The following is a 57,671-nucleotide window of genomic DNA, read 5'->3' on the forward strand; positions in this document are numbered from 1 at the left end:
CCGTCCGCTGTCAGGGAACTGAAGGAAGAGCTGGGAATTGAGGCTGGGGAGGAGGACCTGGAGTTTGCAGGCTGCCACAAGGGATATATGGAAGAGATATTTTACGGAAGGATGTTTAAGGACAGCGAGGTCAGCGCCGTATATGTGTACAGGAAACCAGTGGATGCAGAACATCTTATGCTTCAAAAAGAAGAGGTGGAGAGCATCATGTGGATGGAGCTTGGCGAGTGCATGGAGGCGGTGAGACATCACAGGATACCCAACTGCATTTACCTGGATGAGCTTGAAATGCTTGAACGGTATCTGAGCGGGAAACAGCGGGGATGACAGTGAACCAGGGGGTGTTGATGGAATGCTTTGGGGCATTTTCGGAATGCATTCTGGCTGGGGGGCAGGATATGGAAAGACAGCATAAGGAACGGCAGCAAATGGTATAGCAGTATAGAGGAAGGGGATGGTAAGAAAAAATACTTGTCTGCGCAATTAAAGAAAAAATATATTTATCGTAAGTTTATCGTCAGAAATAGATGTTTTTTGTAACCTGGAAGTATGATATAATATCTCTAGTTTTGTTCACAAAAAATGAGTGCCTGCAATATGGGAGAGATATTATGAGACTTAGGAAATGGAAATCATTTTTATGTATATGTACCAGCTGTACCCTGCTTATGAGTACGGCAGCGTCAGCTAATCCAGCAACCATCACGCCTTTGGAGGAAAGCCAGGTATCTTCCTTCCAGTCAGGGGACCAGACCTCCGGCCAGGGGACTGTATCGTCCCAGGGGCCAGGCCCGGAATCCGGCAGTGGTGGGGCGGTCATTTCATCAGACGGACCGTCTACTTCCGGGAGTCCGTCTACTTCCGGGAGTCCGTCTTCAACCGGCAGCCCATCCCCTTCCGGCAGTCCGTCCCCATCCGGTAATCCGCCGGCAGGACAGACGGCCGGCGGAAACAGCGGGGGAGCAGTATCGCCGGGAGGAGAGACAGCAGGCTCTGCTGCCGGAACCTTTGACCAGGCAGCGGCTGCTTCCGTGCAGAAGCCGGAGATAGCATCAGAGGGAGCTGTACTAATGGATGCTGCCACGGGAACCGTCCTGTATTCCAAGAATGGAGACAAGCAGTTCTATCCCGCCAGTATCACCAAGCTGATGACAGCACTGCTGGTGGCGGAGAACTGTAATCTGGATGACAAGGTCACATTTTCAGCAACAGCCACCACCAACCTGGAATCGGGTGCCGTGTCCATCAATATGACGGCAGGAGATGTGATGACTGTACGGCAGTGTCTTTACGCCCTGCTCCTCAAATCAGCCAATGAGGTGGGAAATGCCCTTGCGGAGCATGTGGCCGGCAGCAATGCTAAGTTTGCGGACATGATGAACGCCAAGGCAGCGGCCTTAGGATGCACCAATACACATTTTACCAATCCACATGGTCTCAATGATTCCAATCATTACACCACGCCCCATGATATGGCGCTGATTGCAAGGGCGGCATTCCAGAATGATGTGGTAAAGACAGTGGCGTCCACACGTACATACGCACTGCCTGCTACCATAAAGAATCCTTCCGGCCTGACCGTGACAATGGGCCACAAGATGCTGAATCCCAACGATGCCAGATATTATCCGGGGGTCATTGGAGGAAAGACCGGTTATACATCCAAAGCGGGAAATACCCTGGTGACCGCAGTGGAGAAGGACGGGGTCAGACTGATTGCCGTTATCATGAAGAGCAAGTCAACCCATTATACGGATACCAAGGCCTTGTTCGATTACGGATATGAACTGGTGAAGGCAGGTGCTTTAAGCGGGGGAAGTGCAGGAAATGCAGATAACACAAGCAGTTCAAACGGCACAGGTACGCCGGGCGGTTCTTCCGGTACAGGAAATGCTGGTCCGGGAACAACCTCAGCCAGGGGATGGGTCCAGGACAGCAGCGGATGGTACTATGTAAAGGACAATGGGGCCAAGGCTGCTAATGAATGGATTACGGCAGACGGTGTTTCTTACTGGATTGATTCCAACACATATATGGCCAAGGGCTGGCGTCAGGTAGATGGAAAATGGTATTTCCTGCGCTCCAATGGAGCCATGGCCAAGAACCAGTGGGAGAAGGTTGAAGAAAACGGACAGTGGTTTTATCTGGGTGCGGACGGTGCTATGCTGACCAACACCACAACACCGGACGGGTCGCGGGTGGATGAGAGCGGGGCCTGGGTGCAGTAAGCAATGCCGGGATTTGCTGAAGATGAAATTTAGAACGGAAAGGTGTGAAGTAGTATACTTTGCGCCTTTTCTTTTATACCGTATTCCGGTATAATAAATACATTGGTATCATATTGTTCCGGCCGCCCTCTGACACGGTGGTCCGGATATAAAGGCTGAAACAGAGGAATAACATGGGAATGCAGGCAGATGTTCTGCAAAGATAAAAATAGGTAAATGTATGTGGATTATGTTGGAGAGAGGAGGACTGCCATGAAGAAAAATACTGCAGCTGTTTTTATGACAGCAGGCCTGCTGTGTGTTTTGCTGTCCGGCTGCCGGACAAGCGGAAAACCAGCCGGTGGAACGCCGGAGGCTTCACCGGAGCCAGGTATCAGCACGGAGCTGACCCATGAGCCGGAGCGTGAGCGGGGTTCAGAGAATAAGCATGGGACAGAGAAGGGGCATGGACCGGGGAGTGGAACGGAGCCGGTACAGGAGGCGGTACGGGAGCCGGAAGCAGAAGAAGGCCTGGTTTCCGCTCTGCCGTATCAGTTTGCCGGAAAATACGGAATTATCCAATCGGAATATCCCATTTACGAACTGGATGCTGTGATTGTATCAAAAATGCCCCAAAAAGAAAAGACAATATCCCTGACATCCGCCCTCCATCAAAAGCAGGAACTGCTTGTAAGCATGGTTCTGGATGATGATTCGGAACTACAGAAAATCCCGGCAGGCGGGGAGCCTCCTGCGGATGGTCTGTATCATACATTAAGTGACGGAAGTATGGTTGTTTCTGAGAAATACCAGGATGAGTTATGGAAATCAGGGCAAGGGCTGTTCCTTACAGGTCCCGGTATTCCGGAAGCTGGAATTAAGCCCCTGGAGTCAGGGTATTATAGTTATCCTGCTTACATTGAGGCATATGGCCGCCGGCGTTATATCATCGAAGCAAGGTTTGAGCTGCCATCTGCTCCTGAATCAGGAGATAATTTGTCCGGTTACGCGCTGCAGGTTCTTGATTTTGAAAAACCGCTGGAATTTGGCCTGAAGCGTGTGCCTGAATATGGGACTTTGGAAGAATTAGCGCAACAGGAACAGGGGAGTCTGGACACCCATGACGGTACTTCCATTATCAGCATGGGTGAGCGGGTAGATGAGGGAATACTGATATCCTGGTATGTGTACAACGAGGACCGTGAGCGGTCTGTCATCATTGGCTACAATCCCATGCGTCAGGAGATTGATATGCCCACCATATCCGGCAACGGGAAACAATATTCAATCAGGGAGCTGACGGCCAATCCTTATTGGGATAATCTGGGACATTACCGGCTGTCCGATATAAAACAATATGGACGGCGTATCAGATGCCTGTTCGGCGTACCCAAGGAGGAGCAGAATGGGTCTTTTCAGATTCATATACCCGGAGTCACGTTTTTAAACAGAGTGGAATCCCAGCCTGTCACGCTGACTATACCGGAGGATTATGAAGAATTGAACCTGGATATTCCGTGGGAAGACGGTTCTGTGCGAATCCTTGGCATTACCAGGATGAAGGAGCCCCAGATACAAGAGACAGAGGATGTGAAGGGGAATCTTAAGACGACAGAGAGACTGGCAGTGTACATCGATGTGAAGGCGGTGGATGAGGATAAGGACCTGGCGCTGAGGGGCCTGATTTGCCAGAGAAAATTAAGGTGGAGCGGATGGGAAAATGAGAGGTATGACTTTGATGAGAAGGGAAACCTCAGCGGTTTCAGGGTCTTTTACGATGAAGGCGACACAGAGGTAACGCTGAAATTCCATGGTGCGGCGTTTTACTGGAATCAGCCTTATGTGATGGAGATTGCAGGAGAGAACTGAATATAAAACGAAATCCCTTGGGAGCTTACCGGGCTCTCAAGGGATTTTTTAGTAATGGCCTGCTTTATTGAAATCATTTTATGTAATCTCCAACACAGTGGATGACGTGGAAATTTCCTGCATCCTTTCAATGGATAGGGAGAGGCATAAGTGGGAACAGACAGCGCTGTTGTCAAAATCAATTCCTGTCATTTCTGAAATTTTGGCCAGGCGGTAGTACAGGGAGTTTTTATGTATGTTTAGCTGACGGGCCGCCTTCAGCACATCGTTGCCGCAGTCAAGAAAAACCTCCATTGTCTTTTTTAATTCACCTACTTTATTCTGGTCATGGGATTCCAGTATAGCCAGGGCAGGGTGTTTGATGGCAGCCAGTTCAGCAGACGTACCGAAATGGGACAGGACATCATAGAGCACAAAGCGGCCGTAGAAGAAGCATCGTGTCCCGGGAAAGTCTTTTGACTGGCACCATGTCAGGCAGCAGGCAGCCTGGCGGTAAAAGTAGGAAGCGTTTTCCACTCCGCGGAAGGGAAGGCTCAATCCCACTACAAATCCATTTGCTCTGCTGAATTCGTCTATTATGCCGGAAAACTGGGCATAGGGAACCCGCTTATCCTGTACCAGTATCAGAATGGTGTCATTATCTGCCAGGACCTTACTTTTCAGAAGATGTTCCAAAGCCTGGATAAGCCTTTGCTGGATGCTTATGAGGACATCCAGATGAGGTACAAAACGCAGGAGTGCAATATAGTAGAGATTGTCCGGAGTGACGCCTGCCTTTTCCAGAAAGACAGCATCAATCTGGGCATCATATCCCTCTCCCTTAATAAGGCGCAGGAGAATGTTATCTTCTGGGCTGTTGCGGTAAGGAGTCACGCCTGAATACCCCATTGCCCGTGACAGAAGTTCCACTAAAATACCTGCGAAATCCAGCATACCCTGAGTCAGGTCCATGTAGTGGCCGATGATGGTGAGAAAGCCAATCAGTTTTTCCTGAAAGAATATGGGCGCATAAATACTTGGATGCGGCAGAAAGTCATAGTGGTGGATAAAGGGTTTGTGCCTGTTTTTCAGGTTCCGCAGAAATATAGGATTGGAAGTAATGGAGGCCACATAGGAAGCTGAGTGGTAACGGTGGGTTACCTGGAAGGTGGATTCATAATCGTCCAATTGGGACATGCGTTCCTGGTTAAAGGCCAGAATCCGGAATCCAGCGTCGTCTATAACAATGGGATTGGTAATGATTTTCTGGCTGATGTCAATCAGTTCCTGGAGGCTTCCTCCTTCTAAGATTTTCCGGTTCATATCCACATACCAGCTGCGGTAGGTCAGAAAACAATCCTGCAGCAATTCCAGTAATTTTCCGCCCTCGCACAGACACAGAATACATTTGTGATGATGAGCCGAGGCTTCCTGGGTTTCCCTGATGGGATGGACAAAGCAGCAGGCCTCGAATGCGTCCGGCGGCTGGAAGGCAGGAGACTCATGGTAGTACAGATAGGAGGGATTGGCATGTATACCGGGATAATACACCCGGATATCAGAGAATCCCACATGGGTATGGATGTGGTCCAGGGTGATTACCTCTTCTTTTGCAATATAATCCAGTATCATATTCAGTGTGACATCCATAAATGGGGACTCCTTTTTACTTACATTGTATCATGTGTGCCGTGTGGAACAATATCTATATTATAGGAGAAAAAAATTGGTCTTGCAACCAAGAATTGAGTAATGGATTATAAAAAGGAGGGGGGATTTTTTTGAAAAATTGGGCAATTTTCCAAAAACAAGGCAGGCGCTTTTGACCATCGTACATTGTGGATTACAGTACCCCGGTGCTATAGTTGAGATACAAATACAGAACCTGCAAAGAGCAGAACATACAATGAGGAAGGGAGACTGCAATAATGTATGATAAGTACCTGACAACAGAGTATCCTAACATTTTTTTTGAGGATTCGGCTGTAGGAAGAATGAAAAAGCGTATTTGGGATGCGAGTGAGGAGGAGATTGACGAAATCCTTCAGAAATATGAGATTCCCAGCGAACCGGAAATTGGCAAGGCAGGGTGTTATATACAGACCACACCAAGGGCAAAGGTAATTGAAAAGCGCCGCAAAAATGATATTGTGCTGGTACCCTTAGGGTGTACGGAAAACCATGGAATGCACAATAATTCCGGCCTGGACACATTCATGTGCAGCGGCATATGCGAAGGCGTGCGGCGTTATACGGCCAAGCTGGGACATGAAGTGGCCCTGGCCCTGCCGCCTCTTAACTATGGCGGACATCCGTATCACCATCTGGGAATGCCCGGAACCATTGTGGCCAGTCAGACCGTGGTGGAAGAAACACTGATTGACGTGATGCTGGGGCTTTGGGATGACGGCTTCCGCAAAATTATATTTGTCAACAACCATGGAATGGACTGGATGCTGGAAGCAGCTGTCCAGGAATTCTTCAAACGCTATCAGCTGCCGGCCTTTGTGACGGTAGTGGAATGGCACCGTGCAGTGCGGGAATTCTTTTATCCAATTGGGGACAAACGTCCTGATTTTGTGACAACGCCATTTGTGCATGCGGATGAGTCGGAGACATCAGTCGCCCTGCTAATGTTCAAGGATATGGTGGATATGAGTTATGTGCAGGATGCACAGGCAAAGAGCATGGGATTTTTGGACGACGGCTACTATGACGGTTCTGTTGACAGTTTTCACCGGCCAAATAAGTGGAGCGAGGCAGAAGGCCACCGTGTGATTGAACGGTTCGGTACACCGGAAGGCGTGGTAGGGGTTCCATCCCGTGGTAATCCGCGTAAGGCTAAGCGCCCTATTGCAGCTATCTGTGAATATCTTACCATGATGGTAGAGGATATCCTGTCCAAATATCCCGCAGGCACAGTACCTGCACCGGAGAAGTTTTCACTCCGTCCCTATGAGGAAATTAAGGACTGCCTGAAGGAACCCCTGAGTGAAGGCTGGAAGAGTGTACACGAATTACCGAGGCGCGGTATTTTTACAGACTGATGGGAGGAAGACTATGTTACAAGTCGCATTTTGTGCTTCGGAAAATGCAGCCATGCAGGAACCGGTGCTTTTCCGCGGCAGACTGGACCAATCCTTTTCCCTTGCAAAGAAATTAGGGTACGATGGGGTGGAGCTGCATATCAGGGACGCCTCGGAAATAGATACCCAGGCGCTTTTCAGACAAAATGAAACCACAGGAATCAAGGTGGCTGCAATCGGAACAGGTTTAGCCGCCAGGGTGGACGGTCTTTCCCTTGCTGATAAAAATGAGACTGGACGCCGTCAGGCTATTGAGAGGGTTAAGGGATGTCTCGACCTGGCGGACCACTTTGGCTGTTGTGTGATTCTGGGCAGTCTGCGGGGGAATGTGCCGTCTGGCGGGGAGAAAAGCGAGGTTGTAACCCGCCTGCGTTATTCCATGCTGGAATTGGGAAATTACATTGAACAGAAGAACTGTTCTCTGGTTCTGGAAGTGATAAACCGTTATGAAAATAATTATTTCAACACGGTCCGAGAAACATCCGTATTTTTAGAGGCACTGGATTTGGACTGTGTGAAGATGCATCTGGACACATTCCATATGAATATTGAGGAAGCAGATATGTTTGAGGCCATTAGGGAGAGCGGGAGCAGGCTGGGGCATTTTCATCTGGCAGACAACACTCGCTGGTATCCCGGACATGGCCGGATTGATTTCCGGTCCGTCCTTAAGAGCCTGAGTCAAATCAGATACAATGGATGGATTAGTATGGAATGCCTGCCGAAACCAACGGAACTGGAGGCCGCGGAGAAGGGGCTGGCCTATATCCGTACTCTGCTGGAAGAGATTGATGGAGTGAAGAGAAAGGAAGATAACAATGGGAAAATTTAAATACGGAGCCACACAGTGGGGAATGCCGGGCAACGGCTGGTATGGCGTACGGCTTGCAAAAGAGGCTGGATTAGATGGACTTCAGCTGGAGCTTGGCAGCTATGAGAGAGGATATCCCCTGGCGCAGAAACAGATTCAGCAGGCATATCTGGAGGAAGGCGGGAAGTATGGAATTCAGTTTCCGTCCCTGGTGCTGAACGACATTAATGTGAATTATTTCATAAAGGGCAGAAACAGCGATATTGGAAAGATTTCCTATGAACAGATGGAACTGGCGGTGGAAACAGCCCATGCCATGGGGATTGGAATGATTATGGTGCCTCTGTTTCTGGATAACGAGCCAAAGACAGAGGAGGATTATGAAAATGCAGCGGAGGGACTTCGTTTTTGCTGTAGGAAGGCCCAGGCCTACGGGATTGACATTACCAGCGAATCCTGCATTGATGCGGCCAGCCATCTGAAGCTATTGCAGATGGTAGACATGCCCAATCACACCGTATTTTATGACGTACAGAATTACCGCTATTGGGGGAAAATCGACCAGATGGAAACACTTCGGGCGTTATGGGGACATATCTATCCTCAGATTCATGTAAAGGACGGAACCGGGATGTATGACAATGGAGGACATCTCAGCGGTTCGCCTTTGTTTGCCGGTGATGCCCATGTAAAGGACCAGCTGGATTTTCTTTTGGGGAAAGGATATGAAGGATGGATGATTCTTGAAAACTATTACGACCAGCTTCCTTTGAGGGCTAGCTGTGAACTGGACCAGCTGTCCCTGGTAAAGGAGGATTTAAAGAATTTGAAGGCTGCTGTGGATTAAGAGCTTGTCCTGATGAAAAGGGGGTTGATTATGGACAATAAACAATTCAGAGGAAAGAATGCCGCAGCCTTTATAAAAAAGCAGGGAATTTATTTTGCCCTTATTGCGGTTGTAGCCGTATTTTCAATTGCCGCCCCAATGTTTTTCCAGGTTAATAACTTTATCCTGATTCTGCGCCAGGGCGCAATCATGGGCATCATGGCCTGCGCCATGACGCTTGTAATCATCGGAGGTAATTTTGATTTGTCGGTGGGTTCCATTCTGTCCTTTTCCACGGTTCTTATGATACAGCTGTTTAACACTGTGGGGCCTGTGCCGGCAATGGCGCTGGTCTTGCTGGCCGGCATTGCCTTTGGGCTGATTTCCGGGTTTCTGGTGGGATATGTGCGCCTGAACTCAATGATAGTGACACTGGGAATGATGGGAATTGTCCAGGCGCTGACCTATTTTGTCTCAGGAGGAAAAAACAGTACCCTTAAAAATGCGGACGGAATGTGGTTTTTGTCCCTGGGACGGGGATTCATAGGCTTTATACCCACAGTGGTAGTTATCTGTTTTGTCTGTATGATTTTATTTGAAATACTGTTAAAGTGCACTGTTTTCGGGAATCAGCTTATGAGCGTGGGCGGCAATCAGGTGGCCAGCCGGTTCTCCGGTGTCGATGATAAGAAAATCGTGCTCATTACATTTATACTTTCCGGAATGATGACAGCTTTGGCCGGTATCCTTTTGGCATCCCGCATCGGTTCCGCGCAGAATGCCATTGGGGAAGGTTACGAGATGAACGTCATTGCGGGTGTTATCCTGGGAGGCGCCAGCCTGTCAGGAGGGAGCGGCAGCGCTGTAAAGGCAGTGATTGGAATTCTGATATTAGGAGTTCTGGATAATGGTTTTGTGATGATGAGCCTTCCATATTCCATGCAGTGGGTGGCGAACGGACTGATTATTCTTATAGTGGTCTATATTGACATCCGATCCAAACGTATTCGGACCAACATGAAGGGAGGGAAGAACGCATGAAGAGAATTGCGGGAAGGATTACGGCTGTAATGCGCAGCAACACGATAATCCCCATTTTTCTGGGGGTGTTCCTGTCAGCTTCGCTTTTTGTGGGAAACTTCTTCTCCCTGGAAAATTTTATCAATATCTTAGGCCAGAATGCGGCAAAGGGCGTTATGGCTGTGGGCATGACATTCCTGATACTCAATGGATATTTTGACCTGTCCGCCGGGACACTGATGGGGCTTGCATCCTGCCTTTTGGTGGGGATTACACCGTCTGTGGGGTTGTTTGCAGCCATTGTGCTGATGCTTCTCCTTGGTCTGGCTGTGGGGACTCTTAACGGGCTGATGGTTACTAAGCTGAAAATTAATGCTTTTATTGTGACAATGGCGGGAATGACACTGTGGCGGGGCCTTACGTTCATTTATACGGAGCAGACGATTCGGAATACTTCAAAAGGCTTTTACGAACTCAGCCGGAACAGTTTCCTGGGGTTGTCATATCCGGTGTGGCTGTGTCTGATATTTGTGGCGGCGGGCCAGGCGGTTTTGCGGTATTCGCGTCATGGACGCAATACATATGCCGCAGGCGGAAACATGAATTCTGCAAAGAATGCAGGCATCAATGTGGACCGGACCGTTATCATCAATTTCGCAGTCTGTTCCCTTTGCGCGGTCGTGGCAGGCATAATGTATGCCTCTAAGTTCAACTCCGCATCTCCCACACTGGGCTGGCCGGATGCCCATATGCTGGCCATTGCAGCTGTTGTGCTGGGAGGAACTAAACTTTCAGGCGGTTACGGGAACATGCTGTATACATTCGGCGGGGTGCTGGTGCTGGGCTTTATCGACAACATCATGAATCTGCTAAAGCTGTCTTCTTACTATAACACATTAGTATTCGGTATCATTCTTATTCTGGTTCTGTATATGGATAAGGTACTGCGGGAAAAGCCCGCATACAATATACCGGATAAACATAATTCTGATGATAAACATGCTACTGAAAAAGAGAAAAAATAATAAATAAAGGAAGGGGTTACAATGATGAAAGGAACAAAGAAATTTTTTGCATTGTTTACTGCAACAGCAACACTTTTAGGAATGACTGCATGTGCAGGCGGAGGAACCGCACAGACAGCTTCACAGACTTCTGCCGCCGCAGATACGACAGCAGCCCAGGCCGCACAGACCGGGGAATCAGTACAGACAGCCGCCGCTGCAGAGGGGGACGTATATCGCATTGGAATGGTGGCAAACAACATTGGAATCGATGATTACCAGACAAAATGTGATGAATGTCTGAGGGAATATGCCGCAGAGGTGGGGAATGTGGAATTGACCGTGCTGGATGCTGCAGGAGATGTGAACACACAGATTAGCCAAATTCAGGACCTGATTCAGCAGAAGTCAGATGTAATTATCGTGTGGGCCTGCGATTCCCTTTCCATTATTCCGGGGCTGCAGGAAGCTAAGGAAGCAGGGATTCCCATCATGTGCACCAACAATCCCATTGATGCCAGCGGAGATGAATATCTGAGTGCATTTGTTGGACCTGACCATTACGAGGAGGCTGTCATGTGTGCCGACATGCTGGCAGGAATGTTCCCGGACGGCTGTAATGTAGTCCAGCTCACCGGTACTCCTGGATACGATGTATCTACCTGGAGGCAGAACGGATTTGAGGAAAGTATTCCCGCGAATATCAAGATTCTGGAGACGCAGAATGCGGATTGGAACCGGGAGAAGGCCCAGCAGCAGATGGAGAAAATGATTTTAAAATATGGTGACCAGATTGACGCGCTGTATGCAGCGGATGACAATATTGCAATAGGAGCCTATAATGCTCTGCAGGCAGCCAATATGGATATCCCCATCATTGCCTGCGCCTTTATTGGAAATGAGGAAAGTGTTAAATATATTGAGGAGGGAATCATCAGCGGAAGCGTACTGCAGTCACCGTTCCCGGACGCAGTCACAGTTCTGGATACAGCCATCAAGCTGGCTAAGGGTGAGGCTGTAGACGCAGTTACCCGCTATGATTTATATCCCTGTACTTCTGAGAATGTGAAACAAGTCATTGCGGATGCGGGATTTGAAATCTGGAATTAAACAAAATATGTATCGCACTCAGCGTCTGGCAGACAGACGCTAAGTGCTCATAACGAGCCACTGCACTAAGCTCGAAAAGACCTCGCTAAGTGCCAGTGACATGTATCGCACGTAGGCGCCTAAAGGACAGACGCTAAGTGCTCATAACGAGCCACTGCACTAAGCTCGAAAAGACCTCGCTAAGTGCCAGTGACATGTATCGCACGTAGGCGCCTAAAGGACAGACGCTAAGTGCTCATAACGAGCCACTGCACTAAGCTCGAAAAGACCTCGCTAAGTGCCAGTGACATGTATCGCACGTAGGCGCCTAAAGGACAGGCGCCAAGTGCTCATAACAAGGAGGTGACAGGATGGAAGCCGAGAATGGGTATATACTTCAAATGAAGAATATATGCAAAAGTTTTCCGGGTGTCAAGGCCCTTGACCATGTGGATTTAAACCTGAAGCCTGGGGAGGTGCTGGCTCTGTGCGGGGAAAACGGTGCGGGGAAATCCACGTTGATGAAGGTTCTGGCCGGTTTGTATCAGCCGGATGAGGGGGAAATCCATTACGATGGCAAAAGCGTCTGCTTTAAACATCCGATTGAGGCAAAGCAGGCAGGTGTGGTTATGGTATTTCAGGAATTGTCTCTGGTAACAGATTTATCCGTGGCAGAGAATATTTATCTGGGGAGTCTGCCCATGAGAACCAAGGGAGGGGTGGACTGGAAAAAACTCCGGTCCGATGCAGCCTGCGTGCTGGCGGAATTAAAATGTGAGATTGACCCGAGGACGAATATAGGGGCGCTGCCAATCGCTCAGAGGCAGATGGTGGAGATTGCACGGGGGATTGCCCTTGGTGCGCGTATTCTGATTTTGGATGAACCCACATCCTCCCTGACTGACAGGGAAAAGAATGTGTTTTTTGAGAACATCCGGTATATGAAGAAAAAAGGAACGGCCATTGTCTATATATCACATAAAATGGATGAAATCATGGAAATTTGTGACCGCGCCGTTGTGCTGAGGGACGGGAAAAATTCAGGGGAATTCAACACGGCGGACTGTACCATTGATGATATTATCCAGGGAATGATTGGCCGTGTAATGAGCAATTATTATGTGAAGAATACGGCTGAAGCAGGGGAGGAGTTGCTCCGGGTAGAACATCTGACCCGAAAAGGACAGTACCAGGACATCAGTTTTTCTGTACGCAGAGGGGAAATCGTAGGTTTTTACGGTCTGGTTGGGGCCGGGCGGACTGAGTTGATGGAGAGTATCTTCGGCATAACCAGGCCTGACAGCGGTGAGATTTATTATAAAGGCAGGAAAATCCGGGTGCGCAACAGCCGGGACGCAGTACGCCACAGGATGGCATTTGTGCCGGAAAACAGAAAGGAACAGGGACTGGTACTGGGGGAGAGCTGCCGGAAGAACATGATTCTGGCAAAGCTGCCATGGATGAAGCGAAGGGGATTTGTGGATTTTTCCCAGAGCTACCGCATTTATGATGAATATAAAAAGGCCCTTAAGATTAATGCAGCCAGTCCGGAGCAGCTCACAGTACAGCTTTCGGGCGGTAACCAGCAAAAGATAGTTCTCGGAAAGTGGCTGGCAATCCAACCTGATTTATTGATTCTGGATGAACCTACACGCGGTATTGATATAGGTGCCAAGGCAGATATCCACCGGTTTATTGCGCAGCTGGCAGAACAGGGAATGGCAGTCATACTGATTTCCTCTGAGATGCCTGAAATCATAGGTGTATCCAACCGTCTGCTCTGTATCCGGGAGGGTGAAATCTGCGCACATCTGGAGGGTGAGGCCATCAATGAACGCAACATTATTAATTCAATTATGGGCAAACCTGTGAAGGAACAGGCGGCCATTGGAGGTGTGGTATGAAGGATTGTACATTTGAACAAAAACTAAGTATTCTGAATACTGCCTGGGGCGAGGAAAAGGCTGACACCGTAATACTGGGAGGAACACTGGTAAACGTGTATACTCTGGAGATATATCCGGCGGACGTGGCCGTCCGGCATGGAAGGATTGCCTATGTGGGGGATGTATCCCACACCATAGGTCCGGAGACAAAGAAGATTGATGCCTCCGGCAGATACCTTGCTCCTGGTCTTATTGACGGACATCTCCATATTGCCGGTACGCATATGAGCATGACGGAATTTGGAAAGGTTGCATTGATGCATGGCGGAACGGCAGTGGCTACAGGATTTTTTGAAATCGGAATTATAAAGTCCCTGAAGGGAATCCGTTTTTTCCTGGATGAGCTTAAGAATACAGGGGTGAAGCCATTGTTTGTGATTCCGCTGCCTGCATTTCATCAGAATGAATCTTTTGAAAACCTTGGCACATTCACGGAGGAGATGGCCATAGAGGCCCTTCACTGGGATGATTGTTATGGTGTGAATGAGCTTAACCTGGCCCGTGTGGCAGGGAAGAATGAGAGTCTTCTGCGAATCGTGCATGAAGCGCAGAAACTTAAAAAGGTGTTGGTAGGCCATGCTTCCGGCGTGCGTGGAACACTGCTCCAGGCGGGCCTGAGCTTTGCCAATCATGTGAGCGACCATGAGACTGTGGCGGCGGATGAAGCCAACGAAAAAGCCCGCCTGGGAATTGCGGAACATCTGAGGGAAGGCTCTGTTGGACAGGAACTGGGAAAGGTGCTGCCGGATTTGGGGGGGAAGTTCGAACTTATAGGAGATTTTGGGTATGCATCCGATGAGATAGACCCCAGCCGTGTGAATGATATCGGATATATGGATGCAAAGGTACGCAGCGCCATTGCGTGCGGCGTTTCACCGGCTCTGGCCATACGTGCCGGTTCACTGAATGTCGCCCGGTTTTTCCGGCTGGAGGACGATATAGGAAGTATTGCTCCGGGCAAGTGCGCCGATATCCTGCTTCTGGACAATTTGGAACAGGTACATGTGGAGAGCGTGATTGTGGATGGTGAAATGCTGGTTATGAATGGAAGCTATTGCAGAGAAATCTCAGCCCCCAGGTATCCGGATGAATTCATGCATTCCATGAACCTGAAGCCCCTTACCCCGGACGATTTCCGTGTAAGGGCGCCTTATGAGGGATGTGTAAGGGTGCGCGTTATCGGAATGAATGGGGATCCTCTGATTACAGACCCCCTGGTGGAGGAGATGGAGTCGCGTGACGGCTTTATTGAAGCTGACCCTGAACGCGATATAGCTAAGATTTTTACAATGGACCGGCACCAGCAATCGGGCAGGAAGGGAATCGGCTTTGTGAAAGGCTTTGGTATACGCAACGGAGCAATTGCAGAATCCTACGCCCCCTGCATAGAGAACCTGAATATTATCGGAAGCAATGATGAGGACATGCGCATTGCCGCCAACTATCTGATTGAACACAATGGCGGTTTTGTGGTAGTGTCAGGAGGCAAGGTACTGGCATCCCTGGAACTCTCCATTGCAGGCATTGTATCGCCTGCTCCGTACCAGGAGGTGATTGCGGGAATGAAAGCAGTCAATGCTGCGGCGGAGGCAATCGGATGCGTGGTGGACAGTGTTTTCCATAAGATGGCATTCATGGTTTATCCTACCCAGTTTCCTTCCTACAAACTCAGTACCTATGGTCTGGCCCAGGTATCGGTAAAGGGAGAAGAACTTATTGATTTGTTCCCATAAAAATGGGACAGAAGAAAAGGTGTGTGTATTATGAGTATTGTTTCATTTGACAGGGACAGGCCTCTTGACATGATTGCCCTTGGCCGCATTGCCATTGATTTTAATCCGGAGGAGTATTGTAAACCCTGGTCTGAATGCAGTTCATTTAAAAGATATGTGGGTGGCTCCCCTGCAAACATAGCGGTGGGTGCTGCCCGGCTGGGGAAAAAAGTTGGTTTCCTGGGATGCGTGTCCAATGATGTAATGGGAACCTGCTGCAAGGACTTTCTGGAACAGGAAAAGGTGGATGTCTCCCATATTTTTACGGCACAGCACGGTGAGTCCATGCCCCTGGCATTTACGCAGGTACCTTCCCCGGAAGAGTCCAGCCTGGTTATGTACCGGAATCATGCGGCGGATTTGGCCCTTACCGCCCAACAGGTGGATAAGGAGTATGTGCAGAGCGCGGGGATGATTGTAATCAGCGGAACCGCACTGGCAGCCAGTCCTTCCAGGGAAGCCGCCCTCAAGGCTGCGCTGCTGGCCCGCAAGGCGGGGACTGTGGTGGTTTTTGACATTGATTACAGGGGATACACCTGGAAGGATGCGGAGGAGATATCTGTCTATTATACGCTGATGGGCAGAATGTCGGATATCATTATGGGAAGCCGGGAGGAATATGATATTATGGATGCGGTCCTGGCTCCCGGCATGGAGGACAGGCAGACAGCAGACCGGTGGCTGGGGGAGAATGCCAAAATTGTGGTAATCAAACATGGCAGGCAGGGATCTGACGCCTACACCGGAGAAGGGGAATGCTATCACGTGCAGCCGTTTCCAGTCAAGGCGGTGAAAGGCTTTGGCGGCGGAGATGGTTATGCCAGCAGCTTTTTATGCGCATTACTGGAAGGTTTTCCGGTCAATGAATGCCTGGAACGGGGCAGCGCATCAGCGGCCATGCTTGTGGCCAGTCACGGCTGCAGCAGTTTCATGCCTGACAGGGAGCAGCTGGAAGCCTTTATACATAAAGAAAAACAGCGGTATGGAGAGATTGTTTCCAGAAGGGAAAGCGGGGACAGAGGATGCTAAGTACACTTGCATATGCTCTGCAGATGGCAGAGCGCGGAGGAAGAGGGCTGGCCGCTTTTAACGTGTTCGGGTATGAGGATGCTGCTGCTGTAGTCCATGCAGCTGAAAAGCAGGGACGGCCAGTGGCCCTGATGGCCAATAAGGACGCTGTGGCACATATGGGGATTCCGGTTCTGGCATGTATACTGCGCCATGTGGCACAGGAAGCGGAAGTGCCTGTATGTGTTCATCTGGACCATGCAACAGAGCTTGGAACCATACAGGAGGCGATTGCCCATGGATTTACGTCTGTTATGTTTGACGGTTCCCAACTGACATTTGAGAAAAATGCAGAGCTGACCTGCAAGGTCCTGGATATGGCAGGCCCTGCCGGGGTAAGCGTTGAGGCTGAGATTGGGGCAGTGGGATACAGTGACCCGTCCCTTGTCTTTAAACCGCGATATACTGAGCCGGAAGAAGCAGAAGCTTTTTACAGGGCCGCTCCGGTGGATGCGCTTGCGGTTGCTGTAGGCACCGTACACCGTATGGTGGCTCAGGAAGCTGCACTGCAATTTCAACGTTTAAAGGCAATCCATACCCTTGTAAAGGTGCCCCTGGTGATTCATGGGGCAACAGGAGTGCCGGACCAGGATTTGGGAAAGCTGGTCCGCTGCGGCGCGGGAAAAATTAATCTGGGTACAACGCTGCGTCTGGCCTTTGGGCGGGAACTGAGAAGACAGATTCTGGATAATCCGGAGGAATACGACAGAATTAAGCTGTTTGGGCCATGCATGGAAGCTGTGGAAGAAAAGGCAGCACAAAAGCTGAGACTGATTTGATTCGGATATCACGGCGAATGTATGGGAAAGCAATAATATGATAGAAAGCCCAACCGGGAGGACGGACAGGTGGTTTTACCATAACCTGTCCGTCCTTCCGGTTGGGTTGCTGTAGTTTTTTAACGTTATACCATTCAGATATACATACCCGGCATCAAGACAATCAATATAGAATAGTTTGAAGGGCTACCCGTGCATGAATCGTATTATCGGAGGCGGACCCGGCCCCCCAGGAAGATGCCTGTTCGACGTTCCCCAGGAGCAGCAGGATGGGCCGTTTCAGATGCATATTCAGGAATCACGTTTTTGAACAGAGAGGAATCCGAGCCCGTCACCCTGCCTGTCCCGAGGATTATAAAGAATTAAAGGAAACCATTCCGTGGCGGGACGGTTCGGTACGTATTCTCGGCATCACCAGGCTGAAGGAGCCCCAGACAGTGGAAAGCCAGGATGGACAGGGCAATGTTAAAGTGACAGAACGGCCGGCGGTATACATTGATGTGGCGGCAGTACATGAGTATAAGGAGCTTGCTAAGATAAAATAGTATGAAGCAGGATATCTTACCCGCCAACAAGTTAGCCAACGTTACTTTCAGCCAACAAGTCAGACTCAGTCTGACTTGTTTTTCTTCCCCTGCCGTTGTAGAATAACCTCAGAAGAAAAATCCCCCAAGTAAACATCCCCGCAGAAAAGTGAGAAGAGATTTATGAAATCCATACGAAAAGAAATGACAAGAAACCACCTGATTCTGCTGCTGGTGGCCTTTATCTTCATAGCATCCAATGCCCTGGTGAACGTGGGGTCATCCCGCCGGTACAACGGGCTTTTACAGGATTACCAGCAGGTGAACGGGCTGCTGGCTGTCAATAACCGGAGGCAGACTTATTTTAAGCTGTACAGCAAAAGCCATGACGAGGGGACGCTGAAGCAGTATTATGACGAATGCCAGCTGTTTGACAGCCAGCTGCGGGGCCTGGATGAAAAGATGCAGAATGACCGGAAATGTAAGATGATGTACCGGATTGTGGGACAGGTGGCTGAGTACAGGCGGGAGATGGCGGAGTCCTACATCCGGCCTGACGGGGATTACTATCCCAGTCTGATGGCTGATTTGGACGAAGTGGATTTGGAGATTGAGCGGTGTCTCAACCAGTTGATGAGCCAGTACCTGGAGTATTTAAATACTGCATTTGCCAGCCACAGCAGGACGCTGAGAATCACTAACAGTATTCTGATTGTGTTTTTCATGACAGCCAGCCTCTTTGGAATGGTGCTGAACCATCAGATGAGCACCAGTATCCTGAATTCCATCAAACGGCTGACGGATGCTGCAAGGGAAATCATGAACAACAACCTGGAGGCAGCGGATATTGAAGAAACGCCTTTTATGGAGCTGAACCAGGTTTCCGCCACATTTGACCAGATGAAACGGCAAATCAGGACCATGATTACGGAATTACAGGAGACGCACCAGATGAAGGAACGGCTGGCCGAGGCAAAAATCCGGGAGCTGCAGATGCAGATGAATCCCCATTTCCTGTTTAATACACTGAGTCTGGTAATCCGGAGTATCCAGCTGGGAGAGAGGGACACATCCATCCAGCTGGTCAAAGCCATTTCCAAAATCCTGCGCAGCAGCATTGAAATCAATACGGTTTCCATTCCGCTGGATGCTGAGATTGAACTGCTTCAGTCATACCTGTATATACAGAAGCTGCATTTAAAGGGGAGAGTGACCTTCTGTCTGGATGTGCGCAAGTCATTTATGGGCGAGGATGTAATGATTCCGCCGCTGACAATCCAGCCTCTGGTGGAGAACAGTATCCAGCACGGGCTGAAGGACAGGGTCAGCGGGGGCAGGGTGGATATACTGATTACTGAGAAGCCGGATTATATTGAGGTGGTGGTGGCGGACAACGGCGTGGGATTTCCGGAGGACCGGGAACAGCCGGAAACCGGAGGACTGCTTATGAACCTGGACCAGCCGGAAGCCGGAGGCCGGACCCGGGAAAGCAATCGTCCCGCCTGCCGGGAAACGCCCATTCCCAAAACCTCCATTGGCCTGAAAAATGTGAGGGAACGGTTAAAATTGTTTTATCGGAAAGATGATGTGCTGCACATTGGGCGGACAGAGGGCGTTACGAGGATTACGCTGAAGCTTTATAAATCAGACAGGCATTAGGAGGATACAGTTATGTTGCGTGTAATATTGGCAGATGACGAGCAGTACGAGCGGAATTATCTGGAGAAGGTCATAAAGGAGAGCTATCCCGGTCTGCTGGAGATTGTCTACAAGGCAGTGGACGGTATGGATTTAATGGAAAAACTGGAGGAGTGCAAGCCCCAGATTGTGCTTTTGGACATCAAGATGCCCAGAATGAACGGACTTAAGACAGCGGAGGAGGTGCGCAAAAGGCATCCGGATATCCAGATTGTGCTGATTTCCGCTTACAGTGATTTCTCCTTTGCCAAACAGGCAATCAAACTGGGGGTGACGGATTATCTCCTTAAGCCCTACCTGGATTCGGAGCTGCGGGAGACACTGGATAAGGTCATTGCCCGGGTTAGGGAACGGGAGGATACCCTGTCCATGCTGTCCTATTCCAATTATCTGGTGGATGATGGAAAGGCTGCCTTTGATTTTTACAGGGATTTGGAGAAGGACTTGCTGTGGAATTTGTTTTTTGGACGCAGGGACAGGGAAAAGCTGGAAAAGGAATTTGCCATGTGGGGAGTGGGACCCGGGTGGTTTAAGGTGGTGCTGATTTCCAGTCCGGCCCTGGTCAGCATGGGAGGGTTTTCACAGGAGGTGCTTAAAAACTATTTCCACATGGCAGGGGTGACTGTACTTAACAGTATCTGGATGGACCAGATGATTATCTGCCTTTATTCACCGCAGCAGGATGCATTCACGGAGCTGACCGGCTGCATTACCAGGGCCAGGGATTACCTGGCAGAGGAGCGGAAGATTCCGGTTGCCTGCGGTGTCAGCGGAGCCTATGAGGGAATGGAACAACTGGCCGGGGCATATGAGGAGGCTGCATCTTTTATCAGGGAATATTCTGCGGAGGAGGCCGGGCTTGCCTTTGACAATATGACGGAAGGCATGAAACGAATCTGCGGTCTGGAGGACCGGATTATCCAGTCCCTGTCCGGGGAGGACCAGGACCAGAGCAGTGTCCTTTTTACGGAGATGATAGAGGAGCTGGAAACTCTTTTAGGATATCAGGATGTGTCGGTGAAGCTGAATTTCGGCCGCAGCCTGATGACTATCATCCGGGGAATCAACCGGATGCCGGGAATAAGGGTTAAGACCTCAGAGGCAGCCATGCGTTTTGAAAAGCTGGGACAGCTTAATTTTAACGGGGATAATTTAAAATATCATGTGGAGTACTTTTCTGAGATGAGGATTCAGAAGGAATGACACTGAGGAAGCCATGGGTCCGGGTCAGGAGGAATAGGTTGAAAAGACAGTTAATAATAGGTGCCGCGGCCGCAGTGCTGATTGCAGGTCTGGCAGGTGGTTATGGAGTTTTAAGAAACAGGGGGGCAGCGGGAGCGGACAATGAACCGGAGATAGTGCTCTGTTACGGAGAGGTGAACCCGGAAGGCCATGTGCTGACAGAGTCGGCCCAGTTTTTTGCTGACAGGGTCAATGAACTGACCGGCGGCAAGGTGATGGTTGAAATCTATCCTTCCGGCCAGCTGGGGGACGATGCCCGCTGTTACCAGTCCATGGAAATGGGGGCATTGGATTTGTACCGCGGCAACAGCATGTCCCTGGTGGATTGCGGAAATCCCATGATGTCTGCCCTGGTGCTGCCCTATGTTTTCCGGGACAGGGAGCATTTCTGGAATGTATGCAGCAGTGATTTGGGAAGGGAAATACTTAATAATATCCAGGACTGTACCGGTATGATTGGGCTGGCCTACATGGACGAAGGGGCCAGAAACTTCTTTACCACAGAACGGCCGGTGCGTAGGCTGGAGGATATGAAGGGACTGAAAATCCGGGTGCAGGTGGCGTCCATGATGGGCGATACCGTGGAAGCACTGGGGGCCGTGGCAGTGCCCATAGCCTATGCAGAGCTCTATACGGCCCTGGAGTCAGGGACCATTGACGGAGCCGAGAACCCGCCGGTAAGCTATTATTATAATAAATTTTATAAAGTTGCCCCTTATTATGTAAAGGACAGCCATACCTATACGCCGGGGGTGATACTGGTAAGCAAAATCACCTGGAAAAACCTGAAGAAGGAATATCAGGACGCTCTGGTACAGGCGGCAGAAGAAACCCAGGAATATAACCGGACAGCCATAGAGGAAGCGGACCGGAAGGCATATGAGGCTCTGGAGAAGGAGGGCGTTACGATTCTGGAACCCCAGGACCCGGACGCCTGGAGCCGGGCCATGGAGCCGGTATACCGGAAATACGGCGGAGAATATCTGGACCTGATTGAAAAAATCCGGCAGATGCAGTGAGACAGATGCGGTAAGACAAAAAATCCGGCAGATGCAGTAATGCAGGCAAATCAAGACACATATATCATGACAGGAGGAAGGCGCAATGACAGCAGGACTTATGAAACTGCCCGAAAACCGGGTGCGAAGAAATTATACAGGGGGAGCGGGAATTGACCGCCTCCATGGTAAGGACCAGTGGGCGGATAACAATATGCCCGAGGAATGGGTGGGTTCCATGGTGGAAGCCTCCAATCCGGGAATGGAGCCCATTGCACATGAGGGGCTGGCTGCGGTGCAGACGGAAGATGGGCCCAGGTTCCTGCGGGACCTGATAGATGAGAACCGGGAATTCTATCTGGGTTCGGGCGTTGGCAGGGACGGGAGCTGGCGTCTCAGCTTCCTTCTCAAGATTCTGGACTCAGCCATGCGGCTTCACGTACAGGCCCATCCCACCACACGGTTTGCCAATGAAGTGATGGGAATGCCCTATGGGAAGCTTGAATGCTATTACATTCTCCACGTAAGGGACGGCGTCAGCCCCTATATCCGCCTGGGATTCCAGCACACACCGGGAAGGGATGCCTGGAGGGAAATCGTGGAGCAGCAGGACAAGGCCCGGATGGACGGCTGTTTTGAGAAGATTCCGGTGCAGGTGGGGGAGGTCTGGTATATTCCGGGCGGAATGCCCCATGCCATAGGCGAGGGAATCACCATGCTGGAAATCATGGAGCCGTCTGATTTGGTGGTCCGGTGCGAGTTTGAGCGTGAGGGAATCGTTGTGCCGGAGGAAGGCAGGTTCATGGGACGGGGGCTGGACTTTTGTCTGGATATTTTTGATTATACAGAGTATTCCAAAGAAGAAATCATGAAAAAGTGCAGGATAGAGCCTCGGATATTGGAGGAAACAGATGCCTATCGGCGGGTGGGGCTGGTGGATGAAAAGCTGACCTCCTGCTTCTTTGTGGAGAAGCTGGAGGTGACCGGGCCTGCTGTTGTGGGGCATAACCATAAATTTACCCTGGGGGTGGTATGCGGCGGAAGCTGCACCATGGAACAGGACGGCCAGGTGCTCAGCCTGAAGGCAGGGGACAGCTTCCTGATAGCTGCCGGGACAGAGGCATACCAAATCCTGCCAAAGGGCAGTGTACAGCTGGTGATGGTGTATCCGGGAAAGGATATGGATGCACTCTAAAGGGTGTTTCAAATATGGTTTAATCCAGGTTCAGGTTCCGCACGGAATTCCGGATGACCAGGGAGGCTTTCAGCACCGGAAGCTCTGCCAGGACACCGGATTGCAGATAACCATGGATAAAATCAATGGCAATTCCGGCCAGCCTGCGGACCGGGACGCTGACCGTTGACAGGGGCGGCGTTACAAAGTTGGCCATGATACAGTCGTCATAGCCAAATACAGACAGGTGGTCGGGAATCCGCAGCCCAAGGATATAACAGGCCCGGTAGATATTGAAGGCGGTCATGTCGTTGCAGGCAAAAATCGCCCCGGGGCGGTCCGGCTTTTGGAGCAGCTGCAGGATTCGGCCGGGGGTGGTGCCCATGTCTTCCGGATTGATGTCAAAGAGCATGCGGCCCGGGCTGCAGTCCAGGCCGTGTTCCTTAAGGGCAAGGGCCATGCCGTCATACCGGTCCTGGTAGGTACGGTTGTCAAAGCTCTGGAAGATACCGCCGATGCTTTTATGCCCCAGCTTAATCATATAGGAGACCGCCTCATAGGCGGCTTTTTTATTGTCCAGGCGGAGACAGTGTTCCAGGTCGTCCTCAAAGGAACGGTTTAAATATACATAAGGGATGTTGTATTCAGCCAGTTTCATGATGTGGTCATGCTGGCTGGTGACAGGAGTAATGATGACGCCGGCAATGTCCATCCCGATTAGATTTTCCAGAATCTGTTTTTCTTTTTCCAGACTGTATTCCGTATTGTTCAGGTAAATGATATAGCCCTTTTCTGCTGCGCAGGACTCCAGGTACTGTTCCAGTTTTGTGTAGTAGATATTGGTCAGGGACGGGAGGACCAGGGCCAGGGTCTGGCGGCGTCCTGTTTTTAAGTTGACAGCCAGGGTATTGGGGCGGTATCCCAGTTCTGCAACTGTCTCCAGTATTTTCTGTTTGGTCTCTTCTTTTAAATATCCTTTGCCGGAAAGGGCGCGGGATACCGTGCAGACGGAATAGCCGCTTTTTTTTGCCACGTCCTTGATTGTTACCATATTCCGGTCCACCTCCCTGTGATTCTCTATAAATGCATACACAGATATTGTAAAGGTTTCTTGAAACAATGTCAAAATGAAAGCGGAAAAAACCATAAACTTTTTTGAAAATTCTTAAATTGTGAAGATTGCATAAAAATGGCGTTAAAAATCTGTTAAACTTTTTTGCAAAAAATGCTTGATGGAAAATATGTAAACGTTTATACTAAATAAGTAAAATATGTAAACGTTTAGCGAGTGGCGTTACGCTGGACAACTTAAGGAAAGGGGATAACTATGAAAAAGAGAGTTTTATTAGCAGGTGTTCTCACAGCAGCAATGATGACAGTAACTGCATGCAACGGCATGCCGGGTATGGGAAATGCCCAGCCGGCTGCAACACAGGCCCAGGGAGGGGACAGCAGTGAAGCTGCCGCAGGCGATGACAAGGTATATGAATTAAAGATTTCCACTTCCCAGACAGAGCAGGCCCTGATTACCAGGAACTACCAGAAGCTGGCGGATGTGTTAAATGAGAAATCAGGCGGCAGGCTGAAGGTAAGCGTATTCCCGTCCGGCCAGCTGGGCAGCGATGAGGATGTGCTGGAGCAGGCCATCCAGGGCGCCAATGTGGCAGTCAACACAGATGCTTCCCGTATGGGACAGTATGTGAAGGACTTCTCCATCCTGATGATGGGCTATTTTGCTGATAACTATGATGAGTGCTATAAGATAACTCAGACAGATACATTTAAGGGCTGGACAGACACCCTGTCCAAGGACCATGGCATCAAAATCCTGTCCTTTACGTTCTATGACGGCCCCCGTCATTTCATGACCAACAAGCCAATCAACACACCGGATGACCTGAAGGGCATGAGAATCCGTACCATCGGACAGGAAGTATGTACCGAGACCATCCAGGCCATGGGCGCCACCCCGATTTCCATGTCATGGGGCGAGGTTTACAACGGTATCCAGTCCAAGGCATTGGAGGGCTGCGAAGCACAGAACACGTCTACCTATCCGTCCAGACTGTATGAAGTGTGCAAGTATCAGTCAAAGACCGGCCACTTCCAGCTGATGCAGGGATTAATCTGCGGCCAGAGCTGGTTCGAGAGCCTGCCTGAGGATTTACAGACCCTGCTGGTTGAGACTTCCATTGAGGTTGGCCAGGAGACGGCTGCTGATGTTATGACTGAGGCTGACGAGGCTGAGAAGGCAATGGTTGAGGCAGGAATGACCATCGTAGAGCCGGATATTGCTCCATTTAAGGCAGCGGTTGACCCGGTATATGAGAAACTTGGATATGCTGAACTGAGAGATAAACTGTACAAGGAGATTGGCAAGACCAACTAATCCGCAGGTACTTTTCGCAATACAGAAAGGAAGCTTTTAAATGAAAAAAATTTCTGCTGTTATTTTAAAGACAGAGGAGCTTCTGGCCGGTGCAATGTTATGCATGATTGCCGTTCTGGTGTTCTGGTCCGCAGTGGCCAGAACCGTCGGAATGCCGGTGAACTGGGCTCAGGACGTTTCTTTGCTGGCATTTGGATGGCTGACCTTTATCGGCTCTGATATCATCATCAAGAGCGGCGGCCTGATTCGAATCGACATGCTGTCCAACCGGTTCCCGAAATCGGTACAGAAGACTCTGATGCTGGTGTTTGACGTTTTCATGTTGCTGTTTTTGCTGATTCTGATTGTTTACGGTTTCCTGCTGGTGTCCCAGAGCTGGAACCGCACCTTCAATACCCTGAAGATGAGCTATGCCTGGTGTACCCTGGCGGTGCCGGTGGGCTCCCTGCTGATGTTCTTCAGCATGTTGGGCAAGATGCTCGGCGATATCAGGAAACCAATGAAAGAATGGGGGGTTAATTAATGTTAAGTGCAGTTGGATTTTTCTTGATTCTCCTGTTCCTTGGAATGCCCGTGGCCTTTGCAATTGCAGTGTCCGGATTTTCCTTTTTCCTGATGAGGCCGGAGATTCCATGGACCATTCTGGTGCAGAAATCCCTGTCCACCACCCAGTCCTTTACCATGCTTGCCATTCCGCTGTTCATTTTTGCCGGCAACCTGATGAACAACACAGGCATCACATCCCGTCTGGTAAAGCTGGCAAACGTGCTGACCGGACATATGTACGGTTCCATCGGCCAGGTATCTGTGGTTTTATCCACCCTGATGGGCGGCGTATCCGGTTCCGCTGTGGCGGACGCAGCCATGGAGTGCCGTATCCTTGGGCCTGAGATGACAAAGAGAGGCTATGCGCCTGGCTGGGCCGCTGCCATTAACTGTCTGTCAGGACTGATTGTGGCCACGATTCCGCCTTCCATGGGCCTGATTCTCTACGGTACCGTGGGCGAGGTTTCCATTGGCCGGCTGTTTGTAGCCGGATTCCTTCCAGGCATCATTATGTGTATCTTTATGATGATTGCCACCTCCTGGTCCGCACGGCACTACGGATATAAGCCGGACCACGACAAGCCTTCACCTCCAGGCGTTATCATCAGGTCCTGTATTGAGAGTATATGGGCCCTGCTGTTTCCCATCCTGCTGATTGTGCTGATTCGTTTCGGTGTTATGACGCCTTCAGAATCCGGTGCCTTTGCAGTATTTTATGCGCTGTTTGTAGGTATCTTTATTTACAAGGAACTGAACCTTGAGAAGTTTAAGAAGTGCGTCATTGACAGCGTAAAGGACCTGTCCGTGATTACCATGATTCTGGCTTTCTCCGGCATATTCAGCTACGGCGTTGTATTTGACCAGCTGCCCAAGACCCTGACCACTCTGCTGGTGGGCCTGACCAGCAATAAATACATACTTTTGCTGCTGATTTTAATTATGCTGACCGTGTTCGGTATGTTCATGGAGACAACGGTTATTACCCTGATTGTTACTCCCATCCTGATTCCGATTATCACACAGTACGGCATTGACCCGGTTCACTTCGGCATCATCATGATGACCATTGTTACCATGGGCTGTTCCACGCCTCCGGTTGGAGTTGCGCTGTACACCTGTTCCAATATCATGGACTGTTCGGTGCAGGAGACCACGAAGTATTCCCTTCCGTTGTTCATAGCTATCATGGCAACGCTGGCTATCTGTGTATTCTTCCCGGATTTGGTGCTGTTCCTGCCGAATATGATTTACGGTACAAGTATGTAATCCAGTGTTTAGTAAGCCCTGTACGGGCCGTCTCACAGGGGCGGTCCATGCAGGGCTTTCGGCTATCCATATATCTTGAATATCTTTTTCTCAAATTCATCAGCCGGCATGGGACGGTCAAAGAAATAGCCCTGGAGCAGGGAGACAGGGAATTTGCTGGTGATATCCAGTATCTCCCCGGTCTCCACACCTTCCACCACAATGTTGATTTGGAGTTTCCTGCACAGGTTCACCACACATTCCACAATAGCCAAATCCATGGTATTGTCCGGGGTTAAGTGCAGGGTAAAGGAATGGTCAATCTTCACAGAGTCCACGGGAAGGTTGCGAATCAGCAGCAGGGTGGAGTAGGCAATCCCAAAGTCGTCCAGGGATATGCAAAAGCCAAATGACCGAAGCTTCTCAAAGCACCCGGCCAGGGTGTTGAAATCATCCACCTTAGAACTCTCTGTCAGCTCAATGCAGAGAAATCCGGGATTCAGCTGATAGTCATTGGCTTTCTGAATCAGATAGTCCACAAATCCGGAATCCTTAAACTGAAGATAGGATACATTGAATCCAACCATCAGTCCCGGAAAATCCTTCTGCCATTTCCTTGCCTTCTGGAATACCTGGTCCACGATGAAACGCCCCACTATATGGATATCCCCGCTGTATTCCAGCTGCCGGATGACATCAGTGATGGTGGCCCATTTGATGGACGGGTCAAACCAGCGAAGAAGGGCTTCGCATCCAACCGCCCTGTGGCAGGAGGCATCCACCAGGGGCTGGTAATAAAGCTGGAACCCCTGAAACTGATTCTGTATGGACCGGGTCAGTGCATGCTTCAGCTGTATGGTGCGGTTGTGGTGCTCAGCGATTTCCAGGGAGAAGAATACCAGGTTTCCGCGGGAAATCTGTTTGGCATGCTCCAGGGAATGTTCCAGGCATCCCAAGAGCACGTCCCGTTTACTGCCGTATTCGGGATAGAGGACAGCGCCGCCGGATATGCTTAAATGGACTGCCTGTCCGTCGGGTCCGCACAGGTTCCGGGCGGCCAGGGTAATTTCCCCAAAAAGAGCTTCGGTGTCTTTTGCGGTTCCTCCGGGGGACAGGATGATAAACTCATCCCCCTCCAGCCGGTAGACATCCCGGTCCGGTCCGCACAGCAGTTCCAGCTTCCGGCTGAAGCGGTAAAGGACATTGTCCCCAAAGCTGTAACCGAATTTATTGATGATTTCACGGAAATGGTCCAGGTCAATGAGAAGCAGGGAGCCGGGCTTTCCGGTGAAGTCGCAGTTGTTAAACGCATAGATGGTTTTCAGGTTGGTCAGGGGGTCGTATTTGTTTTTGGCATCCAGACGTGTCATGAGACCGGCAAACAGTTTTGGTTTTTGTTCACCGTCCAGAATCAGTGTGCCCCGGCATTCCAGCCACACATATTCACCGTGCCGGTTCAGGGCGCGGTATTCACATTTGTGGTGGGTGTTCCTGCCGGAGAATACCTGTTCCAGGTCCCTGGTATACCGCTCCCTGTCGTCAGGGTGAATGCGCTTCAGCCAGATACTGCCTGCATTTGTCATGTACTCTCCGGGCATGTCAAAATAGTCCACGGCATTTTCCGACCAGCGGGACAGGTCTTTCTTCATGTCGCAGGCATAGATATATACGTGATGGGATGTGGTTGAGAGAGCCTGAAATAAGTCATTGTCCAGGATACTGTTCATAGGGGTACCTACTTTGACCTTTCCTGCATGTATCAATACATGTTTTATACAGCCTATTATAATAAAAAGGGTGGATAGTTACAATATTTTTAGATAAAATAAAGAAAAACGTAATAAGAAATCAGACAAAGGCGGTTTTTTCAATGCAAAAAAATTGTTAGATATGCATAAAAAATTGCATAAAGATTTGCCGCATTGGACATTGATTTCAGCTGAAAAGATTGCTATATTGTTATGGTATCAAATTGTTCTTTGAAAAAATCATATCTATATCGCTGTTTAAAACATAGCTGGGACCACGGGGCATACGTCGGGTATCATATAGACTGAACCGGTATGAGGGTGCATCGCGGACACCCGTGCCGCCGGCAGTATACCAGTCATATAGTCTATGAAACAAAGATTGTTTATGAACTTACATCAGGAGGTAATCATGAAGGGAACCTTACTCGTAAAGAACGTTAAGCATCTTGTTACATGTGACGGGGATGACAGACTGCTTGAGGGTGTGGACGTATTAATCCGGGACGGAGTCATTGCCGGAATCGGACGGGAAGAAGAAACAGCGGGGGATGTGATTGACGCATCTGACATGGTGATGTATCCGGGACTTATCAATACACACCATCATTTATATCAGACATTCAGCCGTAATTTACCGCAGGTACAGAACATGGAGTTATTTCCATGGCTGAAAACATTATATGAGATTTGGAAGCACGTGGATGAGGACGTGGTCTATTACAGTGCGCTTACAGGCATGGGAGAGCTGCTGAAAACAGGGTGCACCACCTGTCTGGACCACCACTATGTGTTTCCGGGGCAGGCAGGGAACGGGCTGTTGGATGCCCAGTTCGGGGCGGCGGATGCCCTGGGCATCCGTTTCCACGCCACCAGGGGGAGCATGGACTTAAGCGTAAAGGATGGGGGACTGCCTCCGGACAGCGTGGTGCAGACCGTGGATGAGATTCTTAGGGACTCAGAGCGGGCAGTGGAAAAATTTCACGACAAGGGCCGGTATTCCATGCATCAGGTGGCACTGGCCCCCTGCTCCCCCTTCAGCGTGACGGGAAGGCTTCTGAAGGAATCAGCAGAGCTGGCCAGGAAGCTGGGGGTCAGGCTCCACACCCACCTGGCAGAGACAAAGGATGAGGAGCGGTTCACGCTGGAGCATTTTGGGATGCGGCCCCTGGAGTATATGGAGAGTCTGGGATGGATAGGGGAGGATGTGTGGTATGCCCACGGAATCCATTTCACTGAGTATGAACTGAGACGCCTGGCAGAGACAGGAACAGGAGTGGCCCATTGTCCCATATCCAATATGAAGTTATCCTCCGGCGTTGCCCTGGTGCCCAGGATGCTGGAGCTGGGAGTGCCCCTGGGTCTGGCTGTGGACGGTTCCGCCAGCAACGACGGCTCCAATCTTCTGGAGGAAATGCGGGTGGCCTATCTGCTTCACCGCCTCCAGTGGAGCCGTCAGGCGCCGTCAGCCTATGACATCCTGAAGATAGCCACCAGGGGAAGCGCCCGCATACTGGGAAGGGATGACCTGGGCCAGATAGCAGTGGGCATGGCAGCGGATTTCTTCCTGGTGGACATGAACCGGATGGAGCTGACCGGCGCCCAGTTTGACCCTAAATCCATGCTGTGCACGGTGGGGCTTAAGGGCAGCGTGGATTACACAGTGGTAAACGGGGAAGTGGCGGTCAGGGAGGGACGGCTGGTCCGCGTGGATGAGGAGCGGACCGTGGAAAAAGCCAACTCGGTTGCAGCAGAATACATCAGCCGATAAGTAATTCCTGAATCCGGCTCTGCCGGAGGAAAAGCAGAAGGGGCTGCGCCCGGTGCGCGGCTCCTTCTTTTTGCGGAACGGGCAGAACCACGGCACTGTATTTTTTCACAGTATGTTCAAACTTATTAAAGGTTGGCTAAAGGTTTCTCTATTATGATAGCTGGTAGAAAATACAGATGCCCGTATCGGGCAAAAGGAGGAAATAATGGAGAAAGCAGTGGTAATCAGAAAGGATAAGGCAGGTAAGCAATTTGGATTTCCGGCATTTCTCTTGGCCGTGGCAGCGGTGCTGTTCCTGGTATTCATGGGCGCCCATACGGCTTACGGGGCCGGCGGGCTGGAACTGAATACGGACTACCCCGGAATATCCGTGAAGCCGGGGGATAACCTGAATATTCCCATTACACTGGAGAACTACACCGGAGCCAGCCTGGACGCGGATGTGGAGGTGGCTTCCATGCCCGAGGGATGGGACGGATATCTCCAGGGCGGCAGCTATCAGGTGAGCCGTATCCATGTGAAAAACGGAGGAGACGGCTCCCAGATGACCCTTCACGTGACGGTTCCGAAGGAGCTGACAGAGGGAACCTACACCGTGGAGGTAAGGGCGGCAGCAGGAGAGGGACTTACGGCCAGCCTTCCCATTTCCTTTATGGTAAATGAGATGAACGCCGGAAAGGGAAGCTTTACCTCGGAATATCCCCAGCAGGAGGGTACCGCAGGCACTAATTTCACTTTCAGCACCACCCTGATTAACAACGGGCTTAAGACACAGTCCTACAGCCTGTCGTCCAATGCGCCTTCCGGATGGGGCGTGAGCTTTACCCCAACCGGCGAGACCGCCAAGGTGGCTGCCCTGGAGGTGGAGTCAGGGGCCAGCAAGGGCACGACCGTGTCCGTGACGCCGCCCGAGGGTGTTGGGGCAGGGGAATATGACATATCCTGCAGCGCTGTGTCGGCGGAGGAGACATTGGACATCGGCCTGAAGGTGGTCATTACAGGCAGCTACGGCCTTAAGGTTTCCACCCCGGACGGACGCCTGAGCTTTGACGCTTATGCGGGACGGTCCTCGGATGTGACGCTTAACATCACCAACACAGGTAATGTGGACCTGGAAAATGTTTCTCTGAATTCATCCCTGCCAACAGGCTGGACCGTGACCTACAACACGGAGAACAATATCATCCCTTCCATACCGGCAGGAAGCACCACAGAGGTCATCGCCCATGTAAAGCCTTCTTCGGAAGCCGTCACAGGGGATTATGTGAACACATTTACCGCAGCCTGCGAGCAGACCCAGTCCAGCGCTGATTTCAGGGTATCGGTTAAGACAAAGACGGTATGGGGCGTGGTGGCTGTCCTCATCATACTGTGTACAGCCGGGGGCCTGGGCTATGTGTTCCGCAAATACGGCAGAAGGTAGCCTGTATGGATAAATCGCTGGAAAGGGGCCATTGTTATGGATTATGAAGAAATGATGATACGGACCGAACATCTGTCCAAATCCTATGGGGATAAGACAGCGGTCTGTGATTTGACACTGGAAATCCGGCGGGGAGAGATATTCGGGCTGCTGGGACCAAACGGAGCAGGAAAGACCACCACCACCCTGATGCTGTTAGGGCTGACCGAGCCTACCGGCGGCAGCGCCTGGATAAACGGAAAGGACTGTGCACGGCAGGCCATTGAGGTCAAGGGGATGGTGGGTTACCTGCCGGATAATGTGGGGTTTTATTCCGATATGACGGGGCGGGAGAACCTGCGTTTTACAGGACAGCTGAACGGACTGTCCGATGATGTGACAGACAGACGGATGGAGGAACTTTTGGAAAAGGTGGGGATGACGGAGGCGGCTGACCAGAAGGCAGGCACCTACTCACGGGGCATGAGACAGCGTCTGGGAATCGCGGATGTCCTGATGAAGGACCCCAAGGTGGTTATCATGGATGAACCCACCCTGGGAATCGACCCGGAGGGAATGCGGGAGCTGATGACCCTGATACGCAGTCTGGCAGAGGATGATAAAAGGACCATCCTCATATCCTCCCACCAGCTATATCAGATTCAGCAGATTTGCGACCGGGTGGGACTCTTTGTGGATGGAAGCCTCATTGCCTGCGGGCGGATTGACGAATTGGCGGGCCAGATGCGCCGGGAAGGACATTATGCCCTGGAGGCAGCTGCTTTTCCCGATGACAGCGGATTTGAGGAATTGTTAAGGAACCTTGGAAACGTGGAACAGGTGGAGCGGACCGGCGATTTTTACGTGGTCCATTCCAGGTCGGACCTGTGCAGGGAGCTGAACCGCAGGGCCCTGGAAAAGGGCTATACCCTGCGTCATTTAAGACAGCGGGGAAATGACCTGGATGAAATTTACCGCAGATATTTTGAGAAAGGAGAGCAGAAAAATGGTGGTCTCAATCAAAAGAAAAATAAAGGATTCCTTTCTTTCAGCAGGCAGCAGCGGTAAGAATGTAACCGGCGCAGACACAAAGACGGGACCGGGCAGGGGCATGTCCGGCATGACGGCCCTGTACCGCAAGGAGATGTCGGACCATATACGGAGCAAACGGTTCCTGATAGTGCTGGGGCTGATACTGCTGACCAGCTGCGCCAGCATATACGGGGCCTTAACCAGCCTTTCGGATGCAGTTGCATCTGATTCCAGCTATATATTCCTGAAGCTGTTCACCTTAAGCGGAAGCTCCATCCCTTCCTTTACCTCCTTTATTGCGCTGTTGGGGCCGTTTGTGGGGCTGAGCCTTGGTTTTGACGCAATCAACAGCGAGCGCTCCGAAGGCACCTTAAACCGCCTGGTGGCGCAGCCCATTTACAGGGATGCGGTCATAAACGGTAAGTTTCTGGCAGGCGCCACGATTATTTTCCTAATGGTCTTTTCCATGGGACTCATCGCAGGCGCCGTGGGGCTTCTGGCCACAGGGGTGCCGCCTGCTGCCGAGGAAACAGGACGGGTGCTGGTGCTTTTGTTCTTTACCTCTGTCTATATCTGCTTCTGGCTGGCGCTGTCCATTCTCTGCTCCGTGCTGTGCCGTCATGCAGCCACCTCTGCCATGATTGTGATTGCGCTGTGGATTTTCTTTGCGCTGTTCATGACGCTGGTGGTGAGCATTGTGGCAAACGCCCTGTATCCCATGGGGCAGACTGCATCCGCTGGCCGGATTCTGGACAATTACAGCTGCCAGATGAGCCTTAACCGCCTGTCTCCCTATTACCTGTACAGTGAGGCGGTGTCCACCATTATGAATCCCATGGTGCGCTCCACCAACATTATCCTGCCCCAGCAGCTGTCCGGGGCAATCACCGGGTATCTGTCGCTGGGACAGAGCTGCCTTCTGGTATGGCCCCATCTGACGGGCCTGCTGGCGCTGACAGCCGTGGTGTTTGCAGCTTCCTATATCAGCTTTATGAGAAGGGAGATTCGGAGCAGGTAAAGGAAGCATACAGGCGGCGTGCCTGCTTCCGTGGTACAGGTTTGTGAATTAATTGTGAAATCCACCTCTGTTCTCTTGCGGTTCGTACAGAATTGAGAGAGAATACAGGTGGATTTTTTTACATATGACTCAATACAGGGAGATGATATAGATGAGGGTTTTGATTGTGGAGGATAACAGGCGGCTGGCAGAGTCCATCCGCGATATTTTAAAGCACTGGTATGACTGCGATATCTGCGGAGACGGCAGTACCGGCTGCTGGCTCTTAAAGGACGGCGGCTACGATGCAGCCATTCTGGACCTGATGCTGCCCGGAATGGACGGAATCACCCTGTTAAAGGAAGCCAGGAAAATGGGATGTCCGGTTCCCGTGCTGATACTGTCAGCCAAAAGCGAGCTGGAGGACAGGGTGACTGGGCTGGAGTGCGGCGCTGATTACTATTTGACAAAGCCCTTTGACATGCAGGAGCTGCTGGCTGTGATGAAGACCATACTGAGGCGCAGGGGGGAGATGATTCCCGAAAGCCTGAACCTGGGCAATATCTCCCTGAGCCAGGCAGACTACACCTTAAGGGGACCGGACAAAAGCATACAGCTGGGCAAGAAAGAGTACGACATCATGCGGATTCTGATGGTGAACCGGGACATGGTGGTTTCCAAGGAAACCCTTTTGTCCAGGGTGTGGGGAAATGATGCGGAGGCAGTGGAGAACAACGTGGAGATTTACATATCGTTTCTGAGAAAAAAGCTGGATTTCCTTAAGGCGGATGTGATGATTGTCACCATACGCAAGCTGGGATACAGGATTGTGGAAAAGAACAGCAGGGAGGTGCTGTGATGAAGGAAATAGGCAGGCTTCGGCTTAAGTTCATTATTTATAACATGCTGGTGGTGACAGCGGTCATAGGCTTAACATTCTGCGCAGTGACCTCTGTGGTGAAACGGAGGGTCAATGACCAGGGGAGCCTGGCCCTGTCCAGGGTGGTATCCCGGGAGGAACATCCCCTGATATTTGCAGCCTTGTCCCCGGTTCAGATTCCGTATTTTACTGTCCTGGTGGGAGAGGACGGCATGGTGACGCTGGGGGAGGGATATGACGCCTCCTGGGAACCGGGATTTCTGGAACAGATGGCTGTCCTGGGCATGACCGGGGAGGAGGATATGGGAATACTGGACGCGTACCATCTGAGATATTTAAGAGTCAGCCAGCCGGCAGGACATATGATTGCATTTGCAGACACTTCCTATGAGGATTCGCTGAGGAACGGGGTTATGAAATACGGGGGCATGGCCTGCGGGGCTATCTGGCTGGGATTCTTTGGGCTGTCCTATTTCTTTTCCCGGTGGGCTGTGAAGCCGTTGGAGGAATCGGTCCGCATGCAGAAGCAGTTTGTGGCGGATGCCTCCCATGAGTTAAAAACCCCGCTGACCGTGATTACGGCCAATGCAGCGCTTTTGCAGGAACGGTATGCAGGCGCGTCGGCGGAGACGGACAAGTGGATGGAGCATGTGAGCCAGGAGTGTAAGGAGATGCGCTCCCTGGTGGAAAGTCTCCTGCTTCTGGCCAGGAATGATGCCTATGTGCCAAAGAGGGGAGAATTTGTCCGGTTTAGCTTAAGCGATTTGGTCATGGAGAAGATACTGACCTTTGAACCTGTATTTTACCAGGAGGAGAAGGTGCTGGAGTATAAGATAGAGGATGATGTGATGATGATGGGGAACCCCTCCCAAATGGGGCAGTTAATCAGGGCACTTATGGACAACGCGGTAAAATATTCCGTGCCAAGGGGACGGACAGAGGTATGGCTTAAGCCGGCCGGACGAGGCAGGGCAAGGTTGTGGGTGTGCAGCCAGGGAGAACCCATACCCGAGGACAGGCGCAGGCTGATTTTCAGAAGGTTTTACAGGGATGACAGCGCCAGGAGCAGTACAAACGGCTATGGCCTGGGGCTGGCCATAGCGGCAGAGACAGCCAGGAGCCACAGGGCCGTAATCGGGGTGGAGTACAGGGATGGGATGAACTGTTTTTACGTTACCGTGAAAAGGAAACGTCCTTTTTATTTTGGCGGGAATGTGATAGAATGATTTTATATATGGAAATAAGTACGCAGAGGGCTGCCGGCGGCAGTCTAAGGGGAGGACTAGGAGATGGGAGAACAACCGCGGGATGCGGAGAATACCACCAGAGCCTTTTTTAAGGAATACATGGTAAACCGAAATGTGGAAGCCACGCTTGGCTGGCTGACGGATGATGTACATTGGATAGGCACTGGGAAGGGTGAGTATTCCTGCGGGAAGGAACAGGTCCTTAATGCTCTGGAACAGGAGTTTTCACTGGACCCGGATGCCTACCAGCTTATATGGGAGGATATCCGGGAGAACCGTCTCACCCCAGACTGCGCCGTTATGCAGGGCAGGCTTACTGTGGTGCGCACCCTTCCTGACGGGAAGGAATTTGCCATGGGCGCGCGCCTGACATCCGCCTGTGTCCGCACGGCAGAGGGATTCCGCGTGGCATCCATCCATGCGTCCGCCCCAGCCGGTATCCAGGAGGAGGGGGAGTTCTTCCCCCTTTCCTTTGCAGAATCCGTCAGCCGGGAATATGCCCGCCGCATGGGCAGAAGCGCCCTGGAGCTGCTGGGAAAGAATATTCCCGGGGGTATGCTGGGCACCTATCTTGAGTCCGGCTTTCCTCTGTACTATGTCAATGACAGGATGCTGGCTTATCTGGGATATACATATGAAGAGTTCAGCCAGGCCACCCGGGGCAGGGTGGCTAACTGCATCCATCCCCAGGACCGGGAAAGGGTATACGGGGTTATACAGGAAGCCTTTGGGAAATCCCGGGATTACGAGGTGCGCTACCGCATACAGAAAAAGAGCGGACAGTATATCCATGTGTATGAGACTGGCAGCTTTGCCCAGGCAGAGGACGGAAGGGACATCTGTCTGTGCGTTGTCCGTGATATATCCGCCCAGGTGGAGGCAGAGGATAGGCTGAAGCAGGAGAACCTGGAAAAGGAACGCCAGGCCAGCCGGTATGACCAGTTGTTCCAGTCGGTTCTGTGCGGCATCATGCAGTGGAAGGCGCTGGACCGGGAACACATTGTGTTTAAAAATGCCAACCGGGAGAGTATACGGATTCTGGGATATGAGCCGGAGGAGTTCTGGGCCCGCGGGGCCTGGCACTGGAAGGAGCTGATTGCAAAAGAGGATTACCGGATTAAGATGAATCAGATGGATTGCCTGGAAAAGGCAGGCGACAGCATGAACTTTGAGTACCGTGTCCGCCAGAAGGACGGAACGCCCTGCTGGATACTGGGAAAACTGGAGATGATACAGGATGGGGACGGGGAACTGATTGTGCAGAGCGTATTTCTGGATATTGACACACGCAAGCGCACCGAACACCAGAACCAGCAGCTGAAGGAGCTGGCCGAGGCCAACAGCGCTATCCTGAACATGGCTCTGGAGCACACCTCTCTCTGCGAGTTTTACTATTATCCGGACCGCCGGACCTGTATCATTCCGGACAGAACCAGCGCACGGTATCAGTGCGGCAGCCGGTATGTGAATATGCCGGAAAGCTTTGCAGAGGAAATGGTGGCGCCGGAGGGCCGCAGGGATTTCATCAGGATGTATGAGGATATCCACAGCGGGAAACGGACTGCCTCGGTTCAGTTCCTTACTGTTAATGGGTTGTGGTGCCGCGTGACCATGTCCGCTGTGGAATATGGAGAGAACGGACAGAACGGGACCGTGCTGGGAATCATAGAGGATATAACAAAGGAACAGACCATGGCCCTGGCCCTGGAGGCGGCTAAGTCCAGGGATTCCCTGACCGGCCTGTGGAACAGGGAAGCAGGAACCAGAATAGCCCAGGAGTATATGGCCAGAAAACCCCAGGGAGAGCGCTGCGCCCTCATGCTTCTGGATATGGACAATTTCACCCGCATTAACCAGGAGGAAGGCATTGCCTTTGCCAATGCCGTGCTTCAGGAGGTGGCCGATGTTCTGAGGGCCGAAACAGAGCCGGATGACATAAGGGTCCGAATGGGCGGCGACGAGTTCATGCTGGTGTTAAAGGGCAGGGGAAAGGCAGGGGCAACCGTTACAGGTCCCCGTATCGCGGCCAGGGTCAGGGAGCTTTTGCTTCAGTCGGACAAGGACATCAGCATATCGGTCAGCATCGGCATGTGCGCCACTGAGGTGGTGGACGAGTACAGCGGCCTGTACCGCTGTGCGGAGAGCACACTGAAATATGTAAAGGAAAACTGCCAGGGCAGGGCGGCCTGTTATCTGGACACCTCCAATGAGCTGGGGGAGATGCTGACAGACCTGTATACGGAAAAGCACCAGCTCAACACCATAGAGCAGGACCTGACCGAGCAGAGGGAGGACCTGGTGTCCTTTGCACTGGACCTTTTAGGAAAGGCCAGGAACCTAAACGATGCAGTACAGCTGCTCTTTGCAAGGCTGGGCAAGTCGTATGGTCTGGACCGGGTATCCCTTCTGGAGGTGGACCGGGATTATCTGACCTGCCGTTTCAGCTACCAGTGGGCCAGGGATAAGTCGGACCTGCTGATGCATAAGACTTTTTACATAACAAGGGAGCAGTACGAGCAGTGGCCCGGCCAATTTGATGCAACAGGGCTGAGCAGGAACGCTGTCCATAGGGAGTCGTCCATGACTTGTCTTCAGGCGGCCATCTGGAACCAGGGCATGTTTGCCGGCACCCTGAGCTTTGAGGTGAAGGAGGAGGGGTATGGCTGGAACGATGAGCAGAAGAAGCTGCTGGAGGAGCTGAGTAAAATCATTCCTTCCTTTGTGATGAAGGCCAGGGCGGATGCGGTGAGCCAGGCCAAGACGGATTTCCTGTCGCGGATGAGCCATGAGATACGTACGCCTCTTAACGCCATTGTGGGCATGACTGCCATAGCCAGGAATGTGGCGGACGACAGGGAAAAGGTGCTGGAATGCCTGGATAAGTTAGAGACATCCAACCAGTATCTTATCAGTCTAATCAATGATATCCTGGACATGTCGCGCATTGAGAGCGGAAAGATGGAGCTGAATGTGCAGTCCACGGACATGGAGGAGTTTGTCAAATCTCTGGAGGGCATGATGCGGCCTCAGGCGGAGCAGAAGGGATTGGGGTTTGCGGTGGAAAACAGCTGCTGCAGGGGCCTGTTCCTTGTGACGGACCGCCTGCGTCTGGAACAGGTGCTGATAAATATTATCGGCAATGCGGTGAAGTTTACAGAACAGGGGGGGACTGTGCTGTTTTCCGTCACGCCGGATGGAAGAGGCCCCGGCGGACAGCGTCTTACCTTTTCCGTGAAGGACACAGGCATCGGCATTGCGCCGGAAGCCCTGGACAGCATTTTTAATGCCTTTGAGCAGGCGGAGAGGAATACCTCTGTCAAATACGGGGGGACAGGGCTGGGACTTGCCATTTCCAGCCGTCTGGTCCAGATGATGGGCGGCACGCTGGGAGTCCGCAGTGAGCCGGGAAAGGGCTCGGAGTTCTTCTTTACCCTGTGTCTGCCCATTGGAATCAAGGATGTAAAGGCTCCGAGGCACAGGGAGCCGGAGCACCATGATTTCCATGGAAAGCGTCTGCTGGTTGTGGAGGACAACCAGTTGAACCAGGAGATTGCACAGTCCCTTCTGGAGATGGAGGGGTTTCTGGTGGAGACAGCGGAAAACGGGCAGGCTGCCCTGGATGCGTTCACGGACCATGAACCGGAATATTACGACGCAGTGCTCATGGATATCCGTATGCCTGTGATGGACGGAATCGAGGCCACCAGGCGCATCCGCACCATGGAACGGCCGGATTCCAGGACCATTCCCATCATTGCCATGACAGCCAATGCCTTTGACGAGGACAGCAGGAAGTCACTGGACAGCGGCATGAACGGCCACCTGTCCAAGCCCATCCGCGTGGAGGAGCTGCTGCGGATGCTGGATGCATGTATGTAATTGGATGCTGTTGTGGATATTAGATAAAAAAATAGAAACCAGGTTCAGAAATCACGACAAAATTACTTAAAAAGCGGTTTTTACCCTCCTTCTTTTCTGCTATGATGAAACCATCAGAAATGAGAAGGAGGGTATTATTATGAAGAAAAAACTGGCACTTTTGTTGGCATGCTCCATGGCTTTAAGCCTTACTGCCTGCGGAGGCGGCAACAAGGCAGCAGATACCACGGCTGCACCTGAGACCACCACGGCAGCCGCTACGGAGGCTGCAAAGGAAGAGAGTAAGGATGAGGCAGCGGAAACCACGGCAGCTGAGGCAGCAGGCGGGGACATGGATGCCCTCATCGAAGCAGCCAAGGCGGAAGGTGAACTGACTGTATACGGCTCCTGTGAGGAGGAATATCTGTCGGCTGCCTGCCAGAATTTCGAGAAGCTGTACGGAATCAAGACAAAATACCAGAGACTTTCCACATCAGAAGTTTATACCAAGATATCCGAGGAAGCAGGCAAACCATCTGCTGACGTATGGTTCGGCGGAACCACAGACCCCTATAACGAGGCAGTGGCTGACGGCCTTCTGATGGAGTATGAGGCAATCAATGCCAAGAACCTGATTGGCGACCAGTACAAGGACCCAACCAACTGCTGGTACGGCATCTATAAGGGCATCCTGGGCTTCATGGTCAATACCGAAGAGTTAGACCGCCTGGGTCTGGAAGCTCCCAAGACATGGGACGACCTGACCAAGGAAGAGTACAAGGGACTCATTATGCTGTCCAACCCCAACACGGCCGGCACAGCAAAGCTGCTCATCAACACCATGGTTCAGATGAAGGGCCATGACCAGGCCATGGAGTATTTCAAGGCCCTGGACAAGAATATTTCCCAGTACACCAAGTCCGGTTCCGGCCCATCCAAGATGGTAGGCCCGGGCGAGTGCGTAATCGGTATCGGATTCCTTCATGACGGCATTTACCAGATTCTTCAGGGCTACGACAACATCCAGTTAATTGTACCTGAGGACGGAACCTCCTTTGAGGTAGGCGCTACCGCCATCTTCAACGGATGCACACATCCAAACGCAGCCAAGCTGTGGATTGAATATGCCCTGTCTCCTGACTGTGTGGACCACGCCAAAGAAAACGGCTCCTACCAGTTCCTGGTATTAAGCAATGCCACCCAGCCTGAGGAAGCCACCAAGTTTGGTCTGGATATGAACAATACCATTGACTATGATTTTGAAGATGCAAAGGAAAACAGTGCCAAGTATGTAGAGGACTTCTTCGCAGCTCTTGGAAGCTCCTCCGACAGCGCGGATTCCAGCCGTTTCTTAACAGAATAGGCGGGGCCCCAGCCGGTGTCCGGCACTTGGAAATGTAATGTAGTGTAAGCTTGCAAACGGGTGCTGCGTAATGGTTGACATCATTCATTACGCAGCATTTGTTACATTATGGTCCTGGCTTTGCGGAAGGGACCGTAAGATATCAAGAGGAAAAAATTCCTCGGGAAAGGGGGCCTCATTGTGGCCAGAAAACAGAGCGCTGAGCTGGAGCGCAAGAAATTTTTTTCAGACCCCGTACTGGTGAGTATGATTGTGGTGCTGCTGGTATTCCTGGCATTGTTCATCCTGTACCCCCTTCTGATGCTGCTGGTAGACAGCTTTTATTCGGAAGGTAAGATTACCCTGGAGGTATTCACAAGGGTGCTGAGCCTGGAGCGGTTCCAGAAGGCTTTCAAGAACACCCTGGTGTTAGGCATGATTACAGGAATCGCGTCCACTGCCATCGGTCTGCTGTTCGCCTATGTTGAAGTGTATGTAAAGCTTAAGACAAAGGTGCTGGAGAAGCTGTTTGCCATGGTTTCCATGCTTCCCGTGGTATCTCCTCCTTTTGTACTGTCACTGTCCATGATTATGCTGTTCGGACGAAGCGGCATCATCACCCGTTCCCTTTTGGGAATCTATGATTCCAATGTGTATGGACTGAAGGGAATCGCCATTGTACAGACACTGACCTTTTTCCCCGTATGCTACCTGATGCTGAAGGGGCTTTTGAAAAATATCGACCCCTCCCTGGAGGAGGCCACAAGGGATATGGGAGCCACCCGGTGGAAGGTGTTCACCAGCGTCACATTTCCCCTTCTTCTTCCCGGACTGGGCAATGCATTCCTGGTAACCTTCATTGAGTCCGTGGCGGATTTCGCCAACCCCATGCTGATTGGCGGCTCCTACGACACACTGGCCACCACCATCTACCTGCAGGTAACAGGGGCCTATGACTCCACCGGCGCGGCAGCCATGTCCGTGGTGCTCCTGTCCCTGACCGTGGTGCTGTTCCTGATTCAGAAGTATTATCTGGAAAAAAAGACAGCGGCCACCCTTACGGGAAAGGCCTCCCGCATGAGAATGCTCATAGAGGATAAGAGCGTTACGGTTCCTCTGACCATTTTCTGCGGCGCTGTGTCTGCTTTTGTTATGCTGATGTACATCATGGTGCCCTTTGGCGCCCTGTTCACCCTCTGGGGCAGAGATTACAGCCTGAGCCTTAAATGGTTCCAGTACATGTTCAAGACCAGCGGACTTAAGGCATTTAAGGACTCCTTTGTCCTGTCCCTGATTGCGGCCCCGCTGACAGCCTTCCTGTCCATGGTTATCTCCTATCTGGTGGTAAAGAAACGGTTTAAGGCCAAAGGCTTCATTGAATTTGTATCCATGCTTGCCATGGCGGTACCCGGAACCGTGCTGGGCATCGGATATATCAGGGGCTATGCCAACGGCCTGTTCAGGACCGGTATCATGAGCGGACTTTACGGCACCGGCCTTATCCTGATTATCGTATTCATTGTGCGAAGCCTTCCCACCGGCACCAGAAGCGGCATCTCAGCCCTGCGCCAGATTGACAAGTCCATCGAGGAATCGGCCTATGACATGGGAGCAGGTTCTGCCAAGGTGTTCATGACCGTGACCCTTCCCCTGATTAAGGATTCCTTTTTCAGCGGACTGGTAACAGCCTTTGTGCGGAGCATCACGGCAATTTCAGCCATCATTCTTCTGGTGACTCCGGACTTCCTGCTCATCACCTGCCAGATTAATGAGCAGGCGGAAAAGGGAAATTACGGCGTTGCATGCGCCTATGCAACCGTGCTGATTGTCATAACATACGGCGCAGTTCTCATCATGAATACCCTGATGAAGTTCTTTGGGGTCAGCAGGAAGATAAGGCAGGAGAGCTAAGTGCTCATAGCGGGCCGCTGCGCTAAGCGGTCAAAGGACGCCCGCCAAGCGCCAGCGGCATGCATCGCACGTAAGCGTCTAAAAGACAGACGCTAAGTGCTCATAGCGGGCCGCTGCGCTAAGCGGTTAAAGGACGCCCGCCAAGCGCCAGCGGCATGCATCGCACGTAAGCGTCTAAAAGACAGACGCTAAGTGCTCATAGCGAGGAGGATAGTTGATATGGAGAAACAGAAAAAAGGTGTTCGTCTGGAACACATTTCTAAAATATATACGGACCCAAAGACAGGCAAGGAGTTTTATGCAGTGCAGGATACCACCCTGGATATTGAACCGGGCAGCTTTGTGACCCTCTTAGGGCCTTCGGGATGCGGCAAGACAACCACCCTGCGCATGATTGCAGGCTTTGAGAGCCCGGACGAGGGGGATATCTATCTGGGGGATGAGGCTATCAACGCCCTGACCCCTAATAAGAGGGACACGGCCATGGTATTCCAGAGCTATGCCCTTCTGCCCCACTACAATGTCTTTGACAATGTGGCCTACGGCCTGAAGATACGCAAGCTCCCCAAGGAGGAGATTCATGAGCGGGTTATGAACATCCTGAAGCTGGTGGAGATGGAGGGCATGGAGTCCCGTATGACCAACCAGCTCTCCGGCGGCCAGCAGCAGCGTGTGGCCCTGGCCAGGGCCCTGGTCATTGAACCCAGCGTACTGCTGTTTGATGAACCTTTAAGTAATCTGGACGCCAAGCTGAGGGTTACTATGAGGACGGAAATCCGTAAAATCCAGCAGAAGGTCGGAATTACAGCCATCTATGTAACCCATGACCAGTCCGAGGCCATGAGTATTTCCGATAAAATCATTATCATGAGCAAGGGTAAGGTGGAGCAGATTGGAACGCCCAGGGAGATTTACTATCATCCCAATTCCAGGTTCGTGGCTGACTTTATCGGGGAGGCTAATTTCCTGGATGCCAGGGTCAGGTCCGCCAGCGGTGAAAAAGCGGTCATTGATGTGGTGGGACAGGAGCTTACGGTCAACAACTTTGCCAAGGCAGGACCCGGGGACGATGCCGTGCTGGTCATCCGGCCTGAGGGAGCCACCCTGGCGGAGCAGGGGCTTTTGGAAGGCACTGTCACCCTGTCCACCTTCATGGGGTCCTATCAGTACTATCAGGTCATGGTGGGGAACATGGAAATCCAGATTACGGATTACAATCCGGTGAACCGCAGGATATATGAGGTGGGGGAGAAGGCATACCTGGATTTCGACCCCAAGGGGGTTTACATTCTGTAGGCGGTTTTGGTATAATGTGTAAAACATGATACCTGCGCCGGCCTGGTTCCGTCCAGCGGCAGGGAAGGCGCCGGCCGGACCGTGTGCATCCCGGGAGGGACGGCATGGCCGGAGCACACGGCAGACAGTATGGGGAATCGGATGCGTATGAAAAAGAGTTGGAAGATATATATTGCAGTGACAGGGATGTCCCTCTGCCTGGCCGGATGTGCAGGCAGCGGGACTTCTGCGGCTGCGGACCATGCAGCGGATGAGGAGCTGGTAATTTACTGCCCTCATCCGCTTGAGTTTATTAACCCTATTGTGTCGGAGTTTGAGGGACGGACCGGAATACGGGTCTATGTCCAGACCGGCGGCACAGGGGAGCTTCTAAAGATGGCGGAGGAGGGAAACGGTCCTCCCTGCGACATATTCTGGGGCGGTTCCCTGTCCACCACCATACCCAAAAAGGAGCTGTTTGAGCCCTACATAAGCTGCAACGAGGACATGGTGCGGGATGAGTTTAAGAACAGGGAAGGCAATATGAGCCGGTTCACGGATATTCCCAGCGTAATCATGGTGAATACCAACCTGATTGGGGATGTGGAGGTGGAGGGCTATGAGGATTTGTTAAAGCCGGAGCTGAAGGGCAGAATCGCCATGTGCGACCCGGCCACCTCCTCCTCTGCCTATGAGCATCTTATCAATATGCTCTACGCCATGGGTGACGGAGAGCCGGAACAGGGCTGGGATTATGTGGAGGACTTCTGCCGGAACCTGGACGGCATTCTGTTAGGAGGTTCAGGGGAGGTGTATCAGGGGGTGGCCCAGGGAAAATATGCCGTGGGACTTACGTTTGAGGAGGCTGCCGCCCACTATGTGGCGGACAAAGGACCGGTGAAGCTGGTATACATGAAGGAGGGCGTCATTTCCACGCCGGACAGCGTCTGCATTGTAAAGGGCAGCCGCCATGTGGAGGAGGCCAGGGATTTTGTGGACTTTGTCACGGGCAGGGATGCCCAGACCGTTATTTCCATGAGGCTGGACCGCCGTTCCGTGAGAAAGGATGTGGAGGAGCCTGCCTATCTGCCGGATAAGGAGGACATCCATATTATATACAGCCGGGAGGATGAGGTGAATTCCAGAAAGGGGAGGTGGCTGGAGCATTTTGCCTCTGTTTATGCCAGTGTGCTGGAGGAGGAGGCCGGTGCGTCCGGGGAGCCGGCCGGTGTTCCTGGGGGACTGGTCAGTGGGCACGGGGAGCCGGCCGGAATGCCTGAGAAAACCGGGGAGGTGGATGCCCGGTGAAAAAGGAACGGTATTTCCGCCATGAACTGGAACGCATGTTTATTGCCTACGCCATTGTCCCGGCGGTCATATTTACCCTGGTGTGCGGCCTGCTCTTCATGGCAGTTCTGCTCCACGGGAAAAAGAGCAGCAACATTGAGCACAACCGGTATGTGGCCGGCCTCCTGGACAATGTGCTGGCGCGGTATGAGGAGGGAGTGGAGGAGATGGCTTCCCAGCCAGGCTGCTTTGACAGAATCAAAGACCAGGACGGAAAGGCTGAGATGTTTGGGATATTTTACGGCATCACCAACAGCCTGGGCCTGGAGGGAGATTTGTTTGTCCTGGACAGCAGCAGGAACATCCTTTTATCCAGCCGCAGCAGCCTCCCGCAGTTTCTGGATGTGCCGGAGGACGTGTCCTGGGGCATATTTGACGATATGGACCGGGAGCCGGATAAGACGGCCCTCAGGCTGGCGGAGGGATGGAAAAGCGGCGGCAGCGCCATTGCCATAGGGCGGAGCGTGACGGACGGGGACAAAAAGCTGGGGTATATCCTGTGCTCCATCCCCAGCAGCCAGTTTAAGGCTCTTGTGGACAAGCCGGATATCCAGACCATTATAGCCGACCCCTTTGGCTGGGCCTATGTCAGCAGCAATTACAGCTTCTTAAACAGCAGCAACCAGGTTATGAAGGTCCTGCGGGAGACAGGCAGATATCTGAGCCATGAGAAACAGATGTACCTGGTCTCCCGGCAGCAGGTCCCCAGGGGCGGGTTTACCGTGTATTCCATCTCCGATATCCAGAACATTGTCATTTCCCTGGGGTTAGGCAGCGGCCTGGTCATTACGGCCCTGGTGCTCATGACACTGTGGATGCTTCTCAACTCCAGGAAGGTGACGGAGAAAAAGACAGAGGACTTCTATAAAATCCTGGATGTGATGGAAAATGCCAGGGACGGCAACCTGGAAGGGGTCATACGGATACAGAGCAGCAATGAATTCAAAATCATTGCCGATGCCTATAACGAGACGATACAGAGCCTGAGAATCCAGATGGAGAACAACCGGAAGATGGCGGAGCTGGTGTCCATGGCCCAGAACAAACAGCTGGAATCCCAGTTCAATCCCCATTTCCTGTACAATACCCTGGAGAACATCCGGTATATGTGCAAGCTGGAGCCTGGGACGGCAGAAAGGATGGTGTTCAGCCTTTCAAACCTGCTGCGCTACAGCCTGGACGGCAGTAAGGCGGAGGTGACGCTGAAGGAGGACCTGGAGCACCTGGAATCCTATCTGACCATACTGAAGCGCAGGTTCGGGGAACGGTTTCTCTGCCGGATTGACGTGGAGCCGGAGGCCATGGACCTGCGGATTCCCAAGCTGGTGCTTCAGCCCATGATTGAGAACGCGGTGAAATACGGGTTTGGAAAGCAGCTCAACCTGACCGTGGAGCTGAAAGCCTATATCCATGAGGGAAAACTCATTATGATATGCCGGGACGACGGGGTGGGAATCCCCCAGGGAACCTTAAGCGAGCTGACAGCCCTGCTGGAACAGAAGGAAAATCCCAGAAGACATTCGGGGCTGTATAACATTCACAGAAGAATCGATATCCTGTACGGAAGGCCCTACGGGGTGGAAATCAGAAGCGCGGAGGGACACGGCACCACCCTGGTGGTAACCCTGCCGGTGAAAAGAGAGGAATCAGACGGATGTTGCGTGTGTTGATTGCAGAAGATGAAGAGATGATACGGAAGGGGCTGGTCTATACCACGGACTGGCTGTCCATGGACTGTGTGGTGGTGGCTGAGGCAGCCGACGGCCAGGACGGGTATGAGAAGATTCTGGAGTACAGGCCGGATGTGGTTATAACAGATATCTGCATGCCCTTCATGGACGGCATAGAGATGATAAAAAAAGCTTCGGAGCAGGTAAGGTTTAAGAGCATCCTGCTGACCAGCTATGCGGATTTTGAGTATGCCAGGCGGGCCATTGAAGCCAGGGTCTGCGAGTACCTGCTGAAGCCTGTGGACGAGGAGGCCCTGGCAGGCATTATGGAACGGCTGGGGGAGGAAATCGTAAGCAGCCGCCAGGTGGAGCATGTGATGGAGCAGGCCGAGATAGAGGGGGGCAACCTGAACCTGGAGTACTATATGCAGCTGGACCTGTCGGAGAACCAGTATGTTTCCAGGGCCATAAAGGCCATACGTGAGGGTTTTGCCAGGAAACTGAGCATCGAGTCCATCTCAGAGGACCTGGGGGTCAGCGCCAGCTACCTGAGCCGCAAATTCAAGGAGGTTACGGGACAGACCTTTCTGGACTTCCTCAACAAATACAGGGTCCAGCAGGCCATCGTAATGCTGGGTACCAGACAGTACAGAATCAGTGAGATATCAGAGGCAACGGGATTTACGGACTATAAGCATTTCTGCTCCGTGTTTAAGAAGTATACCTCCAAATCTCCCACCAAGTTCATCAAAGGGGTATCCTGAGAATTCGTAAGAAATCTTACAATTATTTCCATGGACTGAATTGCCTTGACCTTAGAGCGGCTCCATGGTTTATGCTGGATATGTCAGAAATGACGCTGGCCCGGTCTGCTTTGTATCAAAGCACCGGGCCTTCCCCTTTTTACGGGGCAGTAACAGAATCATGCATAGTGATATTTTGTCCTGTATTTGCGTATGAAATAAAGGCACAGCAGGACTCCGCCGAATTCTGCTATGGGAATGGCCAGCCACACCCCGTCCATTCCGATGATAAAGGGCAGCACCACCAGGCTGGTGATAATCAGGCCAAAGGTGCGCACGAAGGAGATGACGGCGGATATCCGTCCGTCGGACAGGGCCGTAAACAGGGCTGAGGCAAAGATGGTGAAGCCGGAAAAGAGGAAGCTGCAGGCAAATATCATGAATCCATGCCTTGCCAGGTCATAGACCGGCGTACCCCTGCGGGCGAAAATCTCCACCACCAGGCTGCCGCCCAACTGGGCCATAAGGAAGACGGCCAGAGAGGAGGCTGCCGTGAAAATGAGAGAGGTCCTAAACACCTGCCTGAGCTGTTCCTGGTTCCGGCTGCCGTAATTAAAGCTTATGACAGGGGACACGCCCTGGGAAAATCCCATGAACAGTGCATTTAAAAGGAACTGGGAATACTGGATGATGGTAATGGCCGCCACCCCGTCCTCCCCTGCAAAATGCATCATCAGCAGATTGAACAGAAAGGTGATGACGCCGGAGGAAAGGTTTGTCACCATCTCGGAGGAGCCGTTGAGGCAGGCTTCCGCCAGTTCCCTTTTTATAATGCGCGGCCTTACGAACCACAGGCTCTTTCTGGCAGAGGCAAAGTAAATAAGGCCGATGAGGGCCGGTATGGTGTAGCCTGTGACCGTGGCAATTGCCGCCCCTGCAATGCCCATTCCCATGGGTACAATAAGCACATAGTCCAGAACCGCATTGGCAATGCCTGCCAGCAGGGTAAGGAACAGTCCGATGCCCGGCTTTCCCTCTGTGACAAAATACATCTGGAACTGAATCTGAAGCATGAGGGAGGGCGCAAAAGCCAGCTGCCAGCGCAGGTAGGTGACACAGTCCTCCAGGAGCAGGTCGCTGGCGCCCAGCATACGGGACAGGGGCACTGCCGCCAGGTTCCCAAGGACGGCGAAGACCAGTCCTACTATGATATTCATAAGGATAATGGTTGTGAAGGTTTCCCTGGCGCTGTCAGGCTGTCCCTCCCCCATTTTTTTTGCCACAATGGCATTGCTTCCCGTGGACAGCATAACGGAGATGCCCAGCACGATGTTGATTACAGGGTAGACGATATTGACCGATGAAAGGGCGTTTGTGCTGACAAACCTGGATACGAAGACCCCGTCCACAATGGTGTACAGGGACATCACCACCATCATGACAGTGGTGGGCAGCGCAAACAGCATCAGGGACCCGAAGGTAAATTTTTTGGATAATGAATAACTCATGTTAACACTCCTGTTTTTAATTCAATAGGACAAAGCCTGTTGTATATTGATAATTTCAGCCGCAGGTATTATCATATGCTATAGGGTAACCCGATAGTCAAGAGGAGATTTGCGAAAATGGAAAAAAAGTCGGAATTATATTTTACCACAGGTGAATTTGCCAGGATACTGGGGGTCAGAAAGCACACGCTGTTCCACTACGACGAAATCGGCCTGTTTTCCCCGGCCCTTAAGGAGGAGAACGGATACAGGTATTATTTTGTATGGCAGATGGACATGTTTGAGGTCATACGCGCCCTGCAGAAGCTGGGGATGTCCCTGGGGGAAATCAAGGAGTACATGGAAAAACGTTCCCCGGAGCGGTTCATGTCCATGATGGACGGCAAGAAGCGTCAGATTGACGACGAGATACGGCGTCTGAAGAATATGAAGCGCTTTATCCTTCATGAGGAGGAGTCGGTCCGGCTGGCCATGAAGGCTGTGCTGGATGAACCCAGGCTGGTGGAGAGGGAACGGGAATATCTTCTCATGTCCGACATCAGTGCGGGCTCGGAGCGGAAGGCGGCGGTGGAGATAGCAGAGCATGTCAGGATGCAGGAAAAGTATCACGGCGCAATGGGTGCAGTGGGCTCCGTCTATCTGGGAGAGGACCTGGACCAGGGCATATACGACCGCTATGTGAAGGTGTATACAAAACTTGACAGGAAGGCGGCCTCCCACCGGGTTCAGAAGCGGCCGGAGGGAACCTATGTGGAGCTCTACAGCAGGGGCCATCTGTGGGATATGGAAAAGCCTTACCGCCTTATCAGCCATTTTGCCGGGCAGCAGGGAATCCGGCTGGGGCAGATGTGGTATGAGGATTTGATGCTGGATGAGCTGACGGTGAAGGACTATGAACAGTATATCGTAAAAGTAATGGTGCCTGTGGACAAAGCGTTGAGAAGAGAGTATAATGTAAAATAATACCAAATGAATGGAATGCGCCTGCAGCCAAGGAGAAAATTAATATGAAGCCCAGCATATGGAGGAGAGTGGACATACAGGTTTCCGTATTCACTGCAATTGTAGTGGCCCTGTTGACATTCTCCATTTTTTGGTTCCAGTACAGGATTACATACAATGATACCCTGATTAGCCTGAGGGACCAGGCGGAGGCCATATACGGTTACGTGGAGAAACGCCTGGATAAAAGCACCTTTGACCAGGTGCTGGCCAGGGAAGATATGGAGAGCGATGTTTACAAGCGGGCCCATGATTCCTTCCGCAGGGTCAGGGAGATTTCCGGCGTGCGGTATTTATACACTGCAAAGATGAATGAAAATGGGGAATTCGTGTATATCATTGACTGCCTGGATGAATCGGAGCCGGACTTCCGGTATCCGGGGGACCTGATAGAGCCTGAGATATACCCGGACATGCAGAGGGCCCTGGACGGACAGCAGGTGCTGCCGGACCGGATTAAGGACACTGGATGGGGAAAGATATTTATTACCTACATGCCTATATACCATGGGGACCAGGTACTGGGAGTAGTGGGAATCGAGTTTGAGGCCGACCACCAGTACGATACCTACCGGAGCCTGCGCCGCCTCCTTCCCCTGTTTATCCTGCTGTTCAGCCTTGGGGCCTGCTGTGCGTCCAGGCTGCTGTTCAGGCGCATATCCAATCCCTTTTACAGGGACATGTCAAATACGGACTACCTGACCCAGCTTAAGAACCGGAACGCGTACCAGCTGGATATAGGAAACCGCATTGCCAGGAAGGCCCAGGAGGGAACGGGATTTATCCTTCTGGATTTAAACGGCCTTAAGCATGTGAACGATACCCTGGGACACGATGCAGGGGATGTATATATTACCTGTGTTTCAAAAGCCTATCTCAGCATGGGTACCAGGGAGGCGGTGATGTACCGCATTGGAGGCGATGAGTTCGTGGTGGTGATGCCGGATGCGGACCAGGACAAAATCCTGGATTTTATGGAACGGTTCGAGGCCATGTTTAACAGGGAGGCAGACATGCCGGAGTTTACCTTTTCCTGGGGGTATTCCATCTATGACCCAGGGGCTGATGCAGACCTTTACAGCACATGCCGCAGGGCGGATAAGAACATGTACATGAAAAAGCAGCAGTATTATAAGAATAAGAGCGCAGAGGAGGATACGGATGGGACTGCTTGACAAGCTGTTTAAGAAGGGACCAAAAGCAGACGGGGTGTCAAAGGGCGGCTCGCCCATTTACCGCTATGAGGATAAGGAGAACGAGGGATGGAGGCCGCCGGAGGCCTGCGGCGTATACGCGGAGGAGATAAACGCCCATTTCCAGGCGCTGTTTCCCAACCGGGAGGAGTTTGTGTTCCATGAGATTCTCTCGGATTTGGTCCATATTGATGTGAACATCATGCGGCCGGATGAAACCCATCCCTACTATGTGATGTATACCACGGGCATGAGCGACCTGCCCATGACCCTGCCTGAGGAAATCCGGGACAGGGAGGACCTTAAGTACGGGGAACTGTATATGTTCCTTCCAAAGGAGTGGAATCCGGGAGAGACAGGCCAGCTCAACAGCGATATTCCGGAAACAGAGTACTGGCCCATTGGGCTGATTAAATACCTGGCCCGGTTCCCCCATGAGTACGGCACCTGGCTGGGCTGGGGACACACCATTCCCAATGGCCCCGATTATGAGCCCCTGGCGCCGGATACCGGAATGGGCGGCGTGGTACTGGTACAGACCGGCGGTGATATGGGAAGCATGGAGGCAAAGGACGGCAGGAAGGTAAATTTCTATATGGTCATACCTGCATACAGGGAAGAGATTGAGTATAAGCTGGAGTATGGAATGGAGGCGCTGGATAAGCGGTTTTCCGACGGGAACCTGCCCATGGTGCTGGATATACACCGGCCCAATCTGTGTGAGGATTTTATGGGGTAGGGCCGGTGCTGCCGCCCTCCATGAACTTGACAGGGGAGCATCCCACATATTTTTTAAATACCTTGATAAAATATTTATAATCCGAGAAGCCCACAAGGTCTGCGATTTCGTAGACCTTGTATTTATTTTCCTTCAGCAGGTCCACGGCTTTCTGCATCCGGTAGCGGTTCAGATAGTCGTTAAAGGTGTAGCCGGTAAAGCGTTTGAACTTGGAGTTCAGGTAGGTGCATGACATTCCGCACTGTTCGCTGATATCCGTCAGGGACAGGTGGGAACCATAATTGTTCCGGATGCAGTCCATCATGTGCTCCACATGGCGGTTTTCCTCGGGGCCGTCCCCTGTTTCCGGCTCGTCCAGTATGCCTAGCTTCCGCTTCTCCATGTCCAGCTGCCTCATCTCATGTTTAAACCTGGCCGCTGCCTGCTGCTTGGCTTTAATCTTTCCAAGGGCGTCGTAGAGCTCGCTGAAATTCACCGGCTTCAGAAGATACTCCGTGACCCCCAGGCGGATGGCCTTTCTGGCGTATTCAAAGTCGCTGTAGCCGGACACGATGATGGCGTCAAAGCCGTATTCCTCTATACTGTCCTCCAGCATGGACAGACCGTCCTTTACAGGCATGTTGATGTCCACCACCACGATATCCGGGCTGGTTTCCCGGATTTTTTCCAGGCCTTCCAGGCCGTCCACGGCCTCTCCCACCACCACGCAGTCCGCGTCCTGCCAGTTTACCATGAACAGCAGGCCCTTTCGTATGATATCCTCGTCCTCTACAATCAGGACCTTATACATATGTATCCTCCTCCATATCCGCGGGAAGGGTGATGCTCACCCGCGTGCCGGTTCCGGGGGAGCTCTCAATGGTCAGGCCGTAGGCAGGACCGTAGAGAAGCCGAACCACCCGGTGTGAATTGTATAAACCGATATGCTCCCTGTAAATGTCCTCCTGCTCCAGGGCTTCCCGCAGTTCCTTTAGTTTTTCCTGGCTGATGCCGCTGCCATTGTCCTCCACGCACAGCACCAGTGCGCTGTCCCTTTGGCGTGCCGTGATGGTGACGGATATGCAGCGGGCATCCTTCATCCCGTGGACAAGGGAATTCTCCACCACCGGCTGCAGCAGCAGCTTGGGTATCCTTAAGTCCATCAGCTCCTCGGGAATGTCAATGTGGTAATTCAGCCTGCGGTTATACCGCATCTTCTGAAGCAGGAGGTAGTCGTTGATGTATTCGATGTCGGTCTGCAGGGGCACGATGGTGCTGCCGTAATACACGCTGTAGCGCATCAGGTTGGCAAAGGCCATGACCATCTCAGCTGCTTTCTGGGAGTCAATGGCAATCTCATAGCGGAGGGTTTCCAGCACGTTGAAGATGAAATGGGGATTAAACTGTTCCTCCAGCTGCCTGATTTCCATGGTGCGCTTGCGCTCTGCCAGCTCGCTGTTGTGAAGCATCAGCTCCTCGCGCTGGATGACCATGTTGCGGAACGCATCGTTGAGCATCTGGAATTCGTCAAATACCTGGCTCTTTAAGCGGTAGTCCATATTTCCCCGGCCCATTTCCCCAACCGAGGCCTGGAGCTCGTCAATGGCCTGCAGGTTCTTTTTGGTGATGCGCAGGGTCAGGGGCGGAATCATAATAACCATCAGGATTCCGGCCAGTCCAAGGAACAGGACGCCGTAGGTCACAAGGCTGCGCTGGAATTCCATGGATACCAGGGTATACAGAATCAGGGAGCTTTCAGGAAGCGATTCCTTATGTATGTGGTAGCGCTTGTTGTTGACCTTGACGATGTTGCCCTTCTGCCAGTCCATCCGGTATTTGCCGGCAGGATATTTTTCCATGGGGTCTGCATTCTGTCTTCCCACTGCAAAAATCAGGTTGTCATACCGGTCCGTGATGACCACATCGTCCAGGGGGTATTCCCGCACTGCCTCGTAAATCTGTTCATCCATCAGGTCGAAGAACAGATATCCGCAGATTCCGTCTGCATCTGCAATAGAGCGGGCCAGAAGCAAGTCCCCGGCCTGTCCGTGGGCAAAATTCAGTCGGCTGGGCATGGTATGGGTCATGGAAGGCTCTTCCTGCATTTTTTCCGTCAGGCTCCTGTAGACGGCGCTGCCCAGGAATATATCCCGGTTTCCCTCAAAAAGGCTGGAGCTTACCATGCGCCCCTCCGTATCTGTGAGGGCAAAGGTACACCGTATGGGCTGGGACGTGGTAAAGCCGTAGAGCAGCCGGTTGACCTGGGTGGCTGTATCTGCATTTTCCTGTTTCAGGGCATCCAGAAAACGGTAATCCGTGGAAAAGTGTTCCAGACCTTCCTTATAGGCGGTTACCTGTGTGTCCAGGATGGACGCCAGAAGGGCGTTGTTCCTCCGGTTGCTTCCCACGCTGATCCATTGGACATTGATGAACAGAAACAGCCCCATCAGCACAAAGAGAAGTGAGATGATGGAGATGGCATATTTAAAGAAAGAACGCTTGATGTAATCCCTGTACTGGTTACCTGCCATGGCGGGTACCTCCCGGAAGTAGTGAAGTACAGTGCCCTCCGGACACTGTACCTCCTATTATATCATAGTTGGAAATTAAATGCTGATGTCATTGCTGCCTGTGACTTTGAAGAACACCAGCAGCGATACGATGCTGGTCAGGGTCAGGATGGTGGAGTAGGCCGCGGCATTGCCGAAGTTGCTGCGGATGACCTCCGCATAGATGGCCACGGTCAGGGTCTGGGTCCTGCTGGTATACAGGATGATGGAGGAACTGAGCTCGCTGATTAAGGTAATCCAGCTCATGATGGCGCCGGAGAGCACGCCGGACATCATCATGGGCACTGTCACCTTTACAAAGGATTTTGTCTCAGTGCACCCCAGGCTGATGGCTGCCTCCTCCACGCTGGGACTGATTTGTCCGATGATGGCGGTGCTGGAGCGTATGGTGTATGGCATACGCCGTATGGACAGGGAAATGACGATGATGACCGCAGTGCCGCTGAGCAGCAGGGGCCTGCTGTTAAAAGCGTACAGGAAGGAGATACCCAGGACAGAGCCGGGTATAATGTAGGGAAACATGGTCACAGTGTCCAGGATGCCTGTGAGGAAGGATCTTTTCCTGACCGTCAGGTAGGAGATGAGGATACCGAACACCACCACAATGGCAATGGCGCATATTCCGAACAGGTAGGTGTTGAAGATGGCGGTGTTGTTGTTCTTGGAGAACAGGGTGTTCCTGTAGTTTTCCAGGGAAAAGCCGCCTGTGTAGACCGTTCCTCCGCCGGTTGCCAGAAAGGAGGTGAAGATGACCGTAATCTGGGGCAGGATGGCAATGAGCACCACTGCGTACACGAACAGGTGGGACAGGATGTTGCGGGTGCCGGTGCATTTTTCCGCCACCATGGGCTTTAAGGCGGTCATGGAATAGGTAAAGCGGCTGCCCAGATAGCGCTGGAGGAAAAAGAGCACCAGGGTGATGCCGATGACAATGACGCAGAGGGCTGCGGCAAAATGGTCGTCCGTGCTGACCTCGCCCATGAACTGGCTGTAAATCAGCACCGGGAAGGTCTTATAGCCCTCGCCTATGAGCATGGGAGTACCGAAGTCAGAGAACACGCGCATGAACACCAGCAGGGAGCTGGCCAGCATGGTGGGCATTACCAGGGGGACGATGATTTGCATGACCCGCTGGAAGGCCGTACAGCCAAGGCTTTCAGCTGCCTCGTTCAGGGAATTGTCCAGATTCTTCAGGGCCCCGGATATGTACATGTACACCAGAGGGAAGGACTGGAGGGAGAATACCAGCACAATGCCTGCAAAACCGTAGATGCCTCCCAGCTTTACATGAAAAAGACTGTTGAGTATCTTGGTAAAGAAGCCGTTGCGCCCTAACAGCTGAATCCAGGCATAGGCGCCGATGAAGGGCGGGGACAGGTAGGAGATGACAATCAGGATGTTCAGGTATTTGCTTCCCTTAATCTGCACGCTCCTTAATACGTAGGCCATGGCCAGCCCAAGAAAGGCAGCCACCAGGGTGGAAACAATGGTGACCTTGAAGCTGTTCACCAGGGTGCTCCAGTAGTATTTTCTTGCGAAAAATTTGGTAAAATAGGCGAAACTTAAATGTCCGTCCTCAGAGAGAACGCTTTTATAGAGCACCAGCACCAGGGGATAGACCACGAAGAGAAGGAACAGGGCCAGGATTCCCAGTGCCATTGCAACCCAGATATTTAGTTTTTTCTCTCCTGCATATCTCATGAATGGTCCCTCCTGACAATAAGGCTTTGACTGCCGTCCTCGGTGAATACGTTGATTTTATGGGGCTGCACGCCCAGGCGGATGGGTGTGTGGTCCGGTATGATATCCCAGATATCGGAGTTCTGTATGACTTCCATTTCCCTGCCGTCCTCTGTCTCCACAAAGTAATGGGTGGTAATGCCCAGAAATACACTGCTTTGTACGATGGCAGGTATGCCCTGGCTGCCGTCCCGGCTGATAATGAATTCCTCAGGCCGGATGGATACCTTCACTGCCTGGCCGTCCCTGGCGCTGTCATCCAGATTCTCCATGGCAACGCTGTAATCCCCGATGTGAAGCAGTGTCCTTCCGTCCCTTGCCTCGATGCGTCCGTCCATGATGTTGGAGAGGCCGATGAAGGTGGACACAAAGATGTTGGAGGGGCGCTGGTACACATTCTTGGGAGTGTCAATCTGCTGGATGACACCGCCGTTCATGACCGCGA

45 protein-coding genes (2 of these 45 cut by a window edge) are annotated in these 57,671 nt (G+C 51.9%); 37 read left to right on the forward strand and 8 right to left on the reverse strand.

The annotated features are described in order from the left end of the window. The 3 genes from I2H39_RS05470 to I2H39_RS05480 form a co-directional block, all read left to right on the forward strand. Window positions 1-327, forward strand: partial view of an NUDIX domain-containing protein gene (locus I2H39_RS05470; RefSeq protein ID WP_195626028.1) — the 3' end only. 708 nt of this gene lie to the left of the window's left edge; the window shows 327 of its 1,035 coding nt (coding positions 709-1,035); its start codon lies off the left edge, out of view; its stop codon occupies window positions 325-327. Window positions 328-611: 284 nt separating this feature from the next. Next, complete coding sequence (locus I2H39_RS05475; RefSeq protein ID WP_195626029.1) at window positions 612-2,228, forward strand: D-alanyl-D-alanine carboxypeptidase family protein; 1,617 nt, start codon at window positions 612-614, stop codon at window positions 2,226-2,228. Window positions 2,229-2,480: 252 nt separating this feature from the next. After that, window positions 2,481-4,076: a hypothetical protein gene (locus I2H39_RS05480; protein ID WP_195626030.1), complete on the forward strand. Its 1,596-nt coding sequence runs from the start codon at window positions 2,481-2,483 to the stop codon at window positions 4,074-4,076. A 78-nt stretch (window positions 4,077-4,154) separates the two neighbouring features. On the opposite strand, the gene I2H39_RS05485 is transcribed toward I2H39_RS05480, so the two are convergent. After that, the gene (locus I2H39_RS05485) at window positions 4,155-5,705 is read right to left on the reverse strand and encodes a PucR family transcriptional regulator (RefSeq protein WP_138311567.1); all 1,551 of its coding nucleotides are present in this window, start codon (window positions 5,703-5,705) and stop codon (window positions 4,155-4,157) included. A 278-nt stretch (window positions 5,706-5,983) separates the two neighbouring features. Here I2H39_RS05485 and iolN point away from each other — a divergent pair, with 278 nt between their 5' ends. The 15 genes from iolN to I2H39_RS05560 all read left to right on the forward strand — a co-directional run bounded on the left by iolN (window position 5,984) and on the right by I2H39_RS05560 (window position 23,113). After that, the gene (gene iolN / locus I2H39_RS05490) at window positions 5,984-7,102 is read left to right on the forward strand and encodes a 3-dehydro-scyllo-inosose hydrolase (RefSeq protein WP_138311566.1); all 1,119 of its coding nucleotides are present in this window, start codon (window positions 5,984-5,986) and stop codon (window positions 7,100-7,102) included. A 13-nt stretch (window positions 7,103-7,115) separates the two neighbouring features. Continuing rightward, the gene (locus I2H39_RS05495) at window positions 7,116-7,973 is read left to right on the forward strand and encodes a sugar phosphate isomerase/epimerase family protein (RefSeq protein ID WP_138311565.1); all 858 of its coding nucleotides are present in this window, start codon (window positions 7,116-7,118) and stop codon (window positions 7,971-7,973) included. Further along, window positions 7,960-8,799, forward strand: a complete 840-nt coding sequence (locus I2H39_RS05500; protein ID WP_195626031.1) for a sugar phosphate isomerase/epimerase family protein — start codon at window positions 7,960-7,962, stop codon at window positions 8,797-8,799. Before I2H39_RS05495 ends, I2H39_RS05500 begins: the two co-directional genes overlap by 14 nt. A gap of 30 nt (window positions 8,800-8,829) precedes the next feature. Beyond that, the gene (locus tag I2H39_RS05505; RefSeq protein WP_171042732.1) at window positions 8,830-9,819 is read left to right on the forward strand and encodes an ABC transporter permease; all 990 of its coding nucleotides are present in this window, start codon (window positions 8,830-8,832) and stop codon (window positions 9,817-9,819) included. After that, window positions 9,816-10,823, forward strand: a complete 1,008-nt coding sequence (locus I2H39_RS05510) for an ABC transporter permease (protein ID WP_138311562.1) — start codon at window positions 9,816-9,818, stop codon at window positions 10,821-10,823. Before I2H39_RS05505 ends, I2H39_RS05510 begins: the two co-directional genes overlap by 4 nt. Before the next feature lie 21 nt (window positions 10,824-10,844). Then, entirely contained in the window at window positions 10,845-11,912 is a 1,068-nt protein-coding gene (locus tag I2H39_RS05515; RefSeq protein WP_138311561.1) for a sugar ABC transporter substrate-binding protein, read from the forward strand. Between the two features lie 380 nt (window positions 11,913-12,292). Continuing rightward, window positions 12,293-13,795: a sugar ABC transporter ATP-binding protein gene (locus tag I2H39_RS05520; protein WP_207746769.1), complete on the forward strand. Its 1,503-nt coding sequence runs from the start codon at window positions 12,293-12,295 to the stop codon at window positions 13,793-13,795. Then, complete coding sequence (locus I2H39_RS05525; RefSeq protein WP_195626032.1) at window positions 13,792-15,570, forward strand: adenine deaminase C-terminal domain-containing protein; 1,779 nt, start codon at window positions 13,792-13,794, stop codon at window positions 15,568-15,570. Before I2H39_RS05520 ends, I2H39_RS05525 begins: the two co-directional genes overlap by 4 nt. 30 nt (window positions 15,571-15,600) lie before the next feature. Beyond that, window positions 15,601-16,638 (forward strand): 5-dehydro-2-deoxygluconokinase, encoded by a 1,038-nt coding sequence (gene iolC, locus I2H39_RS05530; RefSeq protein ID WP_195626033.1) that lies wholly within the window; start codon window positions 15,601-15,603, stop codon window positions 16,636-16,638. Then, entirely contained in the window at window positions 16,632-17,456 is an 825-nt protein-coding gene (locus I2H39_RS05535; protein WP_138311557.1) for a class II fructose-bisphosphate aldolase, read from the forward strand. Before iolC ends, I2H39_RS05535 begins: the two co-directional genes overlap by 7 nt. 269 nt (window positions 17,457-17,725) lie before the next feature. Beyond that, window positions 17,726-18,001, forward strand: coding sequence for a hypothetical protein (locus I2H39_RS05540; protein ID WP_227147636.1), 276 nt, complete (start codon window positions 17,726-17,728; stop codon window positions 17,999-18,001). A gap of 162 nt (window positions 18,002-18,163) precedes the next feature. Next, a complete protein-coding gene (locus I2H39_RS05545) occupies window positions 18,164-19,639 on the forward strand; it encodes a histidine kinase (protein ID WP_138311556.1) in 1,476 nt (491 codons plus the stop codon). 12 nt (window positions 19,640-19,651) lie between these two features. Beyond that, window positions 19,652-20,881: a response regulator gene (locus I2H39_RS05550; protein ID WP_138311555.1), complete on the forward strand. Its 1,230-nt coding sequence runs from the start codon at window positions 19,652-19,654 to the stop codon at window positions 20,879-20,881. Between the two features lie 38 nt (window positions 20,882-20,919). Next, complete coding sequence (locus I2H39_RS05555) at window positions 20,920-21,939, forward strand: TRAP transporter substrate-binding protein (protein ID WP_138311554.1); 1,020 nt, start codon at window positions 20,920-20,922, stop codon at window positions 21,937-21,939. Between the two features lie 85 nt (window positions 21,940-22,024). Then, on the forward strand, window positions 22,025-23,113 hold the full coding sequence (locus I2H39_RS05560; RefSeq protein ID WP_138311553.1) for a type I phosphomannose isomerase catalytic subunit: 1,089 nt from the start codon (window positions 22,025-22,027) through the stop codon (window positions 23,111-23,113). A gap of 19 nt (window positions 23,114-23,132) precedes the next feature. Here I2H39_RS05560 and I2H39_RS05565 read toward each other — a convergent pair whose 3' ends face one another. Next, entirely contained in the window at window positions 23,133-24,143 is a 1,011-nt protein-coding gene (locus I2H39_RS05565) for a LacI family DNA-binding transcriptional regulator (protein WP_138311552.1), read from the reverse strand. Window positions 24,144-24,419: 276 nt separating this feature from the next. Between I2H39_RS05565 and I2H39_RS05570 the strand changes: the two genes are divergently transcribed. Genes I2H39_RS05570 through I2H39_RS05580 form a run of 3 tightly spaced genes read left to right on the forward strand, consistent with a single transcriptional unit; the run spans window position 24,420 to window position 27,293 of the window. Beyond that, the gene (locus tag I2H39_RS05570) at window positions 24,420-25,481 is read left to right on the forward strand and encodes a C4-dicarboxylate TRAP transporter substrate-binding protein (protein WP_138309816.1); all 1,062 of its coding nucleotides are present in this window, start codon (window positions 24,420-24,422) and stop codon (window positions 25,479-25,481) included. Between the two features lie 40 nt (window positions 25,482-25,521). After that, window positions 25,522-26,004: a TRAP transporter small permease gene (locus I2H39_RS05575; protein ID WP_138309815.1), complete on the forward strand. Its 483-nt coding sequence runs from the start codon at window positions 25,522-25,524 to the stop codon at window positions 26,002-26,004. Beyond that, window positions 26,004-27,293: a TRAP transporter large permease gene (locus I2H39_RS05580; protein WP_138309814.1), complete on the forward strand. Its 1,290-nt coding sequence runs from the start codon at window positions 26,004-26,006 to the stop codon at window positions 27,291-27,293. Before I2H39_RS05575 ends, I2H39_RS05580 begins: the two co-directional genes overlap by 1 nt. A gap of 62 nt (window positions 27,294-27,355) precedes the next feature. On the opposite strand, the gene I2H39_RS05585 is transcribed toward I2H39_RS05580, so the two are convergent. Continuing rightward, window positions 27,356-28,999 carry a GGDEF and EAL domain-containing protein gene (locus I2H39_RS05585; RefSeq protein WP_195626034.1) on the reverse strand — a complete coding sequence of 548 codons (1,644 nt, stop codon included), beginning with the start codon at window positions 28,997-28,999 and terminating at the stop codon, window positions 27,356-27,358. 433 nt (window positions 29,000-29,432) lie between these two features. Between I2H39_RS05585 and I2H39_RS05590 the strand changes: the two genes are divergently transcribed. The 13 genes from I2H39_RS05590 (at window position 29,433) to I2H39_RS05650 (ending at window position 48,516) form a co-directional block, all read left to right on the forward strand. Next, window positions 29,433-30,791, forward strand: a complete 1,359-nt coding sequence (locus I2H39_RS05590) for an 8-oxoguanine deaminase (protein ID WP_195626035.1) — start codon at window positions 29,433-29,435, stop codon at window positions 30,789-30,791. Window positions 30,792-30,996: 205 nt separating this feature from the next. Next, window positions 30,997-32,214, forward strand: a complete 1,218-nt coding sequence (locus I2H39_RS05595; protein WP_195626036.1) for an NEW3 domain-containing protein — start codon at window positions 30,997-30,999, stop codon at window positions 32,212-32,214. A 36-nt stretch (window positions 32,215-32,250) separates the two neighbouring features. Next, complete coding sequence (locus tag I2H39_RS05600) at window positions 32,251-33,261, forward strand: ABC transporter ATP-binding protein (protein WP_195626037.1); 1,011 nt, start codon at window positions 32,251-32,253, stop codon at window positions 33,259-33,261. After that, window positions 33,200-34,243, forward strand: a complete 1,044-nt coding sequence (locus I2H39_RS05605; RefSeq protein ID WP_138309809.1) for an ABC transporter permease subunit — start codon at window positions 33,200-33,202, stop codon at window positions 34,241-34,243. Before I2H39_RS05600 ends, I2H39_RS05605 begins: the two co-directional genes overlap by 62 nt. Window positions 34,244-34,394: 151 nt before the next feature. After that, on the forward strand, window positions 34,395-35,081 hold the full coding sequence (locus I2H39_RS05610; protein WP_138309808.1) for a response regulator transcription factor: 687 nt from the start codon (window positions 34,395-34,397) through the stop codon (window positions 35,079-35,081). Next, complete coding sequence (locus I2H39_RS05615; protein WP_195626038.1) at window positions 35,081-36,328, forward strand: HAMP domain-containing sensor histidine kinase; 1,248 nt, start codon at window positions 35,081-35,083, stop codon at window positions 36,326-36,328. Before I2H39_RS05610 ends, I2H39_RS05615 begins: the two co-directional genes overlap by 1 nt. Window positions 36,329-36,391: 63 nt before the next feature. After that, window positions 36,392-40,228, forward strand: a complete 3,837-nt coding sequence (locus I2H39_RS05620; protein ID WP_195626039.1) for an ATP-binding protein — start codon at window positions 36,392-36,394, stop codon at window positions 40,226-40,228. Window positions 40,229-40,367: 139 nt separating this feature from the next. Then, complete coding sequence (locus tag I2H39_RS05625) at window positions 40,368-41,570, forward strand: ABC transporter substrate-binding protein (protein ID WP_138309805.1); 1,203 nt, start codon at window positions 40,368-40,370, stop codon at window positions 41,568-41,570. Window positions 41,571-41,750: 180 nt separating this feature from the next. After that, the gene (locus I2H39_RS05630; protein WP_138309804.1) at window positions 41,751-43,460 is read left to right on the forward strand and encodes an iron ABC transporter permease; all 1,710 of its coding nucleotides are present in this window, start codon (window positions 41,751-41,753) and stop codon (window positions 43,458-43,460) included. 219 nt (window positions 43,461-43,679) lie between these two features. Continuing rightward, on the forward strand, window positions 43,680-44,756 hold the full coding sequence (locus I2H39_RS05635) for an ABC transporter ATP-binding protein (RefSeq protein ID WP_138309803.1): 1,077 nt from the start codon (window positions 43,680-43,682) through the stop codon (window positions 44,754-44,756). A 147-nt stretch (window positions 44,757-44,903) separates the two neighbouring features. Further along, window positions 44,904-46,043: an extracellular solute-binding protein gene (locus tag I2H39_RS05640; RefSeq protein WP_330640792.1), complete on the forward strand. Its 1,140-nt coding sequence runs from the start codon at window positions 44,904-44,906 to the stop codon at window positions 46,041-46,043. Next, entirely contained in the window at window positions 46,040-47,752 is a 1,713-nt protein-coding gene (locus tag I2H39_RS05645) for a sensor histidine kinase (RefSeq protein ID WP_138309802.1), read from the forward strand. Before I2H39_RS05640 ends, I2H39_RS05645 begins: the two co-directional genes overlap by 4 nt. Continuing rightward, on the forward strand, window positions 47,746-48,516 hold the full coding sequence (locus I2H39_RS05650) for a response regulator (protein WP_330640793.1): 771 nt from the start codon (window positions 47,746-47,748) through the stop codon (window positions 48,514-48,516). Before I2H39_RS05645 ends, I2H39_RS05650 begins: the two co-directional genes overlap by 7 nt. Window positions 48,517-48,674: 158 nt before the next feature. Here I2H39_RS05650 and I2H39_RS05655 read toward each other — a convergent pair whose 3' ends face one another. After that, window positions 48,675-50,003, reverse strand: a complete 1,329-nt coding sequence (locus tag I2H39_RS05655; RefSeq protein ID WP_138309800.1) for an MATE family efflux transporter — start codon at window positions 50,001-50,003, stop codon at window positions 48,675-48,677. A gap of 117 nt (window positions 50,004-50,120) precedes the next feature. Here I2H39_RS05655 and I2H39_RS05660 point away from each other — a divergent pair, with 117 nt between their 5' ends. The 3 genes from I2H39_RS05660 to I2H39_RS05670 are packed head-to-tail and all read left to right on the forward strand — an operon-like array spanning window position 50,121 to window position 52,937. Next, window positions 50,121-50,966: a MerR family transcriptional regulator gene (locus tag I2H39_RS05660; RefSeq protein ID WP_195626040.1), complete on the forward strand. Its 846-nt coding sequence runs from the start codon at window positions 50,121-50,123 to the stop codon at window positions 50,964-50,966. Window positions 50,967-51,010: 44 nt separating this feature from the next. Then, window positions 51,011-52,180 (forward strand): GGDEF domain-containing protein, encoded by a 1,170-nt coding sequence (locus tag I2H39_RS05665; protein WP_195626041.1) that lies wholly within the window; start codon window positions 51,011-51,013, stop codon window positions 52,178-52,180. Beyond that, window positions 52,167-52,937, forward strand: a complete 771-nt coding sequence (locus I2H39_RS05670) for a suppressor of fused domain protein (protein WP_138309797.1) — start codon at window positions 52,167-52,169, stop codon at window positions 52,935-52,937. Before I2H39_RS05665 ends, I2H39_RS05670 begins: the two co-directional genes overlap by 14 nt. On the opposite strand, the gene I2H39_RS05675 is transcribed toward I2H39_RS05670, so the two are convergent. From I2H39_RS05675 to I2H39_RS05690, 4 genes are all read right to left on the reverse strand, one after another. Then, window positions 52,927-53,727, reverse strand: a complete 801-nt coding sequence (locus I2H39_RS05675) for a response regulator (RefSeq protein WP_138309796.1) — start codon at window positions 53,725-53,727, stop codon at window positions 52,927-52,929. The genes I2H39_RS05670 and I2H39_RS05675 overlap by 11 nt on opposite strands. After that, window positions 53,720-55,447 (reverse strand): sensor histidine kinase, encoded by a 1,728-nt coding sequence (locus I2H39_RS05680; protein ID WP_138309795.1) that lies wholly within the window; start codon window positions 55,445-55,447, stop codon window positions 53,720-53,722. Before I2H39_RS05680 ends, I2H39_RS05675 begins: the two co-directional genes overlap by 8 nt. A 75-nt stretch (window positions 55,448-55,522) precedes the next feature. After that, on the reverse strand, window positions 55,523-57,187 hold the full coding sequence (locus I2H39_RS05685; protein WP_138309794.1) for an iron ABC transporter permease: 1,665 nt from the start codon (window positions 57,185-57,187) through the stop codon (window positions 55,523-55,525). Next, a protein-coding gene (locus I2H39_RS05690) for an ABC transporter ATP-binding protein (protein ID WP_195626042.1) crosses the window boundary here: on the reverse strand, window positions 57,184-57,671 show its 3' portion. Its footprint extends 613 nt past the window's final position; the window shows 488 of its 1,101 coding nt (coding positions 614-1,101); its start codon lies off the right edge, out of view; it ends in the stop codon at window positions 57,184-57,186. Before I2H39_RS05690 ends, I2H39_RS05685 begins: the two co-directional genes overlap by 4 nt.

This window comes from Clostridium sp. 1001283B150225_161107_B6, from assembly GCF_015556325.1.
Taxonomy (GTDB): Bacteria; Bacillota; Clostridia; order Lachnospirales; family Lachnospiraceae; genus Enterocloster.

Bases quoted from the DNA above. Each gene is read 5' to 3' on its own strand.
- I2H39_RS05635 (WP_138309803.1), top strand. From the start codon at position 43,680: ATGGAGAAACAGAAAAAAGGTGTTCGTCTGGAACACATTTCTAAAATA.
- I2H39_RS05600 (WP_195626037.1), top strand. From the start codon at position 32,251: ATGGATTATGAAGAAATGATGATACGGACCGAACATCTGTCCAAATCC.
- I2H39_RS05560 (WP_138311553.1), top strand. From the start codon at position 22,025: ATGACAGCAGGACTTATGAAACTGCCCGAAAACCGGGTGCGAAGAAAT.
- I2H39_RS05665 (WP_195626041.1), top strand. From the start codon at position 51,011: ATGAAGCCCAGCATATGGAGGAGAGTGGACATACAGGTTTCCGTATTC.
- I2H39_RS05520 (WP_207746769.1), top strand. From the start codon at position 12,293: ATGAAGAATATATGCAAAAGTTTTCCGGGTGTCAAGGCCCTTGACCAT.
- I2H39_RS05610 (WP_138309808.1), top strand. From the start codon at position 34,395: ATGAGGGTTTTGATTGTGGAGGATAACAGGCGGCTGGCAGAGTCCATC.
- I2H39_RS05545 (WP_138311556.1), top strand. From the start codon at position 18,164: ATGAAATCCATACGAAAAGAAATGACAAGAAACCACCTGATTCTGCTG.
- I2H39_RS05640 (WP_330640792.1), top strand. From the start codon at position 44,904: ATGAAAAAGAGTTGGAAGATATATATTGCAGTGACAGGGATGTCCCTC.
- I2H39_RS05500 (WP_195626031.1), top strand. From the start codon at position 7,960: ATGGGAAAATTTAAATACGGAGCCACACAGTGGGGAATGCCGGGCAAC.
- I2H39_RS05655 (WP_138309800.1), bottom strand. From the start codon at position 50,003: ATGAGTTATTCATTATCCAAAAAATTTACCTTCGGGTCCCTGATGCTG.
- I2H39_RS05680 (WP_138309795.1), bottom strand. From the start codon at position 55,447: ATGGCAGGTAACCAGTACAGGGATTACATCAAGCGTTCTTTCTTTAAA.
- I2H39_RS05675 (WP_138309796.1), bottom strand. From the start codon at position 53,727: ATGTATAAGGTCCTGATTGTAGAGGACGAGGATATCATACGAAAGGGC.
- I2H39_RS05595 (WP_195626036.1), top strand. From the start codon at position 30,997: ATGGAGAAAGCAGTGGTAATCAGAAAGGATAAGGCAGGTAAGCAATTT.
- iolN (WP_138311566.1), top strand. From the start codon at position 5,984: ATGTATGATAAGTACCTGACAACAGAGTATCCTAACATTTTTTTTGAG.
- I2H39_RS05580 (WP_138309814.1), top strand. From the start codon at position 26,004: ATGTTAAGTGCAGTTGGATTTTTCTTGATTCTCCTGTTCCTTGGAATG.
- I2H39_RS05625 (WP_138309805.1), top strand. From the start codon at position 40,368: ATGAAGAAAAAACTGGCACTTTTGTTGGCATGCTCCATGGCTTTAAGC.
- I2H39_RS05565 (WP_138311552.1), bottom strand. From the start codon at position 24,143: ATGGTAACAATCAAGGACGTGGCAAAAAAAAGCGGCTATTCCGTCTGC.
- I2H39_RS05660 (WP_195626040.1), top strand. From the start codon at position 50,121: ATGGAAAAAAAGTCGGAATTATATTTTACCACAGGTGAATTTGCCAGG.
- I2H39_RS05485 (WP_138311567.1), bottom strand. From the start codon at position 5,705: ATGGATGTCACACTGAATATGATACTGGATTATATTGCAAAAGAAGAG.
- I2H39_RS05540 (WP_227147636.1), top strand. From the start codon at position 17,726: ATGGGCCGTTTCAGATGCATATTCAGGAATCACGTTTTTGAACAGAGA.
- I2H39_RS05510 (WP_138311562.1), top strand. From the start codon at position 9,816: ATGAAGAGAATTGCGGGAAGGATTACGGCTGTAATGCGCAGCAACACG.
- I2H39_RS05505 (WP_171042732.1), top strand. From the start codon at position 8,830: ATGGACAATAAACAATTCAGAGGAAAGAATGCCGCAGCCTTTATAAAA.
- I2H39_RS05525 (WP_195626032.1), top strand. From the start codon at position 13,792: ATGAAGGATTGTACATTTGAACAAAAACTAAGTATTCTGAATACTGCC.
- I2H39_RS05535 (WP_138311557.1), top strand. From the start codon at position 16,632: ATGCTAAGTACACTTGCATATGCTCTGCAGATGGCAGAGCGCGGAGGA.
- I2H39_RS05475 (WP_195626029.1), top strand. From the start codon at position 612: ATGAGACTTAGGAAATGGAAATCATTTTTATGTATATGTACCAGCTGT.
- I2H39_RS05585 (WP_195626034.1), bottom strand. From the start codon at position 28,999: ATGAACAGTATCCTGGACAATGACTTATTTCAGGCTCTCTCAACCACA.
- I2H39_RS05575 (WP_138309815.1), top strand. From the start codon at position 25,522: ATGAAAAAAATTTCTGCTGTTATTTTAAAGACAGAGGAGCTTCTGGCC.
- I2H39_RS05515 (WP_138311561.1), top strand. From the start codon at position 10,845: ATGATGAAAGGAACAAAGAAATTTTTTGCATTGTTTACTGCAACAGCA.
- I2H39_RS05620 (WP_195626039.1), top strand. From the start codon at position 36,392: ATGGGAGAACAACCGCGGGATGCGGAGAATACCACCAGAGCCTTTTTT.
- I2H39_RS05685 (WP_138309794.1), bottom strand. From the start codon at position 57,187: ATGAGATATGCAGGAGAGAAAAAACTAAATATCTGGGTTGCAATGGCA.
- I2H39_RS05615 (WP_195626038.1), top strand. From the start codon at position 35,081: ATGAAGGAAATAGGCAGGCTTCGGCTTAAGTTCATTATTTATAACATG.
- I2H39_RS05480 (WP_195626030.1), top strand. From the start codon at position 2,481: ATGAAGAAAAATACTGCAGCTGTTTTTATGACAGCAGGCCTGCTGTGT.
- I2H39_RS05590 (WP_195626035.1), top strand. From the start codon at position 29,433: ATGAAGGGAACCTTACTCGTAAAGAACGTTAAGCATCTTGTTACATGT.
- iolC (WP_195626033.1), top strand. From the start codon at position 15,601: ATGAGTATTGTTTCATTTGACAGGGACAGGCCTCTTGACATGATTGCC.
- I2H39_RS05495 (WP_138311565.1), top strand. From the start codon at position 7,116: ATGTTACAAGTCGCATTTTGTGCTTCGGAAAATGCAGCCATGCAGGAA.
- I2H39_RS05605 (WP_138309809.1), top strand. From the start codon at position 33,200: ATGGTGGTCTCAATCAAAAGAAAAATAAAGGATTCCTTTCTTTCAGCA.
- I2H39_RS05670 (WP_138309797.1), top strand. From the start codon at position 52,167: ATGGGACTGCTTGACAAGCTGTTTAAGAAGGGACCAAAAGCAGACGGG.
- I2H39_RS05570 (WP_138309816.1), top strand. From the start codon at position 24,420: ATGAAAAAGAGAGTTTTATTAGCAGGTGTTCTCACAGCAGCAATGATG.
- I2H39_RS05550 (WP_138311555.1), top strand. From the start codon at position 19,652: ATGTTGCGTGTAATATTGGCAGATGACGAGCAGTACGAGCGGAATTAT.